The organism is Parabacteroides leei, from assembly GCF_023369805.1.
GTDB lineage: Bacteria > Bacteroidota > Bacteroidia > Bacteroidales > Tannerellaceae > Parabacteroides > Parabacteroides leei.
This window is the reverse complement of sequence record NZ_JAMBQG010000005.1, coordinates 288,358-346,028: the sequence shown is the minus strand read 5'-3', so window position 1 is coordinate 346,028 and position 57,671 is coordinate 288,358. Positions and strand designations below refer to the sequence as shown.

At 45.6% G+C, this 57,671-nt stretch carries 38 protein-coding genes (2 of these 38 only partly in view); 26 read left to right on the top strand and 12 right to left on the bottom strand.

Annotated elements, in window-relative coordinates:
* The 6 genes from M1P97_RS10310 to M1P97_RS10285 all read right to left on the bottom strand — a co-directional run.
* Nucleotides 1-129, bottom strand: the beginning of a protein-coding gene (locus M1P97_RS10310) for an endonuclease/exonuclease/phosphatase family protein (protein ID WP_249389023.1). Its footprint begins 714 nt before the window's first position; 129 of the gene's 843 nt are visible here — the first part of the coding sequence; the start codon lies at nucleotides 127-129; its stop codon lies off the left edge, out of view.
* A gap of 16 nt (nucleotides 130-145) precedes the next feature.
* Complete coding sequence (locus tag M1P97_RS10305; RefSeq protein ID WP_249389022.1) at nucleotides 146-1,909, bottom strand: RagB/SusD family nutrient uptake outer membrane protein; 1,764 nt, start codon at nucleotides 1,907-1,909, stop codon at nucleotides 146-148.
* Nucleotides 1,910-1,919: 10 nt separating this feature from the next.
* Nucleotides 1,920-5,456, bottom strand: coding sequence for a SusC/RagA family TonB-linked outer membrane protein (locus M1P97_RS10300; RefSeq protein WP_249389021.1), 3,537 nt, complete (start codon nucleotides 5,454-5,456; stop codon nucleotides 1,920-1,922).
* Between the two features lie 164 nt (nucleotides 5,457-5,620).
* Nucleotides 5,621-6,598 (bottom strand): FecR family protein, encoded by a 978-nt coding sequence (locus M1P97_RS10295; RefSeq protein WP_249389020.1) that lies wholly within the window; start codon nucleotides 6,596-6,598, stop codon nucleotides 5,621-5,623.
* A 164-nt stretch (nucleotides 6,599-6,762) separates the two neighbouring features.
* Nucleotides 6,763-7,308, bottom strand: coding sequence for an RNA polymerase sigma-70 factor (locus tag M1P97_RS10290; RefSeq protein WP_195370296.1), 546 nt, complete (start codon nucleotides 7,306-7,308; stop codon nucleotides 6,763-6,765).
* Nucleotides 7,309-7,756: 448 nt separating this feature from the next.
* Nucleotides 7,757-10,903 (bottom strand): hypothetical protein, encoded by a 3,147-nt coding sequence (locus tag M1P97_RS10285; RefSeq protein WP_249389019.1) that lies wholly within the window; start codon nucleotides 10,901-10,903, stop codon nucleotides 7,757-7,759.
* A gap of 104 nt (nucleotides 10,904-11,007) precedes the next feature.
* On the opposite strand from M1P97_RS10285, the gene ribF reads away from it, so the two are divergent.
* The 3 genes from ribF to M1P97_RS10270 are packed head-to-tail and all read left to right on the top strand — an operon-like array spanning nucleotide 11,008 to nucleotide 14,276.
* Nucleotides 11,008-11,934 (top strand): riboflavin biosynthesis protein RibF, encoded by a 927-nt coding sequence (ribF, locus tag M1P97_RS10280; RefSeq protein ID WP_195370298.1) that lies wholly within the window; start codon nucleotides 11,008-11,010, stop codon nucleotides 11,932-11,934.
* Nucleotide 11,935: 1 nt separating this feature from the next.
* On the top strand, nucleotides 11,936-12,991 hold the full coding sequence (locus tag M1P97_RS10275) for a M20 family metallo-hydrolase (RefSeq protein WP_249389018.1): 1,056 nt from the start codon (nucleotides 11,936-11,938) through the stop codon (nucleotides 12,989-12,991).
* A gap of 4 nt (nucleotides 12,992-12,995) precedes the next feature.
* Complete coding sequence (locus M1P97_RS10270; protein ID WP_195370300.1) at nucleotides 12,996-14,276, top strand: lipopolysaccharide biosynthesis protein; 1,281 nt, start codon at nucleotides 12,996-12,998, stop codon at nucleotides 14,274-14,276.
* Here the strand turns inward: M1P97_RS10270 and M1P97_RS10265 are convergent.
* Nucleotides 14,266-15,933, bottom strand: a complete 1,668-nt coding sequence (locus tag M1P97_RS10265; RefSeq protein WP_195370301.1) for a nucleoside kinase — start codon at nucleotides 15,931-15,933, stop codon at nucleotides 14,266-14,268. The genes M1P97_RS10270 and M1P97_RS10265 overlap by 11 nt on opposite strands.
* Before the next feature lie 84 nt (nucleotides 15,934-16,017).
* Here M1P97_RS10265 and M1P97_RS10260 point away from each other — a divergent pair, with 84 nt between their 5' ends.
* The 4 genes from M1P97_RS10260 to M1P97_RS10245 all read left to right on the top strand — a co-directional run bounded on the left by M1P97_RS10260 (nucleotide 16,018) and on the right by M1P97_RS10245 (nucleotide 22,365).
* Complete coding sequence (locus M1P97_RS10260) at nucleotides 16,018-17,709, top strand: Na/Pi cotransporter family protein (RefSeq protein WP_249389017.1); 1,692 nt, start codon at nucleotides 16,018-16,020, stop codon at nucleotides 17,707-17,709.
* Nucleotides 17,710-17,760: 51 nt separating this feature from the next.
* Nucleotides 17,761-19,566, top strand: a complete 1,806-nt coding sequence (locus M1P97_RS10255; protein ID WP_195370303.1) for a Na/Pi cotransporter family protein — start codon at nucleotides 17,761-17,763, stop codon at nucleotides 19,564-19,566.
* 77 nt (nucleotides 19,567-19,643) lie between these two features.
* Nucleotides 19,644-21,044 carry a S41 family peptidase gene (locus M1P97_RS10250; RefSeq protein WP_195370304.1) on the top strand — a complete coding sequence of 467 codons (1,401 nt, stop codon included), beginning with the start codon at nucleotides 19,644-19,646 and terminating at the stop codon, nucleotides 21,042-21,044.
* 448 nt (nucleotides 21,045-21,492) lie between these two features.
* Entirely contained in the window at nucleotides 21,493-22,365 is an 873-nt protein-coding gene (locus M1P97_RS10245) for a DMT family transporter (RefSeq protein ID WP_249389016.1), read from the top strand.
* Here the strand turns inward: M1P97_RS10245 and M1P97_RS10240 are convergent.
* Nucleotides 22,349-24,520 (bottom strand): sensor histidine kinase, encoded by a 2,172-nt coding sequence (locus tag M1P97_RS10240; protein ID WP_249389015.1) that lies wholly within the window; start codon nucleotides 24,518-24,520, stop codon nucleotides 22,349-22,351. The two genes, M1P97_RS10245 and M1P97_RS10240, sit on opposite strands and share 17 nt — an antisense overlap.
* A 202-nt stretch (nucleotides 24,521-24,722) precedes the next feature.
* Here M1P97_RS10240 and rpoN point away from each other — a divergent pair, with 202 nt between their 5' ends.
* From rpoN to M1P97_RS10175, 13 genes are all read left to right on the top strand, one after another.
* A complete protein-coding gene (rpoN, locus tag M1P97_RS10235; RefSeq protein ID WP_195370307.1) occupies nucleotides 24,723-26,177 on the top strand; it encodes an RNA polymerase factor sigma-54 in 1,455 nt (484 codons plus the stop codon).
* A gap of 11 nt (nucleotides 26,178-26,188) precedes the next feature.
* The gene (locus M1P97_RS10230; RefSeq protein ID WP_195370308.1) at nucleotides 26,189-26,809 is read left to right on the top strand and encodes a phosphatase PAP2 family protein; all 621 of its coding nucleotides are present in this window, start codon (nucleotides 26,189-26,191) and stop codon (nucleotides 26,807-26,809) included.
* A 16-nt stretch (nucleotides 26,810-26,825) separates the two neighbouring features.
* A complete protein-coding gene (gene gcvH / locus M1P97_RS10225; protein WP_195370309.1) occupies nucleotides 26,826-27,206 on the top strand; it encodes a glycine cleavage system protein GcvH in 381 nt (126 codons plus the stop codon).
* Nucleotides 27,207-27,713: a 5-(carboxyamino)imidazole ribonucleotide mutase gene (gene purE, locus M1P97_RS10220; RefSeq protein ID WP_195370310.1), complete on the top strand. Its 507-nt coding sequence runs from the start codon at nucleotides 27,207-27,209 to the stop codon at nucleotides 27,711-27,713.
* A gap of 181 nt (nucleotides 27,714-27,894) precedes the next feature.
* Nucleotides 27,895-29,730, top strand: a complete 1,836-nt coding sequence (locus M1P97_RS10215; protein ID WP_249389014.1) for a 4-hydroxy-3-methylbut-2-en-1-yl diphosphate synthase — start codon at nucleotides 27,895-27,897, stop codon at nucleotides 29,728-29,730.
* Nucleotides 29,731-29,770: 40 nt separating this feature from the next.
* Complete coding sequence (dut, locus tag M1P97_RS10210; RefSeq protein ID WP_195370312.1) at nucleotides 29,771-30,205, top strand: dUTP diphosphatase; 435 nt, start codon at nucleotides 29,771-29,773, stop codon at nucleotides 30,203-30,205.
* 69 nt (nucleotides 30,206-30,274) lie between these two features.
* The gene (locus M1P97_RS10205) at nucleotides 30,275-32,038 is read left to right on the top strand and encodes a tetratricopeptide repeat protein (RefSeq protein WP_195370313.1); all 1,764 of its coding nucleotides are present in this window, start codon (nucleotides 30,275-30,277) and stop codon (nucleotides 32,036-32,038) included.
* Entirely contained in the window at nucleotides 32,031-32,876 is an 846-nt protein-coding gene (locus M1P97_RS10200) for a DUF4292 domain-containing protein (protein ID WP_195370314.1), read from the top strand. Before M1P97_RS10205 ends, M1P97_RS10200 begins: the two co-directional genes overlap by 8 nt.
* Nucleotides 32,877-32,878: 2 nt before the next feature.
* Complete coding sequence (locus M1P97_RS10195; RefSeq protein ID WP_195370315.1) at nucleotides 32,879-34,189, top strand: murein hydrolase activator EnvC family protein; 1,311 nt, start codon at nucleotides 32,879-32,881, stop codon at nucleotides 34,187-34,189.
* A 184-nt stretch (nucleotides 34,190-34,373) separates the two neighbouring features.
* On the top strand, nucleotides 34,374-34,904 hold the full coding sequence (locus M1P97_RS10190; RefSeq protein ID WP_195370316.1) for a chromate transporter: 531 nt from the start codon (nucleotides 34,374-34,376) through the stop codon (nucleotides 34,902-34,904).
* 1 nt (nucleotide 34,905) lies between these two features.
* Nucleotides 34,906-35,457, top strand: coding sequence for a chromate transporter (locus M1P97_RS10185; RefSeq protein WP_195370317.1), 552 nt, complete (start codon nucleotides 34,906-34,908; stop codon nucleotides 35,455-35,457).
* A gap of 63 nt (nucleotides 35,458-35,520) precedes the next feature.
* Complete coding sequence (locus M1P97_RS10180; RefSeq protein WP_195370318.1) at nucleotides 35,521-35,775, top strand: DUF6364 family protein; 255 nt, start codon at nucleotides 35,521-35,523, stop codon at nucleotides 35,773-35,775.
* A complete protein-coding gene (locus M1P97_RS10175; RefSeq protein WP_195370319.1) occupies nucleotides 35,772-36,188 on the top strand; it encodes a type II toxin-antitoxin system VapC family toxin in 417 nt (138 codons plus the stop codon). Before M1P97_RS10180 ends, M1P97_RS10175 begins: the two co-directional genes overlap by 4 nt.
* A 268-nt stretch (nucleotides 36,189-36,456) precedes the next feature.
* Here M1P97_RS10175 and M1P97_RS10170 read toward each other — a convergent pair whose 3' ends face one another.
* The 4 genes from M1P97_RS10170 to M1P97_RS10155 form a co-directional block, all read right to left on the bottom strand.
* The gene (locus tag M1P97_RS10170; RefSeq protein ID WP_249389013.1) at nucleotides 36,457-39,906 is read right to left on the bottom strand and encodes a DUF6383 domain-containing protein; all 3,450 of its coding nucleotides are present in this window, start codon (nucleotides 39,904-39,906) and stop codon (nucleotides 36,457-36,459) included.
* Nucleotides 39,907-40,567: 661 nt separating this feature from the next.
* Nucleotides 40,568-44,950: a DUF6383 domain-containing protein gene (locus M1P97_RS10165; protein ID WP_249389012.1), complete on the bottom strand. Its 4,383-nt coding sequence runs from the start codon at nucleotides 44,948-44,950 to the stop codon at nucleotides 40,568-40,570.
* Nucleotides 44,951-45,455: 505 nt separating this feature from the next.
* Nucleotides 45,456-47,807, bottom strand: a complete 2,352-nt coding sequence (locus M1P97_RS10160; RefSeq protein WP_249389011.1) for a DUF3987 domain-containing protein — start codon at nucleotides 47,805-47,807, stop codon at nucleotides 45,456-45,458.
* 70 nt (nucleotides 47,808-47,877) lie between these two features.
* Complete coding sequence (locus M1P97_RS10155) at nucleotides 47,878-48,114, bottom strand: DUF4248 domain-containing protein (protein ID WP_249389010.1); 237 nt, start codon at nucleotides 48,112-48,114, stop codon at nucleotides 47,878-47,880.
* A 196-nt stretch (nucleotides 48,115-48,310) separates the two neighbouring features.
* Between M1P97_RS10155 and M1P97_RS10150 the strand changes: the two genes are divergently transcribed.
* The 6 genes from M1P97_RS10150 to M1P97_RS10125 all read left to right on the top strand — a co-directional run.
* Nucleotides 48,311-49,408, top strand: coding sequence for an efflux RND transporter periplasmic adaptor subunit (locus tag M1P97_RS10150; protein ID WP_195370322.1), 1,098 nt, complete (start codon nucleotides 48,311-48,313; stop codon nucleotides 49,406-49,408).
* Between the two features lie 8 nt (nucleotides 49,409-49,416).
* On the top strand, nucleotides 49,417-52,446 hold the full coding sequence (locus M1P97_RS10145; protein WP_195370323.1) for an efflux RND transporter permease subunit: 3,030 nt from the start codon (nucleotides 49,417-49,419) through the stop codon (nucleotides 52,444-52,446).
* Complete coding sequence (locus M1P97_RS10140; RefSeq protein WP_249389009.1) at nucleotides 52,443-53,783, top strand: TolC family protein; 1,341 nt, start codon at nucleotides 52,443-52,445, stop codon at nucleotides 53,781-53,783. The genes M1P97_RS10145 and M1P97_RS10140 overlap by 4 nt, the downstream gene beginning before the upstream one ends.
* A gap of 262 nt (nucleotides 53,784-54,045) precedes the next feature.
* Complete coding sequence (locus M1P97_RS10135) at nucleotides 54,046-55,209, top strand: AraC family transcriptional regulator (protein ID WP_249389008.1); 1,164 nt, start codon at nucleotides 54,046-54,048, stop codon at nucleotides 55,207-55,209.
* 122 nt (nucleotides 55,210-55,331) lie between these two features.
* Nucleotides 55,332-56,549, top strand: a complete 1,218-nt coding sequence (gene nagA / locus M1P97_RS10130) for an N-acetylglucosamine-6-phosphate deacetylase (protein ID WP_249389007.1) — start codon at nucleotides 55,332-55,334, stop codon at nucleotides 56,547-56,549.
* Nucleotides 56,550-56,681: 132 nt separating this feature from the next.
* Nucleotides 56,682-57,671, top strand: the 5' portion of a protein-coding gene (locus M1P97_RS10125) for a Gfo/Idh/MocA family protein (RefSeq protein WP_249389006.1). The gene runs 351 nt beyond the window's last position; only the first 990 of its 1,341 coding nucleotides appear in the window; its start codon is at nucleotides 56,682-56,684; its stop codon lies off the right edge, out of view.

Here is a 57,671-nt window from a genome sequence, read left to right as displayed (position 1 = left end):
ATTTTCTTTATCACCTTCATTATCGTAACGCAAATTGAAACTTCCTACGTTCAATTTACACTTCTGTTGCCCAGCCATTTCTGAACAGAGACAGAACAATGTAACAAACAGTATAATTAAATTTTTCATCAATAGTAGCATCTAATTACCAACCTGGATTTTGTCCTAAATTATTATTTTTTTGAATAGCCGAAGCCGGAATCGGATAATAATACTGACGGTCATTATCATACCAGATCCTAGGATCATTATCGGACCATGTCAAATTGCCATGTGTTCCTTGAGTCAGGCCTTGTTGTGTATCATCCCCGACAGAAATAGGAGTACAGCTGGCTGGCAGATTTTCAGGTTTATTGCCGATATAGAATATGACATCCATCGTACCGTCATGATCAAGATCTATTTGTTCATTCAATTTTGAAACATAAATACCAGTCCAACGCATAGTCATTAATTTTCCAAGTTTCCATCGTTTTATGTCAGAGAAACGGAAGCCTTCCAACGCTAATTCAACAGAACGCTCTCTACGTACCTCCAAAATAACCGGGTCTGAAATATTCGGGAAATAATTACTCTGAAGATATGAATCCACTTTCACAGGTTTCGCATTCAACCCGCCGGTAATACCAGCACGGGCTCGTAAAGCCCCAATCGTATTTGCCCAATCCTGATCACTCAATGTGCCCAGTTCTGCTTTTGCCTCTGCATAGTTTAGTAACACTTCCGCATAACGGAACAGAGGTATAGCATTCGTATTCAATGCTCCTGCATCATAATGAGTTGCATCCAACACATATTTGACAGGTTGATAACCAGTGAATGTATAACCATTAAAATTCGGTGCAGCGAACTTCCCGTCCCTCTTATAACCAGGAGTACGGATGGTTTGTGACAAACGCATATCCCGGTCCTGACATTCCTCATAAAACTGCATCGTTTCATACCCCGGACGATCCGTAAACGGCGTACCATCTATATTTAAAAAGGTATTGACAAACGTACGGATAATACTAAAACGAGAACCATATGTCCCTGATGTCCACCACCAATTGGCATCGCCCAGCTTTCCCAATGTGATGTCACAGCAACTGGCTAGCATTACCTCACTCGTTATCGGTGTATCGCTTATAAATAAGGCACGCATCGAACCTTCTGTACCTGCACCGGTATATAAGGAATGTCCCGACTCTTTCATGACAACCTCAGCTGCATTCACTGCTTCCTGAAACCATTTATTAGATGTGTCTGTCAAGCCAAGCTCCGTATGGTATTTACGAAAAGATCCCTCGAACAGACAAATACGGGATTTTAAGGCATAAGCAACCCATTTTGTCACTAGCGATCCGGTTTCATCACCGGTACGGCTGATATGCTCACAGGCGAAATCTAAATCCTCCAACACTTTATCCATTACCAACGTTCGTGAATCGCGGCCACTATACAATTTTTCGTCATCAATCCCTAAAGGTCTGTCTACCCAAGGAACATCCCCAAAACGAAGCACTTTCTCATAATAAAAATAAGCACGAAAGAAACGAGCTAAACCTATATAGTTATTACGTATGGATTCTTCCACTTGCTCACTTACGCAGTTTTCTATAAAATAATTCAGATTACGTAATTCATCCCAATCGTCGGATGCCCATCCGGTAGCGACCTCTGCCGAATAAGCCCCTTCTCTCAAAAAGGAATCGAAACTGGTTACCGCGCCATAATCGCACATCGCATCTTTTCTATATCCATTACTAATAGAAGGTAAAATGTCATAAAAGGAATAGGAATAAGTTTCCAGCCCTTTAGGATTATTAAATATAGTTTCCTTGTCTACTTCCGACTTCGGAGTCTCGTCCATTGAACAAGCACTTAACAACAAGCAAGCTGATATTAAAGAATATATTAGTTTTTTCATGTCTCAATATTTAAAATGTTACTGATATACCTAAACTTATACTTCTCATCTGAGGATAACTGTTACCATCACCGCTACCTCGTTTTCCGTTCAGGCCTGATTTCATATCGGCATCTGTCAGATCAGGATCGGAACCATAAATATTTGTCACATCCAAATCACGGGTATGTTTGTACAACGGTGACCAACACCACAAGTTTTCAGCCGAAATATAAACTCGTGCATTTTGCATCATAATCTTTGAAATCAATTGTTTCGGCAGCGTATAGCCAAACTGCAGGTTCTTCAAGCGGATATAAGCGACATTCTGCAAATAACGGGTTTGTTTCGTATCTCTAATAGAAGTATTATAACCGGCATAACGTGGCAAATAAGCACCTTGATTATCCTCTGTCCAATAATTATCAACATGCCATGTCGGCAAATTATTATAAGGGCGATTGTATTGTCCCCAGAAAATACATTCCGAACTAGGATACCAATCCTGCTTTCCCACTCCCTGGAAGAATGCAGATATAAAGAAATTATTCCAGTCGGCACCCAGATTAATACTATAAGCAAAACGAGGCAAACTATTCCCTATTACTTTTAAATCACCATGATCATCCACCCGGTTCGTTCCATAATCAATTGCATGGTTGCCATCCTGGTCTTTCAACTTCACATCACCCGGATACCAGATATTCTTAGAGGAAGATTTTATCAATTTCTGAGAGGCATGGCTATCAATATCTGCCTGATCTTTAAATAAACCTTCGGTCTCATATCCCCAAATTTCACCAACACGCATTCCTTCGTAATAATCATCCAAATACTTATTTTCATTATTATAACGATCTATGGTGGAAATATAATCTGACAAGGTTCCTTTGATTTCATAATTAAACGGTTTGTTTGCCAACTCAAAATGATCGCGCCATGTTAACGTAATTTCCCAACCTTTCGTTGTCATATCCGCATAATTCCCTTTCGGAGAAGAAGCTCCAAATATTTCAGGAAGAGTTTTACCGACGGTATACATATCCGTGGTCTTACGGATGTAGTAATCTCCGGAGAAGCGAAGTTGTCCGTTTAGCATACCAAAATCAAGTCCGACATCGGTTGTTGTTGCCGTTTCCCAGGTTAGGCCATTCGGCATAACTGCCGGGGCACTGGTATATTTATTCAACGCTCCGTTTAATACCCGGTCGGAAGTTTTAATACTTAACAGTTCCAGGAAGCTATACGGAGCAACGTTTCCATTCCCCAGTGACCCATAAGATGCACGTACTTTAATATCTGAGAAAATACGTTCATTTACCTTCCAGAACGGTTCCTCAGAAATCCTCCAACCCGCAGAAACGGAAGGGAAAAATGCCCATTGTTGATTTATTGGGAATTTGGAGGAGCCATCATAACGTCCGTTTACTTCCAATAAATACCGATCTTTAAACGCATAATTCAAGCGGAAGAATCCGCCGGCAACCTGCCAACGGGTAAATTTCCCGGAAGTGGTAATTGCATCTCCCAAGGCTAAGTTGATATTCTCCGTATCATCCAATAACAATCCATTACGTTGAACATCCAGACTCTTATATTTAGATTGTTCATAATTATAACCAACCATTCCTTTGAAGTAATGTGCATCTGCAAACGTATTCTCATAATCTGCATAAATATTTGTAGCTATATAATCGGTGAGACTGGTTGTTTCTTTCAAATCATTATATTTCTCACTCAACAACAAAGTTTCGCCATCCACCTTACTGTAAGGTACCGGTACACGACGCTGTGTTTTATTATTATCCGTATTCCGGAATGTGAAATCCCCTCTTACATGTAATTTATTATTCAGGAGTGATGCCGTAAAATTCGTTGTATTCCTTAATACCTTATTATTCGTATCAATACCATTCTTTCCGTAAATAAAGTCACCGACGGTATAAGCTGCCGCGAAAGTCAAACTGCCATCAGGATTGAAAATAGGCTCGCAAGGATGCCCCTCATCAGAGATGTTGCGCCATATAGAGCCACCTTCACCCACGTTCATCGGATTATGATAATCCATATTGGAAAATTCCATATTATTCTCAACCTTCAACCAGTCAAACAATTGAATTGAGCCTTTCGCACGCAGGTTCATAGTTTTATAGTCATCCGTATTATATCGAAATAAACCATCATATCCGTAAAAACGGCCGGAAATATAATAATTCAGTTTGCCGTTGCTCCCACTTAATGATATGTTATGATCCTGTGCAAACGTATTTTTTTTATACAAAGCATTATAGTAATCTGCGTTACCATAATAAACGTATTTGCCGTTGGCATCTCTTTCCACCTCCGATGTAATTCCCTGTTCTTTCCGTAGCCTGAAGTCTTCCAGCCAACCAAGGGAGAAGTCCTGAGTCTTATTTATATTTTTAGGATCTGCCGAATAATTATTCCAGGCATGGTATGCTTCATAGAAAAGACTGGCATATTCATATCCGTCGGTAACTACATCCGGTACGGTAGCAGGACTTTGTAAAGAAAAATTACCAGTATATGAAATAGACGTTTTATCCTTAGCCGGTTCTTTAGTCGTAATCAGCACAACACCAAATGTACCCCTGGCACCGTAAATAGCAGCAGAGGCCGCATCTTTCAGGACAGAGACACTGGCTATATCGTTGGGATTTAACATAGACGGATCTCCCTCAACACCATCAATCAGAACCAAGGCATCGCCTCCCTGGCCAATAGAAGTCGTTCCACGCACATTATAACTGGCCGTACGAGTCGGTTTACCGTCTGTGAGTTGGATGTTTAGATTCGGAATAGATCCTTGTAACATTTGAGTAGCATTCGATACAGAGCGATTCTCAAATACTTCGCTTGTAACTTGTTCCACTGCTCCTGTCAGATTCAGTTTCTTCTGCGTACCGTAACCTACTACTACTACCTCATCCAGTTTTTGCATATCCTCATGAATAGCAATAACCAGATTATTCTTATTCTCCACCGATATTTCCTGAGATACATAGCCAATATATGAGACTTGTAAAATCGCATCAGGGGCTACCTCTATGGAGAATTTACCGTCAATATCCGTTATTGTTCCGTTCGTCGAACCTTTCACCACCACATTTACACCAATTACCGGTTCACCTGAAGCATCACAAATCTTTCCGGTGACTTTACGAGTCTGCTGCTGAGTTTTATTTCTAGAGATTGCAGTTGTCGTTAATACTATATGTCGGTCTTTAATAGTATACTTCAAATCCACTTTAGATGTAATAGCATCCAGGATATCCCGAATGTCGGCATCTTTCTTGGTAATTGAGATCTTCTCATTCTTATTTATCTCTTCCAGATTATAGAAAAACAGGTATTCGGATTGTTTTTCTATTTGTTTCAGTACATTCTCCAACGTTTCATTCTTTGCAGAAACTGTTAGTTTTGCAGTCTGTGCATAAGTTGCGGCAAAAACTTGAGACAGACAAACAGTTAGCATTAGCACGGTTAACTTCATAATGTTTATAGCTCTTTTCGGTTTTACAAAAGCAACTATACGTTGATTATTCATACTCTAATAGTTTTAAGATTAAACACTTTTTCCACGGCAATGGAAGTTTAATTGAATCACACCCTTTAGAAGATAGTATCCGGCAAGATATTTTTCTCCACTTCTTACTTTTTACGTTATCCACTCATACATTACATTTTTAAAGGTTAACTAATCCATATCGCTCATTCCGAAATCGTAACATGTCTTTTATCAATCTTGTATTTGATAGGTACGGACAGGTTAATAACTTCCATGATATCCTTTATACTTTCCCCACGATAGAATGTACCGGTAAAGGTACGTTTGTTCAAGTCTTTCGATTGAATAGTGAATTGTGCACCATACACATGGCTCAACCGATCGAGAATAGATTCCAATGTTTGTTCGGAAAAATAATAATAACCGGTTATCCAGGATGTATATTGCTGGGCATCAACCCGGTTCAAAGAAATACTTTTTCTATTCCGGTTATAAACAAACTGCTGGTTTGGCTGTAAGATCGCCTGCCTGTCGATACCCAAAGTCGTCAACCGGACAGACCCTTCCAATAAAGTCGTTACAACCAGCGAATCCAACGGATAAGCCATTACGTTGAACTTGGTTCCGAGGGCTTCGATATCCTGTTCTTTTGTTTTTACGATGAAAGGTTTGTCTTTTTGTTTGGCTACATCAAAGTAGGCTTCCCCTTCCAGATAAACGATACGTTGTTTTTTACCAAAGTCCTTATCGTAATGGAATGTCGTTTTTGATCCTAGGCTGACCTGCGTACCGTCGGGTAACTCAACCACATCCGCTTCCAGCCCATCGCCTCCAATATATCTGGAATATAACCCATTATCAACATCTCTCGAAGAAAAGAAGAATACAGAACTGATAGCTACCGCAATCAAGGCCACGGCAACATAGCTACCGATTTGATACCAAAGTCTGAAGCTGCGGGATTGTGAATTTTCCTTTTTATTAAGTAAATTCAGCCAGCTCTCATCGATATTCAGGGCTTCTCCTAAAGAAGTACCGGCATCATACATGGCCTTGATCTCAAAGAATAGTTCCTTGTTGGAAGTACTCTCTTTCACCCAATCGTAAAAAAGCTCTGTTTCTTCTTTAGACAGATTGCCTTGTAAATAGCCTATAATTAACTCTGTATGTTCGTTTTCCATGATATCTCCTTTGTATAGTTACCCTTCGGTGACTTAGTCCTTTATGAACTTATAACGAATGGCAGCCCAAAAGTACTCACACAAAAACAAACTTTTTTTAAAATTAAATACGAACGATTGAAAATGAAGGCGAATGCGAATAGGATTTAAGTAAAGCCCTAGGCTCAAATCAAGGTAAAAAGATAAAAGAAAAGATGCGAACAATGCTTACGGAGATAAAGCAAAGACCTGTACAGCTGGTTCTCGACTGTGCGGACAGAGAGGCCCAACTGATTCGCAATCTCGGCCGCTTTCATCCCTTTCAGATAGGAAAGACGGAAAATCTCCTGATTCCTTTCGGGCAACTCGGCAACTTTCTTCATCAATAGATCCAGCAGGTCTTTCCGCATAAACAGTTCGTCGGACGACTCAAAATAGTCCAGTTCCTCCAGTTTGAGCTGGACGGCCCGGTGATCCAGAATTTCCTGCTCCATATTCGAACGGCGCAGGTGATCGATACAGGCATTGCGGACAGCAACGTAAAGAATACGTTTCAGATCGGCATCCGGAAGAAGGAAGACCTGTTTGTCCCAAAGCTTGAGAAAAACGTCGTGCACGATATCTTCCGCAAAGAAACCCGAGACGAACTTCCCCGCAAAGCGAAGCAGCATCGGAGCATATTCAAGATATATACGCTGGTAGCAGTTTGTCGTCTGATCTTTCACTTCCATCTTGCAAACATATAAAATATCAGGTATTATTCCACAACTTCGCCGGCTTTTAACGCATATTACCCGCTCAAAAATGTTCAGAAGCGGAAGAGCGCCCCTCCAAAGGCAACCTCAACAGTCCGGCAGATATTCCAGGATAGTAAGGCAGATATTTTCATTACACCGGCATCTCTTTTCAGATACCTGCCGATTTATTTTTCGTCCGACAGGAGTCGGACAGCTGTTCGACCTATGTAGGACAGCTGTCTGAGCCGGGTCGAACAGCTGTCTGACGATTGTCAAACAAATATTATATCGGCACTTAAGAGAAAATACAACGGCATCCGGAAATCCTTTCACCGGCAGAAAGGTAAATCCATCCCGGTAAGAGGCAACAGGAAGACAGCCGAAGTCATAAAACAGAAAAAGGGCACAAGCCAATCATGACCTGTGCCCCTTTTCCGTTTCTTTACTTTACAATAAAACTATGTACGGACGGTTCATCGAAAGTGATGGAGTCGATCGCACCCGTTTCGGTATTGAAATAGCGGATCGTATCCTTCTCCGTATTCTGGAGAGTTACTTTCCAGCCGTCGCCTTCCCGGTCGATCGACAGGATATCCGTTGTGTTGCTGCCGGGAGATACGGCCAGGCCGTCGGCACAATGAACGGTTTCGATATGATAGCGCCTTACATCGAGCGGGAATTTCTTCCCGTTGCAGGTGAAATTGGCAGTATGTTGCAACTCGTTGCTCTGCCAGTCGGTGTTCAAGAGATAGATCGTGCGGCGATCTTTATTATCCCAGACGGTGAAGCCGATGGAGGGGGCAGACTCGATCCAGCCGGCCTTCTGTTCACCTGCGACTGTTGCTTCGGCGATTTCACGCAGGGTGGCTTCATACTGATCCCGCAATGTATTTTCTGCCGGATAGGCATGAGCGGGGAAATAGATAATCTTTCCGTTTCCGAAGGTAAGCTCGGTTTTAGCCGTCAGTGTCCGATAGTTTTCTCCCAACATCTCACGGATAACGGCATCATTCGTAGGGAAGCTGACAGGCTGGTCCGGTTGAAGCTCCGCATTCAGGTGGGCGGCAGTCAGGACAAGCGTTCCGCCATCGAATACATAGTTGCGGATACGCAGGAAATCATTCTCATCAAAGCTGTTCCAGCCGAGAAAGACCATCGCTTTATACTTATTCATTACGTCCAGAGGAGCTTCCACCGGGAGTAGGTCGACCGTACCGTACGGAGTAGCGGTAAACCAACCTTCGGGACCGCAGGCATCCACCGTATTATCCGGATAGAAGACATTCAGGAGGTCGAAGCTTTCGGTCGCCTTGTTGAATGCCCACTTATCGCCTTTCTGCGACCACAGGCTGCCACGCCCGAACGACTTCCAGGCATCATTCCTTCCCTGGATAACGGCAATATTACTTTTCAGTTCACCCCGGCGGGTATGTGTCTCGATAAAATCGAGTACGCGATGCTGGGCATACAGATGCTCCTTACCCGACTTGGAATAACGGTCGTTGGCATATTCGTCCGTCCACAAGGCTTCCTCGGTATTTATGTGGGAAGAACCGTGCATGTAGGCAACGGCGAGCGACATATAAAGGCGAAGGGAATGTTTCGGGTCGGTAAACGGTCCGGAACCCCATTGCATGGCATGTAGCGAACCGTACTGCGGCTTGCTGTAAGCCCTTGAAGCGCCACGGAGGGAAGAAAGGATGATTTCTTCGGGGCCGTACATCTGTTCGGCTCCCAGCCAGTTGTACCCTGCCTGATACAGATAACGGAACAGGGAAGACGGGCCGGTATGGCGGGTGCTTTCACCTTTCGAATAGCGGAAGTTCTCAACCAGCTTGCGGGCTCCGTCGGCCATATCTTTCACACCCTGCGGATCGTAATGGATGAAAACGCCATGATCCGTGTAAATTGGACGGTGCTTGGCAAAGATACCGCCATAGGGACGGTTGCGGGCAGCCATATCGGAAAAGACTCCCTGGTAAAGGAAATGCTGCCAGTAGTAATAACCACCGTCATTCTCATGCGCCTGCTTCCCCCGAAACATGGGTGAGGCCAACGTTTCAAGGTCGGGATTGATACGCTTTGCGGCCAGGGTACGTCCCTCGACCTGCCACGCATACGGCATCTGAAGCTTATTCAACAAAGCGGTGTAATGACTGATGATCTTCAGATTGGCTACGCGGAAACCGCTCCACTGGTAAGAGGGACGGAACTGATACCAGTTACCGATACGGTTTGAAACATACCATTTAAAGAAATAATCGTACGGAGTATACTCCTTATCGATATGGATCTCGTCGCCCGAAGAAAGGTACACCTCATCGCGTCCCTTTTGAATGATCTGGCGGATGGTGGCTTCCGCCTTGCGGGAACCGTCGTCGAACGTCAGCGGCACGGCAGAGGCAATCCCATCAGCACAGAACTCCACGACATGCAAACCTGTTTCCTTCAGTTCTACCTCCTGGAATGAAGGGGTTACGGAGGCCGGAGCCTGTATCTTGAGTTTCACATCCGGTTTATTCGTTTCGAGCAGAACGCCGAAAGCGCTTCCGGCAGTGACATATTCGGGGACAGACACGATTTCATAATCGCGCGCACTCTCTTCTATAATCTCCAGCGAACGCAGTTCATAAGGATAAGCAGCCCGGTTGTCTTCTTTCAACAGAGTTAACTTCAGGTCGCCCTTTCCACTGACGGAAGCAGGCAGCAGGATATAGAAGTCGGCCACATCGGATGCCCGGTCGAAGATATTACCTTCGAAGACGGTCGTGCCGTTGTAATCCACTTTCCAACGCGGCCAGCTACGGGTAGCGAGGTTGCAACCGATCCAGTAATTGTAATCGTCCGGTTTATCGGCAAACTTCGTAAACGGAATGGAACAAACCGGTTTCTTGTTTTGCACCAGCCGGGGAGCTTCCACCCAGCATTCTCCGCTGAAATGTGTCCCGCCGATACGCAGAAAAGCACAAGCCACATTCTCCGGCAGGATAAACTTACCGGTGATATTCCGGAACCTGGATGTTCCTTCGGGGACACTGAGATAAAGGAGAGAGTCGGGACGGTCGTAGATATCATCCTTATAACGCCCCGGTTTCTTGTAGAACAGTTCGATAGCCACCCCGAAGTCGCCGCCGGGAGAGACCGACAGGTTCTGCTGTTTGACAACGGGCAGCGTAACGGTCAGTTCGCCGGCCTTCAATAGATCGCCCGACACACGGTAATAGGCATGACGTTCGAAGTTATTGTCTTCTCCCTTGAAATAAAGGGAATATTTATCCTTCTTTACATGAACGGAGTCGAGGTTATCGTCGATATAGAACTCGGAGCGGCGGAACATTTCCTCCCCCCTGTTCTGGAAAGGTGCCGGCATCTTCACGCCACCTACCACGCGGAGGAATTTCCGTGTCGGATAATCCGCCTGCTGGAACGAGACATTCTCGGTAAGGCTGTTGCCGGGAGTTAATAGATACACCTTCTCACCACCGGATGGGGTGAAAACAACGGTTCGTTTCTCTGTCTGCAAAGGGGTGGCCAGAAGAAGCGACACCGCAAAAATCTGACTGACCAGAAGGTAAAAGACTCTTTTCATAACTAATATTAAGATATATCTGTTAATAGACAGGTCAAATGTACGATTAATTTCCTTCTTTATGTACTTTTGTCTTTCCATTGAACGAGCGAAAGAAAAGAAAAATGATAGTTATCAGAGATACGGAATTATTGAAAGGAAAGAAACTGGCTGCCACCATCGGCTTCTTCGACGGCGTGCACCTGGGACACAGGTTCCTGATAAATGAACTGAAAGAGACCGCGAAAGCCCGCAATCTGCCTTCAGCAGTGATCACATTCCCGGAACATCCCCGCGCCGTATTGCATGCCGATTATCAGCCGAAGTTACTCAACTCTTTTGATGAGAAGCTGGAGCAGCTGGCCTCGACAGGGATCGATTATTGCATTGTTCTCGACTTCACCGTCGAACTGTCGCGCCTTACGGCACAGGAGTTTATCACTACCGTACTGGCCGACAAGCTGCATGTCGAAGTCCTGCTGATCGGCTACGACCACCGTTTCGGGCACGACCGGAAAGACGGGTTCGAACAGTATGTCACCTATGGGGCGGCTTGCGGCATGGATGTCGTCAAAGCATCCCCCTATGACGACGGACAGACGGCTGTCAGCTCTTCCGAGATACGCAAGTTGTTAACAGAGTGCCAGGTGGAAAAAGCTGATAAGTTACTCACTTATCCGTACCAGCTACGGGGAACGATCGTAAACGGCTACAAGGTAGGCCGCAAACTGGGATTTCCGACAGCCAACATACAGGTGGACGAACCGTTCAAGATCGTCCCCGGCATCGGAGTTTATGCCGTCCGGGTCTATCTGAAAGGGGAAAGATATAAAGGAATGCTTTATATCGGCGACCGTCCCACGCTCAACAATGGCAGCAATATCACACTGGAAGTGAATATACTGGACTTCTCCGGTGACATTTACAATAACGAAATAACCGTTGCGTTTATATATTATGTACGCGAGGATATCAAGTTCGGTTCGCTGGAAGAGTTGAAAGAGCAACTGGCCCGCGACCGGGAAACGGTTAACAAATTATTATCGGAATAAGATGGAACTTTACTACGAAGCAATAGATACATTAAAGGGAATGATTTCCCGCCCTTCCTTTAGCCGGGATGAAGCGGCAGTAGCTGATTATCTGCAACAGACCTGGCAGTCGGCGGGACATACGGTGCACCGCAAAGGCAACAACCTATGGATCGTCTCCCCGGGTTTCGACCTGAACAAGCCGACCCTGCTGCTCAACTCCCATATCGACACCGTCAAGCCGGCCTCCGGTTGGACGAAAGATCCTTTCAACCCCGAAGAGAGTGAAGACGAAAAACTGTATGGCCTCGGTAGTAACGATGCCGGTGCAAGCGTGGTTTCCCTCTACACAACTTTCACGCAGTTGATCGGGAAAGAGCAGGCTTATAACCTGATCTTCCTCGCTTCCTGTGAAGAGGAAGTATCCGGCAAGAACGGTCTCGAAAGTGCGCTGGCCGATCTCCCTCCGATCGCTTTCGCCATTGTCGGCGAACCTACCGGAATGCAACCCGCCGTAGCCGAAAAGGGATTGATGGTACTCGACTGCGTTTCTATCGGCAAAGCCGGACATGCGGCCCGCAACGAAGGGATCAACGCGATCAGCCTGGCGATGAAAGATATAGAATGGTTCCATACGTACCAGTTCCCGGAAAAGAGTGACTTCCTCGGCCCAGTGAAGATGAGCGTAACGATCATTCATGCCGGCACACAACATAATGTGGTGCCCGACCGTTGCGAATTTACCGTGGATATCCGCACGAATGAATTCTATCCCAACGAGAGACTGTTCGAACTGATCAAAGAGCAGGTCGGCTGCGAAGTGAAAGCCCGTAGCTTCCGCCTCAACTCGACACGGACAGCACTGGATCACCCGTTCGTCAAGCGGGCTGTGATGATGGGAAAAGAACCGTTCGGCTCGCCTACCCTGAGCGACCAGGCGCTTATGCCGTTCCCTTCCGTCAAGATCGGTCCGGGGAACTCCGCCCGCTCACATGCGGCAGACGAATATATCGGTTTAATGGAGATCAGGGAGGCGATCGATACGTATGTGCGGTTGCTGGACGGACTGAAACTATAAGTATATGCTGAAAAAGATACTGGGGACAATTGGAACACGCTATCTGATTGCCTTTCTGAACCTGATGCTTATTTTCATTAATGCCAAGGCGTTGGGGGTGGAAGGTGTCGGCCTGGTGGGTATCATCCTGGCTTCGATAAATATTGCCGTCGTATTCAACGGGGTCCTCTCGGGTAATACGATCGTGTATTTCATGAACCGTTATTCCATCCACACCATTTTGTTCCCGGCTTATGCGTGGCCCCTGATCGGATCGGGGCTGGCGTGCGCTTTTATGTTATTTTTCGGTTTATTCCCGGAAGAGTACCTGACAGACATATATGTACTGTCGCTGATATCTTCTTTCATTACGACCAATGCCCGTTTCCTTCTGGGTAAAGACAGGATCACAGGGTTCAACATTACCTATATGCTGCAAGGGGGATTGTTGTTCTTTATCCTTCTCTATTTCTACTACATAGCCGGGAAGCAGGAAGTTTCATCCTACATCTACGGATTATATATCGCTTACGGCATTGCCTTTGCCGGTAGCCTGGTCTTGCTTTTCCCCTACCTGATCAAAAGAGAGAACAAGCCGACAGACAAACCGTTCGTTTCCATCCTGAAAGAGATGTTCAGTTATGGCCTTTGGGGAAGTGCAGACAATATAGCCGAAGTGCTTACCACCCGGCTGAACTATTTCCTGATCCAACGTTTCGCCGGCTTGGGCAGTGTGGGATTGCTGGATGCCGGGACAAAGATATCGGAAAGCGTCTGGCATATCAGTCGGAGCGTCAGTTTCATCGAGTACAGCAGCGTGGCACAAACGACGGATGCCGATGTACAAAAAAGAACGACATTGCAGCTGTTCAAGCTCACTTTTTGTGCCATCGCGTCGGCAACCGTCTGTATTCTGTTTATCCCGGAATGGATCTATACGGATTATCTGTTCAGTCCCGAATTTACTGGGATGCGAAAGGTTATATTCGGCTTATCCGTCGGGATTGTCGCTTTAGGGTGCAACAGTATACTCAGCCACTATTTCATCGGAAGCGGGAAGATACGTTACAGCGCAGTCAGCTCCTGTATCGGACTTCTCACTCTGCTTATAGCGGGCTATATACTGATACCTCTTTATGGCGTTGTCGGAGCAGCCATCAGTTCCAGCATAGCATTCTGTGCCATGCTGGTGTTTTCCATGACTGTGTTCTGCCGGCATAACCGGACCCGGATAAGCGAATTCATCCCAGACAAAGAAGACTTCAACGAACTCGTCAAACGAATACGCAGCAAGTTCAATACCTGAAACTACCTCCTCCCAGGAACTCACGCAGAAGCGAAGTGCCGGGCAAACCGACATCCGGAATATAGTTGAAGTAACGAAGGAACCGCAACAGGCGATAAGCCTCCGCATTTTCAGCATCGTTTTCGCGAACTTCTGCCAGGATCGGCTCGGCAAACTTGCGAAGGGCAGCCAGTTCATACAACATGGCACTGTTAAACATGGCATCCGCATTCTCCTGATAAGGGAAGATCCATTTATCTTCACCCCGACGAACACTCGGCCAACGGGCAATCGTGTCCTTTGCCGAATAACCACGGAAGCGGTAGTCACGGATGATACGGCGCAACAGACGGTTGTCGGTGGTCGGTATCCAGTTATGGTTATCCAACGAGATCGAGGTAAGGACGGAGACATAGACCATGTACTTGAACTTATCGTCTATCATGGCAGTCAGTTCGGGATTCAGGGCATGGATACCTTCTATTACCAAGACTGAATTCTTCTGCATCTTCAGTTTCTTACCCTTATAGATACGCTTACCGGTTCCAAAATCGAAAGTCGGCAGATCGATTTCCTTTCCGGATAACAAATCCTTCAACTCACTGTTGAAATAAGGAAGGTCGAGGGCATAGAGCGATTCGAAATCGTAATCGCCGGTTTCATCTTTCGGCGTATCTTCCCGGTTCAGGAAATAGTCGTCGAGCGATATACTGACCGGGTGGATCAGGTTTGTGATCAGTTGGACTTCCAGGCGTTTGCAGAAAGTCGTTTTCCCGGAAGACGAAGGGCCTGAGATCAATACGATACGGACTCCCTCCTCATACCGTTTCGCTATTTCTTCCGCGATCTTGGCGACCTGTTTCTCCTGCATGGCTTCCGACACCATGATCAGTTCGGAAGTATGGCCGCTCTCGATGGCACGGTTCAGGTCTCCGACATTATTCAGGTCCAAGGTACGTTGCAACGTTAAGTGCTGCTTATAGGCTTCGAACATCTTATCCTGCCGGATAGCCGGTTCGAGTTCCAGCGGATTACTTTTTTTGGGTATTTGAAGCAATACGCCGTCAAAGTAAGGCACGATATCGAACAGTTGGATATAACCGGTTGAAGGGGTCAGACATCCGTAAAAGAAGTTTATATAGCCGTCCAGTTCATAATACGAAGTATAAGGCATCCCGGCCGTTTCGATCAGGCGGGCTTTGTCGTTCATTCCACGTTCACGGAACAGGACCGTGGCATCGACCGTGCGAACCGTCTTATGAAGGAAAGGCAGATCGGCATCGATTATTTCACGCATGCGCTTCTTGATCTTGTCGATCGTTTCGATATCGATCTTCTTTCCGTTATGGATCACACAGTAGTAACCTTTTGATATCGGATGTTCTAAATTTAATGTCGCAGAAGGAAGTACGTCGTTCACCGCTTTGGAAAAGATATGACACAGGGAACGAACATAAGTTCGAAGCCCTGAAGATTGCGTATAATCCACGAACTCAATGTCTTTCGGATGCCAGCAACGGAAATTCAAACCCTCCACTTTATTATTCACCTGCGCATTCATCGGGCGGTAACGCAAAGGCGCACCTATCATCGTATAGATGTCTAACAGAGAAGAACCAATGGGAACCTCTTTATAGCTATTGTTATTTTTGCAATAAATTGTGATTGTTTCAGACATATTATATCAGTTATTATTTGTAGTTTTGCTGCCTAAAGTTAGGACTATTAATCGGATATACTTCCAGGTATAACTATTTTTTTGATGGATAATACAATTTTTACCGTACTAAAGTTGCTCGGTTCACTTGCGCTTTTAATGTATGGAATGAAAGTTATGAGTGAGGGTCTCCAGAAACTGACAGGAGATCATCTTCGTAATATCCTAGGCGCCATGACGACTAACCGGTTCACCGGACTGCTCACGGGCGCGTTCGTCACCGCAGCAGTACAGTCATCGACAGCAACCACTGTTATGACTGTCAGTTTTGTAAACGCAGGACTTCTAACTCTGACACAAGCCATCTCCGTCATCATGGGGGCCAACATTGGAACGACGATTACCGCTTGGATCATGTCGATCTTCGGTTTCCAGTTCAATATGACCAACATTATCTATCCACTCTTCGCGCTGTCTTTACCCCTTATCTTCTCCCAAAAGAGTAGCCGCAAATCATTCGGTGAATTCGTCTTCGGGTTCGCATTTATGTTCCTGGGTCTGACAACCTTGAGGGAGAATGCCATGCACATGGACCTGGAGCATAATCAGGCGATCCTGTCATTCATCACCTCCTGCAAGGAATGGGGAATGTGGTCTGTGTTGCTATTCTTGTTGGTCGGAAGTATCATCACGATGGCGGTCCAATCGTCAGCAGCCGTTATGGCTATTACATTAATATTATGTTCGAGCGGCGTGCTCGACCTGTACCTGGGTATCGCCCTGGTGATGGGAGAGAATATAGGAACCACCGTGACATCCAATATAGCTGCACTTACCGCTAATGCACAAGCCCGAAGGGCGGCATTTGCCCATTTCATATTTAACTTTTTCGGAATCATCTGGGTACTTTGCATCTTCTATCCGTTCATAGATGCGGTCAAGAGTATCGTTACCTACCTGGCACCGAATACCCCAAAAGACATCGCCATCACTTATACGTTGTCGGCATTCCATACCGCCTTTAACATCTGCAACGTATTATTATTAATATGGTTTATAAAACCGATCGAACGGTTGGTTTGTTTTGTGATCAAATCGAAGCCGGAAGACGAAGAATATCGCCTGCATTATATCACCGGCGGTCTCCTGTCGACAGCCGAGTTATCCATCCTGCAAGCCAGTAAGGAGATATCTCTTTTTGCAGAACGGACTACCCGCATGTTCAACATGGTGAAAGAGGCATATTATGAAAAAGATGAAGACGCCTTTATGAAAACATACAACCGGATCGAAAAGTACGAAAATATCAGCGACCATATGGAGATAGAGATAGCCAATTACCTCACCCTGGTGGCAGAAGGCCGTCTGAGCTCGGAAAGCAAGGAGGAGATCCGTATCATGCTCCGTGCCGTATCGGAAATCGAAAGTATCGCCGACTCGTGTAACAACCTGGCACGTACCATCAAACACCGGAACGAAGGGAAGTCGATCTTCACCGACAAACAGAATCACAATATAGACAAAATATTTGAACTGGTGACCCAGGCCTTGCGCCAGATGAACCTGATATTGAAGAAACCGGAATTGGTACACGATGATATCAATCCTTCTTACAATATCGAAAACGAAATAAACAATTATCGTAACCTGCTTAAACAACATAATGTGGAAGATATCAATAATAAAGCATACCAGTATCAGGACGGTGTGTATTACATGGATATCGTCAGTGAAGCTGAAAAGCTGGGTGATTATGTACTAAATGTTGTTCAGGCAGTTATTGAAAAGAAAATATAATTATGCATACATTCATTTTAATCGGATATTTATCCACTTAAACTTAGATAGATGGACTATTCTTTTTTTGATTTTCTTACGCTTGTAGGAGCATTAGGTATGTTCCTATACGGAATGAAAGTGATGAGTGAAGGTTTACAGAAAGTCGCGGGAGACAAGCTACGAGGCATCCTCTCGGTCATGACGACTAACCGCTTCACTGGCGTGCTGACCGGGATTCTGATCACCGCACTCATTCAGTCATCAAGTGCTACTACCGTAATGGTTGTCAGTTTTGTTAACGCAGGACTTCTTACACTGACCCAATCAATCAGTGTTATCATGGGAGCCAACGTCGGAACAACAGTTACGGCATGGATTATCTCACTCTTCGGATTTAAAGTAGATATCAGCGTCTTTTCCCTGCCACTTATCGGTATCTGTATCCCGTTGATATTCTCCGGCAAAAGTAAACGCAAGTCATGGGGTGAGTTTCTAATGGGTTTTGCTTTCCTCTTCATGGGGTTGTCTTATCTGAAATCATCCGTTCCCGACCTGCAAAGCAATCCTGAAATCCTTTCTTTCCTACAAGATTACACCTCTCTGGGATATCCTTCCCTCCTTATATTCCTTCTCTTAGGAACTATTCTTACAGTCATTGTACAATCTTCGAGTGCTACCGTCGCCATCACATTAATCATGTGTACACAGGGATGGATACCTTTCGAAATGGCAGCTGCCATGGTATTAGGAGAAAACATCGGAACAACTATCACAGCAAATATTGCTGCTATCTCAGCCAATGTATCGGCCCGTCGAGCAGCGATTGCCCACCTCATGTTTAACGTATTCGGTGTCTGTTGGGTCATGGCTCTGTTCTATCCGTTCACCAATATGATTTCCTGGATCGTAACGAACTACGGCCCCGGTGATCCGAACGAAATGACCCAGTTCCTCAGTACGCTCGATCCGAAAACGATCTCGCTGATCACATCCAGTGCACAGATTACGGACCCGCACCTGCTTGCATTACAAAAGCAATTACTGACATTGCAGGTGTCTGTTTCCTACGGTCTTTCCCTGTTCCATACCGTATTCAATATAACTAACGTTTGTATCATGATCTGGTTCGTAAAATTCTACGTATACGTTTGTTCGGCCCTTATCAAGCCGAAGAATGTCAGCGACGAGGAAGAGTTCCAGTTGAAATATATTCCTTCAGGTATGCTTTCTACATCCGAGTTATCATTGATGCAGGCTAAAAAGGAAATTGCCGTATTCGGCGAACGTACACAGCGTATGTTCGGTATGGTCAAAGAACTGTTCTACGAAAAGAATGAAGATAACTTCCTGAAGATATTCAGCCGTATCGAGAAGTATGAGAACATCAGCGACCGTATGGAGATTGAAATCGCCAACTACCTGACGTTCGTAGCAGAAGGCCGCCTGAGTTCCGAAGGAAAAGAAGAGATACGCATCATGTTGCGTGCTGTAACGGAAATAGAAAGTATTGCCGACGCATGCAACAACCTGGCACGTGGAATCAGACGTCGTAACGAAGGTAAATCCGAGTTTACAGACGGACAGAATCACAATATAGATCAAATGTTCGCTCTGGTGGAAAAGGCATTGACCCGCATGAATGAAATTCTGCATATGCCCGAAGTGGTACACGATGACATCAACCAGTCGTACAACATCGAGAACGAAATTAACAATTATCGTAATCAGTTGAAGAGCCACAACATGGAAGATGTAAACAATAAGGTATACCATTATCAGGACGGCGTTTATTACATGGACCTTATCGCCGAATCGGAAAAATTGGGTGATTACATTCTAAATGTTGTTCAAGCAGTTATCGAAAAGAAAATATAATCGTATATTTGTTGGTGTAATGAACATTAAAGTCCTGATCTTGCACAAGATCGGGGCTTTTTCAATATAGAAAGAAGATGAATCACAAACATTATTTCTGTTTCCTCCTGGGATGTTTATCAATAGTTATGGCCTCCTGTTCGACAGACGATCCGAAACCGGACCCCACACTCGACGAGAATGTAAATGCTTGGATCTACGATATCATGGAAAAGCATTATATGTGGTATGACGAAATCCCGGCAAAGGAATCACTCGACATGACAACCGACCCCGAGAAATTCTTCTACCGGTTGCTTTCCGATAAAGACGGCAAAGTGTTAAAGGGAGAAACAGAGCATCATTATTTCTCAAGAATAGAAAAGAAAAAGACTTCCACCAAATCAATCGACGAAGAATCGACATACGGTTTTGAATTTGCATCGGCCGAAATGCCGGGTACGAAAACAAAAGTAGCCTGGGTAGTATATATCCTCCCTAATTCGCCCGCAGCAGAATCAGGGTTAAAGCGGGGCGACTGGATCTTAGCTGTAAACAGCGAAACACCCAACATCACCGACATCAGCGTATTAAGAAGTGGAAGCGCTGTCAAATTCTATACCGGAGCATACAATTCCACAAACAAGAACTGGGCAATCACCAACTCTGTCAATATCTCAGCAAGCCGCCCGGTAGAAAATACTCCTTTCTTAAAAGACTCGGTCTATCATTACGGAAATAAACATATCGGTTATCTGGCATACAACCATTTTTCTTCCGGCCCGGATGGTTACGAAGACAAAACATGGGATAGACAGATGAAACAGATATTTGCGAACTTCAAATCCCAGAATGTAAACGAATTCATTCTCGATTTGCGTTATAATGGAGGAGGATTGGTCACTTCTGCACAGTTGTTAACTTCCATGCTTGCCCCTGCTAAAGACCTGGGTAAAACTTTCTGCAAAATGGAGTACAATGATAAATATGAAGATAACAACAAAAGTTTGGCTTTAGAATCGGCCGGGGCTGTATCCGGAGAGAATCTGGACCTGAAACGGTTATATGTGTTAGTAGGCCCTAATTCAGCCTCAGCCTCCGAGGCAGTTATCAACTGCCTGATCCCATATATGGGAAGATCGAACATTACACTGATCGGAGAACAAACGATCGGAAAGACCGTTGGCTCCGAACAATACGGAGATAACCAGGACTACGACTGGTTAATATCCCCTATCGTCCTGCATATAAAGAATGCGGATGGAAACGCGGATTACGAAGACGGCTTCGTACCGGATATCCTGCAGGAGGAATTGTTTGTAAACAACACTTTATACCCATTAGGAGATCCCCACGAATTGCTGCTTAAAACTGCATTTAACCAGATTTTGAATACAGGATTGAAAAGTACTCCTACTGAAAATACGGAGCACACAAAGATCTTCTTTAATCCCATCCTGAATAAAAGAACGAACGGAATGTTATTACTCCCACAATAACAGCTGGAAAATCGACAGGCATCGGATGGGGAAGCGACAGGCACCCGTTCCTCGTCCGATAGGCATCCGTTTATTAAAAGATAATCAGAGATAAAACAGAAAGGAAGGGGCTATAAACAATTAAAGCCTGTCTCACGACAAGCCCTAACCAACTTTGTTAACCTTAAATCTAATACTATTATGAAAAAACCACAGTACAAAGATACTGTCGCAGCAAGCTTTTGTCAAGTCTTTTACAGATAATATTTGTTAAGTTCGAGCGCATTCTTCTCAAAAAAATGTTATCGAAGACAATATAGGGTTGGTTTCTTTGCCTAAACAACCCTACACCTTCCACAAATATATTAAAAAGTCTTGAATATGTGCGCATTAGATAGAAAGAGAGATCATGTTGTTTGCTGTACAATTTATCGTATATTTGCCGGAGTCTTTAAATTGAGGGCGAAGGATGAAAAACGCATTTATCAAACTTCATATATCTATCTTACTAGCTGGCTTCACCGGACTGTTTGGGAAACTGATTACCCTGAATGAAGGATTGTTGGTCTGGTATCGCATGATGTTTGCCGCTGTTTTACTGTTCACCATTCTGAAAATCAGTAACAAGTTACAATCTATCCCCCTGAAAGAGCAATTGAAAATTGCCGGTACAGGTTTTATACTGGGCTTACATTGGGTATTCTTCTATGGAAGTATCAAAATGTCGAATGTTTCCGTTGGGGTCGTTTGCTTTTCGCTGGTCGGATTCTTTACTGCTCTGCTGGAACCTTTGCTTATTCGTCGCAGGTTTAAGATCAAAGAGTTATTATTCAGTCTGATCACCGTTGCCGGGATCTTGCTCATTTTTCGATTTGACATGCGATATCGTTCCGGTATCATAATAGGTATTATCTCTTCAGCTTTGGCAGCCCTATTCACCATAACCAATAAAAAAGTAGGTGCACATCATCCCTCCCGCATCATGTTATTGTACGAAATGGCCGGCGGTTTTCTGGGATTGAGTTGTCTATTGCCTGTATACCTGTACTTTTTCCCTGTCGCAACAATACTTCCAGGCATAAATGATTTTCTTTATCTGCTTCTATTGGCCCTGGTCTGTACAATCGGGCTATACCTGTTACAGATACAGGTATTGAAAACAATATCGGCTTTTACCGTCAACCTGAGTTATAATCTGGAACCGGTTTACAGTATCATCCTTGCCATGTTGTTTTTCGGTGAAGCCAAAGAGTTAAATCTCGCTTTCTATACCGGATTGGGACTTATCTGTATCTCTGTATTACTGCAAACCCGAGAAGCCCTCATCAACAAGGCAAAGTGAACCAGAAGCGGGAGCCTTTACCGGGAGTGGAACTTACACCGATATCGCCATTCAGTGCTTTAACGATGGTTTTGCAGATAGATAACCCCAGACCTGTCCCTTGTTTAAAAGAGTCGACCTTAGTAAACCGCTCAAAAACAGATTCAAGATATTTAGCCGAAATGCCTATCCCGGTATCACACACCTCAAAAAGAACATGATCATCCTTCAATGTGTAGGAAAGAGTTATCGTTCCCTGCTCGGTGAACTTTATTGCATTCGACAACAAATTTGAAATAACCTGAGTAACACGCTTAGCATCCGTATAAAGGGTTATATCAGGCAAAGCGGCCAAATCACACAACATAGTAACCCCTTCCTGTACTTTCAGGCGATGTACCTGAAACTCTTCACTACATATCTCTTTTATACTGACTTCACTCAGCGAATACTCCATCACTCCGGATTCAATCTTCGAAAAATCAAGAATATCCGTTATCAGGCGAAGAAGCAGGTCGCAGTTCTTATTGATGATCTTTACATATTCATCTTTATCTTCCCTGGCGTCCATTTCTGCAATAATTCCTGAAAAACCGACAATAGCATTCAAAGGAGTACGGATCTCATGGCTCATATTGGCCAGGAAAGTCGACTTCAGCTTATCAGCCTCACGGGCTTTCTGCATTTCCAGTTCATTCCTGCGCGACTCATCCCGAGCTTGCTGCAGTTTCTCTTCCAGCTTCTTTTCCTGTGTTATGTCCCTTATATAACAAACCACCTTACTTGGATGACCGTCTTTGTTTATTTCATGCGCCTGTGCATTGATCCGGACCCAAAACGGCTCAGTCCCCACTGCCAATTTACATACAAAACTGCAATTGTCGGCTTCTCCACGAATAACCTGTAAAAAAGAAGACATATCATTCGCCTCATCTTCCCCCAATTTGCCAAGATTACGCAAATCCTGAATTGACATATAATTGTATGTCTTCATATACTCAAATAACGGGTTTGTGCTCGGAAAATCGTTCAGTACAGGATTGATATATAGCTCATCCTCTTCTACATTATATTCTCCTACAATGGAACGACCGGATAACAGAACAGCCTTCAGGATTGCCAGATTATTCTTTGTCTGTTCAGACTTTATCTGGGCATCCGTATTATCCGAAATAATCATTAGATATCCTACCCTTCCAAATTCGGGATCATCCAGGCCGATACCTTTGATTTGCAAATACTTTATATGATCGACAAACGCAGAAGGATAATAACTGGTGTTCTGTATAGCGCTGAAATCATAAACCAATGGGAAACTAAAGGGTTGTCCGTGCTTTATACCGTCAAGGATTGAGGCAGGGACAGCCGGATTTTCAAACAAATTAATCCCCAAAAGATCTTTACGGGTAGAACCGAATATACGGGTATCCGCTTCATTAAGGTCGACCAGATATCCTTCAGAATCATATAACTCAACTCCGACAGGCAGGTTATTAAAGAATTGCTTGAATTTTGTGCTGAGTTCCGAGAGATGCTTTCTCGATTCTTCCAGACTGCTTTGCGTTTGCAGGCGTTCGATTATAATAGAGAAGATCCGGGCAATAATATGTAAATCTTCGACATCTTCCAACGTCCAGGAACGTTGAACCCGGACAGAGTCGAAACCGATAAAGCCTTGTACCTGATTATGAAATGAGAGTGGGATAATAAGCATGGATTTGAGATGCTGCAACTCAAACAATGTCTTATCGATATTGGCTTCCGGCGGCAACTCGTTCATACTGCACACCACAATATCATGTCCGGACTTTATCGTGTCCATTATCCATGGAATCGTTTCATATGTAAGTTCGGAATGATCTTCTTTCGGCACCTCGACCCATTTGCTCATCACTTCGCACGGGAAACTCGCCATTTGACCATTATCTGCAAAAATAGCCACATATCCCCAGTCAGCATTGAAAAAGTCGAGAAGTAATCTCATTGCTTTCTCTATCGGTTGTTCCTCTTCGTTAAATAGCAAGACAAGCACCTCCGATATAATACGCTTTATAGCAGGGAAGCCGGAAGAAGAACTATTTACATCTATCTGTTCCTTGTCCCGTATTTCCAATAATTGTATTAGCTCTTCTCTGGATAGCTGACTATATTTACTCTTAGTTAGCGTTGATGTCATATAGGGTAACTTTACAAACGCAAAAATATGGAATAGTTTTGATTTTTAAGGTATTTCAAGAAATTAATTACAGGAGAGGCATGTTAAAATTGAAAGATAACCATCAGTCAAACAGTTTCTTTAGAACAATTATGTTTTTAATCATAAGTCTGTTCGGCGTAAAAAGTTATATTTGCATGTTCTAAAGTAGACGATTTTAAATATGTTGAAGCAACAGTTACAACAAAAGTTACAGCAAAAGCTCTCTCCGCAGCAGATACAGCTAATCCGGCTTCTCGAGCTTCCCGCTATCGAGCTGGAAGAACGTATCAAGCATGAGCTGGAAGACAACCCTGCCCTGGAAGAAGGAAAAGATATTGCAGACGACTTTGAACGGACTGACGATGAAGGTGGTGATGATATATCTACAAACGAGACAGAGGCAGACATCTCGCTCGGTGATTATATGACCGAAGACGACATTCCCGATTACAAACTACGTGAAATAAGCGAAAAAACAGAACGCAAAGAAGATATTCCTTTCTCCGTAAGCCAATCGTTAAACGAATACCTATTACAACAACTCGGATTACGCGACCTGCCCGAAAAGCAGGTAAAGATAGCCGAGTACATAATAGGAAATATAGACGATGACGGCTATCTTCGCCGCGAACTTTCCGCCATAGCTGACGACCTGGTATTCCAGGCCGGACAAGATGTAGACGAAAAAGAAATAGAAGAAGTACTTGCCATCATACAAGACTTCGACCCAGCCGGAGTCGGAGCACGCAACCTGCAGGAATGCCTGTTATTGCAGCTCAACCGAAAAGAACCGACTGCCGGAGTAGAAATGGCCGTCCATATCCTTACGGAATATTTCGAAGAATTCACCCGCAAGCACTACGACAAGATCATGCGGGGACTGAACATCAGTGAAGAGACCCTGAAGAGAGCCATCCACGAAATAATTGCCCTCGATCCTAAACCTTGTAGCAGCTGGGGCGGTTCTATGGAAGTAGCCATGAGCCAGGTGATCCCCGATTTCCTGGTGGAAGCTATCAACGGAGAACTGATCTTAAGCATGAATAACCGGGACATCCCCGACCTGCGGATCAGTCGTGATTATGCGGAAATGTTTCAGGACTATGCCGGCAACAAGGCAAACCAGACATCCAAGATGCGCGAAGCCGTACAGTTCGTAAAGCAGAAACTTGACTCGGCCCAGTGGTTTATCGACGCGATCAGGCAACGCCAGGAGACATTACAACGCACGATGGAGGCCATCATCCTTCTGCAACGGGATTTTTTCCTGACCGGAGACGATGCCACCCTGCGCCCGATGATACTGAAAGATGTGGCCGAACGTGCAGGATACGATATATCGACCATTTCGAGGGTTAGTAACAGTAAGTATGTACAAACCAACTTCGGTATCTACCCTCTGAAGTTCTTCTTTTCCGAGTCGATGCAGACCGACAGCGGCGAGGAGATTTCCACCCGTGAAGTGAAGAAGATTATGAAAGAACATATTGAAAGCGAGGATAAACGTAAACCCCTCACCGACGAGGAACTCACCACCATCCTGAAGGAGAAAGGATATGTTATCGCCCGCCGAACAGTGGCTAAATACCGTGAACAGTTAGATATTCCGGTTGCAAGGCTCAGAAAAGAAATATAAATTTGAAGCGTATGAGACTGTTTTCAAATATAATATCCGGTATGTTCCACCCGTTGCTGATGGTAACGTATGGAGTTATACTGGCACTGACATTTACATATCTTGCCATCTATCCCCCCACCATGAAACTGTTTCTGGTAGGCGGCGCGTTCCTATCTACAGCTGTAGTACCGGGACTTTTCATTTATCTGATGGTGAAGAACGGGGCAGCCGGCGATCTGGAACTGACCGACCGCAAGGAAAGAGTCGTTCCTTACCTGATCATCATCACCTCTATGATGGTCTGTATTTTCTACATGTATAAGATGATGATACCCTTCTGGTTCCTGTCCCTATTGATGGGAGCCTGCGTAGCCTTGCTGATATCCCTGTTGATCAACTTTTACTGGAAGATCAGTGCACATACGCTGGGAGTCGGAGGACTATTGGGAGGCATGATGGGGATTGCCCGTCTCCACCTTATAAATCCGTACTGGGGTTTCATTATCGTGCTCCTGGCAGCCGGTCTGGTCGGTACATCGCGTATCTTTTTAAAACGTCACACACCAATGCAGGTGTATGCCGGCTTTTGTCTGGGATTTATATGTACCTTTGTAGCCTCATTATTGAGTTATATCTATTTATTCATCTAATAAAAACACTAAAATTATGAACTTTCCTGCTGATTTAAAGTACACAAAAGATCACGAATGGATTCGTGTAGACGGTGCAGTAGCCTATGTTGGTATCACTGATTACGCTCAGAGCGAATTGGGCGAAATCGTTTTTGTAGACATTACTACAGAAGGCGAAAAGCTTGACAAAGAAGAAGTTTTCGGTACAATCGAAGCCGTAAAGACTGTTTCCGACCTGTTCATGCCAGTTAGCGGAGAAGTAATCCAGGCTAACTCTGAACTGGATGACAAGCCCGAACTGGTAAACGAAGATGTTTACGGAAACGGCTGGTTGATCAAGATCTCCCTGACAGATCCTTCTGAGCTGGACGATCTATTGTCTGCTGCTGAATACGAACAATTGATCGCTAAATAAATGACACCTGTAGTTAGTATTATCATGGGCAGTACTTCCGACCTGCCCGTAATGGAAAAAGCGGCCAAATTGCTCGACGAGATGGAAATCCCGTTCGAAATGCATGCTTTGTCTGCCCACCGTACTCCGGCTGAAGTAGAAGCCTTTGCCAAAGGCGCTAAAGACCGTGGTATCAAAGTTATTATCGCTGCTGCCGGAATGGCTGCACACTTGTGTGGAGTGATCGCATCGATGACTACCCTGCCGGTAATCGGCGTCCCCATCAACTCGACACTCGACGGTATGGACGCCCTATTGGCTATCGTACAGATGCCTCCGGGTATTCCTGTTGCCACAGTAGGTATCAACGGTGCATTGAACGCAGGTATCCTGGCCGTTCAGATGCTGGCTGTAGGAGACGAACAACTTCAGGGCAAACTGGCTAATTACAAAGAAGACCTGAAGAAAAAGATCGTAAAAGCCAACGAAGAGTTAGCTCAGGTATCTTTTAAATACAAAACAAATTAATCAGATTGCCGGGATAAGACGTTTCAGCAACTGAGGGTAACCATTCCCCTCTCGAGAGGGGGCAGGGGGTGTGTTAAAGCCAGTCACAAGACGAACCTGTAACACATCCCTTATCCCCTCTCAAGAGGGGAAACAGATACAACCGGTCGCTCTTCCTGTTATCCCCAAAACAAACTAGTAAATGGATCATTTTAATTACAGTCGCCGCAAATCGTCTTCTGTCAATATAGGGAACACACCGCTGGGAGGCGACAATCCGATACGTATCCAATCCATGGCAAATGTTTCGACCATGGACACCGAAGCCGCCGTCCGCCAGGCCATCCGCATGATCGAAGCGGGAGCCGAATATGTGCGTTTCACAGCCCAGGGCGAACGTGAAGCCCGTAACCTGGGAGAAATCCGCAAAGAACTAACTGCCCAGGGATATACCACCCCGCTGGTTGCCGATATCCATTTCAACCCCAAAGCAGCCGATGCTGCCGCAGCAGAGGTAGAAAAAGTGCGCATCAACCCGGGTAACTACGTTGACAAAGTAAAGACCTTCGATCTTCTGGAATATACCGACGAAGAATATGCCGCAGAGTTACAGAAGATACGCGACCGTTTTGTTCCCTTTCTCAATATCTGTAAAGAACACGGTACCGCCATCCGCATTGGCGTAAATCATGGTTCACTGTCCGACCGCATCATGAGCCGGTACGGTGACACCCCCGAAGGAATGGTAGCCTCCTGCATGGAGTTCCTGCGTATCTGCCGGGACGAGAACTTCCCTGACGTAGTCATATCGATCAAGGCTTCCAACACCGTCGTAATGGTCAAAACCGTACGTCTGCTCGTTCAGACGATGGATGCTGAAGATATGCATTACCCGCTTCACCTGGGAGTAACAGAGGCCGGCGACGGAGAAGACGGCCGTATCAAAAGCGCTGTCGGTATCGGAACCCTGCTGACAGACGGCATAGGCGACACGATCCGCGTCTCCCTCAGCGAAGACCCGGAAGCAGAAATGCCGGTGGCCCGTAAACTGGTCGACTATATCCTCGAACGCCAGGGCCATAAGCCTATCAATGCCAATATCGCTCCCGGCTACGACCCGATAACAGCCTCCCGCCGCATCAGCCGCGTAACGGAAGGTATCGGAGGGAATTTCCCGCCTATCGTTATCTCCGACCGCAGTAATGGCGACTTTGAATTCGACCATTTGTCGATGCCGGACTATATTTATATCGGCAAGGAAGATCCTGAAAACCTTCCCGACAATTTCCGCATGCTGGTAGACGCCCATTTCTGGAAAGAACGTCCGAATGCATTCCCTTACTTCATAGCCTCTGAAATAGAAGAAATAAAGAACTTCAACTCTCCACTGAAGTTTATACGGTTGACGTACAACGACCTGACAAGCCGTACATTGGAGATACTGAAACAAGATCCGACCATCGTAGTCGTACTAAGTACCCACCACCGGAATGGTGTCGGTTCCCAACGCGCCGCTATGCATAAACTGATGATAGCCGGCTGCGACGTCCCGGTCGTCCTTCACCGCGAATACCACGAAACGGACAAAGAGTCACTGCAACTGAAATCGGCGGCCGATTTCGGAACCCTGTTGCTCGACGGTTTCGAGGGCGGTATCATGCTGCAAAACGATGAGTGCGAAGCCACTGTTACAGACAGTTGTATGTTCGGTATCCTGCAGGCCACCCGCTCACGTATCAGCAAAACAGAATATATCTCCTGCCCCAGCTGCGGACGTACGCTTTACGACCTGCAGACCACCATCGCTCGTATCAAGGAAGCGACCTCGCACCTGAAGGGCCTGAAGATCGGTATCATGGGATGTATCGTAAACGGTCCCGGTGAAATGGCCGATGCCGACTACGGTTACGTTGGTGCAGGACGCGGACAGATCAGCCTTTATAAAGGTAAAGAATGCGTATTGAAGAACGTCGCCGAAGAAGATGCAGTAGAACGTTTAGTTCAGTTAATAAAAGAGAACGGAGACTGGCAGAACTGATATTTGTACTATCTTCGTCCCTCAAAATCAAGATATAATAATGGAAGTAAAGATAATTAACAAGTCACATCACCCGCTACCCGGTTACGCGACCGAATTATCGGCAGGTATGGATATTCGTGCAAATCTGACAGAACCCGTCGTACTGAAACCGCTGGAACGTAAACTGATCCCGACAGGGCTCTACATCGCCCTCCCGGAAGGATACGAAGCGCAGATGCGTCCCCGCAGCGGCCTGGCACTAAAACATGGCATCACCCTGTTGAATACACCGGGGACGATCGATGCGGACTATCGTGGCGAAATCGGGATTATACTGGTCAACCTCTCTTCCGAACCGTTCACTGTAAATGACGGGGAACGTATCTGCCAGATGGTGATCGCCACCTACAACCAGGTAAGTTGGAAACCGGTAGAAGTGCTCGACGATACGGAACGGGGAGCCGGAGGTTTCGGACATACGGGTAAGCAGTAACATGCAAACGAATGCGCACCTGTTGCGCATTACCGTGCGCATTGGTATAAATATAGAAATATCAGATATATGTTGAAGCAATTAATATACGGGATACTCTTTTCATTCTTCCTACTTACGGGCATTCAACCGTTGCATGCAGGAGAGGTAAAGAAAGACACTCCCTCAAAGCCGAACGAACTAAGCGCAACCGAACAGAGGAAATTCGACTATTTCTTTTTTGAAGGGTTGAACCTGAAGACTGCCGGAAAATTCGATGCCGCCTTCGATGCATTTAACCATTGCCTCGCAATCGACTCTACCGCATCCCCGGTGTTGTACGAACTTTCCTCTTTCTACATACAGTTGAACCGCCCCGAAAAGGCTGTCGACATGCTGAAACGCGCCGTAGCGAACAGTGCCGACAACTTCACTTACCGTATGGCACTGGCCACTATCTCCCGCAACCTCGGTATGTACGGAGAAGCTGCCGAAGAATATGAGAAGTTGCTCAAAGCCTATCCCGGCAAACCGGAACTCAACTATTACCTAGCAGAAGCCCTTACACAGGAAGGTGAGATCGGAGAGGCGATCGATGCCTACAACGCCCTCGAATCGTCGATAGGTATGAATGAAGCCCTTTCCATGCAAAAGTACAAACTCTACAACCAGCTGGAGCAATCGGATGCTGCCTTCAAGGAGATAGAGAAGCTGGCTGCCAAATACCCGATGGAAGCCCGTTACCAGATCATCCTGGGTGATCTTCACCTGGAAAAGAACGATACGGTAAAGGCCCGCTCTTACTATGACAAAGCGCACCAGATTGATCCGGGTAATCCTTACTACATCGTTTCCATGGCAAACTACTACGAAGCTACCGGCAACAAAGAGGCTGCTGAAGAACAAATACGTACTGCCCTGGTGAACGAGAAACTGGATGTAGACACCAAAGTCGGTATCCTCTCCCGTTATATCCTGAAACAGCAACAAACACAGAAAGATACCAACAGCTCCAACGCTCTCTTCCAGACTTTGCTGGAACAGCATCCGGAAGACACCGAACTGAAACAGATGTACGGTAGCCTCCTGTTGTCGCAGGGAAAGACCGACGAAGCACGTTTCCAGTTCCAGCTCATTACCGAAATGGAACCCGAAAACGCCGGAGCCTGGCAACAGCTTCTCAACATGTCGTTGAAAGCGGAAGATATACCGGAAGTGATCCGCATCTGTACCAAATGCCAAGAGCTGTTTCCGGACGCTCCCGAATATTATTTCTACCTGGGTATCGCTTATTACCAGCAGGAGAAATATCAGGAAGCCCTGAACACTTACTATGCCGGTATCGGCATCATCCCAGCGGAGAACCCGCGCCTGAAATCAGACTTTTACGGTCAGATCGGCGACATCTACTACCAGATGAAGCAGATGGACCAGACCTATAAAGCATACGATGAAGCATTGAAGTACAACGAAAACAATATTGTCGTCCTCAACAATTACGCCTACTTCCTTTCCCTCGACAAGAAAGACCTGAAAAAGGCGGAACGCATGAGTGCTCAATGCATCAAGCTCGAACCGGACAATGCCACTTATCTCGATACCTACGCCTGGATATTCTTCGTGCAGGGCAACTATACCCTTGCCAAGATCTATATCGAAAGCGCCCTGGAAAAAGATAAGACAAAAAGCGCCGAACTGGTAGACCACTATGGCGACATCCTTTACATGACAGGAGATAAGGACAAAGCCGTCGAACAGTGGAAAAAAGCCCGTGAACTGGGCAAAGAAAGCGAAGTTCTCGACCGCAAGATAATCGAAGGCAAATATATCGAAGAGGAGGTCAAAAATGAATAAAACACGAGAACGAATAGCCCTGGGTATCATCTTATGTTGCATTGTATTCCTTTCCGGCTGTAAATCTTCAAAGAAGATCGGTACAGTCGTGTCGGGAGGTGCCAAGGCGCATAACGAATTCTTCGAACTGATGGAAGAACATGCTTTTCAGTTCAATACCCTGACGGCCCGACTGAATGCAGAGCTTAAAATGTCGAAGAACAACATGAGCTCGCGTGTTGACCTGAAGATGGTCCGCGACAGTGCCTTCCAGTTATCCGTACAGCCTTTTCTGGGGATAGAGGTATTCCGTGCCGAATTTACCGTGGACAGCATCAAGGTAATCGACCGGATGAACAAACGCTATGTAGCCGAACGTTATGCCGACCTGAAAGGACAAACCCCGATCGAGTTTAATTTCTATAACCTGCAGGCGTTGTTTACCAATCGTATATTTTTGCCCGGCCATCAGGAGATCGAGCCGAAACAGTTCAAGCGGTTCAAGCTGAACCAGGACGGGGACAAAGCCGAGATCAAGGTAAAAGATGCTATCGGATTGCTCTATACCTTCTTTGCCGACGGCGAGGAGAAGTTGCTTTCCACCTACATAACAGATCCGTCCGAACAATACGCCCTGCAATGGGACTATGCCGATTTCCGCGTGACGGACGGACAACCGTTCCCACAATTGATGGACGTAAATGTACTGTCAAACGGCTCGTCACAAGGCGGTGTCGCCTTCCGTTTCTCCCGTATACAGACAAATGTGCCGGTTAATCTAGATTTTGCTATTCCTGCTAAATATAATCGTATCACCTTTGCACAAATCATAAAGTCAATCAGTAACAGTCAGAAATAGAGATGAAATATATTTGGATTGTCATATTCACGTTATCCGCCCTGACTGCCTTCGGCCAGAAGTCCGCACGAGTGAAACAGCTTGAAGAACAGCGTAAGAAAGCGCTGGCTGAAATCGAAATGACAAACCAGTTACTGAAAGAGACTACCCAGACAGCCCAAAACTCCCTCAACCGCCTGAACCTGCTCTCACAGCAGATTCTTTCCCGTAAGAAAGTTATCAGTCTGTTGAACCAGGAAGTCGGCGAGATTGACAACCAGATCGCCGCCGCCCGCCGCGAGATCAACCGGCTGGAAAAGGAGTTGGGTGAGAAACGTACCAACTACGGAAAATCAGCACAAAGCCTGTATAAACGCCGCAGTTCGCAAGACAAACTACTGTTCATCCTCTCTGCCGACAATTTCGCCCAGTCCATGCGTCGCATGCGTTACCTGCGCGAATATTCCGACTGGCAAAAAAAACAGGCTACGGAGATCATCGACAAACAAACCGAGATCAACCTGAAACAGCGGGAACTGGAAAAGACCCGCGCCGAAAAGAATGCTTTGTTGGGAACGCGAGAACAGGAAAGCCAGAAGCTTCAGACCGAAGAAAGTAGCCAGAAAGTAGAGGTACAGGAGCTTAACAAAAAACAAAAACAGCTGAAAGACGAGCTTCGGAAGAAGCAGCAACAGGCCAACGCCCTGAACCGTCAGATCGAACAACAGATCGCCGAAGAAATAGCCCGTGCCGAAGCCGAAGCAAAGGCAGCTCGCGAACGTGAACGCCGTGCCCGTGAAAAAGCCAATGCAAAGGCTAAAGCCGAAGGAAAAGAACCGGTACAAGAGCCGATACGCGAAGAACGTGTAGCCGAGACTAAAGGAGGTTACGCTATGACCAAGGCAGAAAAGAAACTGTCCGACGATTTCGCCAGCAACCGTGGACGCCTGCCGTTCCCCGTATCAGGGCGCTATACTATTGTCGGAACCTTTGGCGAACAACAGCATTCGGAACTGAAATACGTCCGTACCAACAACAGCGGTATCGATATCCAGACTACACCGGGAACCGATGCCCGTGCGATATTCAACGGCGAAGTAACCCGTGTATTCGTAGTGCCCGGCTATAACAATTCAGTGATCGTCCGCCACGGTAACTACCTGACCGTTTACAGTAACCTGAGCCAGGTATACGTAAAAGCCGGCGACAAGGTCAGCACCCGCCAGGCCATCGGTAAGATATTCACCGATACGGAAGCCGGAAACGCTACCATCCTTCATTTCCAGCTTTGGAAAGAGAAAACGAAACTCAATCCGACACCGTGGCTTGACTAATGCTTTAACCTATTTTAGGCGCACCGACTCGCCACCGGCACCTGGATAATCTTGCTGCCATTGGCGAAGTGGGCTAAGTACAGTTAGCGAGACAAGCTCGTCGGTGTTAGTGAGGATCAGTCGCTGTATTTTACTTTTTCATTTCAATTAACTACCTTTGTCATCGACTTTAATAAGTATGATTATGTATTGGACGCTTTTTCTTACTTTCCTCAAAATCGGTGTGGGTACAATAGGTGGCGGATATGCCATGCTACCGTTGATACAGCGGGAAGTCGTAGACCGCGGCTGGCTATCCAAAGAAGATTTCATCGACCTCTTTTCCGTTGCACAGTCCCTGCCGGGTATCTTCGCTGTGAATATATCCATCTTTGTAGGCTATAAACTGAAGAAAAACATGGGAAGCGTGGTTTGTGCACTGGGTACGATCCTGCCGTCTTTCCTTATTATCCTACTGATCGCTACATTCTTTACCCAGGTGCAGGACAACGAATGGGTAGAGAAGATATTCAAAGGATTGCGTCCGGCTGTCGTGGCATTGATAGCAGTTCCCTGTATTACTACGGCACGATCCATCAAGCTCAACTACCTGACAATGATTATCCCTATTGCAGCAGCTCTGCTTATCTGGATGGGAGGTATCTCACCGGTATGGATCATCTTGGTAGCCATTGCCGGAGGATTAGTGTATGGTTTAAAGATAAAGAAGAATTGATATGATTTGGTTACAGTTACTTTACGTTTATCTGAAGATCGGTATCTTCGGTTTTGGTGGCGGATATGCCATGCTTTCACTGATACAGGCAGATGTAGTAGACCGTTACAAATGGATTTCTTTACAGGAGTTCACGGACATTGTAGCTATCTCCCAGATGACGCCGGGCCCGATCGGTATCAACAGTGCCACTTATATCGGTTACACGGCCATTCATAACGCGGGATACTCGCCTGTTATGGCAGTCCTGGGCTCATGCCTGACTACGTTCGCCGTCTGTCTGCCTTCGTTCATCCTGGTATTGGTCATTTCCTATTTCTTTGCCAAGTTCAAGAACAACAAATACGTCGTTGCCGCTTTCACAGGCTTGCGCCCTGCAACAGTCGGACTGATAGCCGCGGCCGCATTAATGTTGATGAACAAAGAAAACTTCATCGACTACAAAAGCTTCCTGATCTTTGGTGCCGCCTTTATCCTCACTTGGAAATTCAAAGTTCATCCGATTCTGATGATCGCACTGGCCGGGATTGCAGGGCTGATATTATATTGGTAAAACATGCTACTTTTGCAAATATATGCCTTATATTTGCAAAAGCAGTTCATAAACTAACAGGCTATGGAAACAAGAATAACATTAAAACTGAATAACTCCGTTGTTGAAAAAGCGAAAGAGTATGCACGTTCGCATAACATAAGCCTTTCAACAATGGTTGAACGTTATTTGAAAGCAATGGTATCAGATAATGATATTCCTTCCGGACAAATAGAAATATCTCCCCGTGTAAAAGAGTTGAGTGGTGTTATAAAGCTCCCGGAAAACTATGATTACAAACAAGACTACGGAGACTATTTAGAAAAGAAATATCAATGAAGAATATATTTTTAGATACCAACATTGCCATAGATCTCCTGTCCCAACGGGAACCATTCTATTCGACAGCAGTTCCCATCTTTACAATGGGAGATACTGGTATCATCCGTTTGTACATCTCTTCTCTTTCTTTTTCTACCATATTTTACCTCTTACGTAAACAAGTTGGCTCCCTAAAAGCAATGGAATTGCTTTGCAGTTTCAGACAAATGGTACACGTCGTTTCCGTAAACGAAAAGGTAATCGATATGGCACTGCAATCTTCTTTTTCTGATTTTGAAGATGCTGTCCAATACTACTCCGCTATCGAAAGTGGCATTCCGGTTATTATTACGCGAAATGTGAAAGATTTCAAAGGAGTAGACGCATCGGTCATGACACCGGAAGAATACCTAAAAGCATTAAAGAAATAAAAGGTGAAACATTCTGGAATTGTTTAAGGAGTTCTTGCAATTCTTCTACGACGAAAGCCCCTGCAGGAAATCCTGCAAGGGCTTTGTTTTTTATCTATGTTCTCTCTTCGCAGGGATACTGATAGATGAACTTTATTTTATTACTTTAGTATTAATACGGCCACTTGTTCGCCCATCGCGGGGTAATTGGTTGGAGTATAGACGTTGCAAGCAACGTCTATATCTGACAACCGCGTAGCGGCAATTTTAGAATTATTTTGATTATAAATTATTTTACGATTGCTTTAACAGCAGCTTCACCTTCAACAGCTACTACAACTACACCGGCAGGAGTAGCGATAGTTGCATTGTCGGAAGAAATCACTGTGTTTGCGATTGCCTGACCAAGAACGTTGCTGATAGTAACCTTCTTACCCTGAGCACCGTTGATGACAACTGCACCGTTAGTAGCAACTACAGATACTTCAGAAGCAGAAATAGCATCGTTTGAAGTCGGAGCTTCGTCAGTTGCCTCGATGTTGAAGATTTCAGCATCGCGGATAGCATCTTCATAAGAAGTATAGTTAGCAACAACAGGTACACCGTTCTTAACAGCCACCCAAGCACCTTCGCCTGCACTAGGAATCTTCTTGTCACCTTCTGTTTCGATCAGGAAGTCAGCTGCATCCGTATTTACCAGACGTAATGCAAATACAGCATTCTTGATACCATTCTTATGAGTAGCGTGGATAGAATCACCCTTTGAAGTAGCATCAGACAATGCCAATGTTTCCTGGTTATGTTTGTTATCACCTAAGAAGATAGAATCACCTGACAAGTGGCTAACCTGACCGTTACGATAGATTACCAAAGTATCGCCAATATGTTTTGCATCTACAAAACCTAAACGAGTATATCTTGAGTTCCAGATATAATCTTTACCAGCACCCTTAGGCAATGCTACAGAGTCAGCAAAGTTAACCAGGTAGCGACCTGTTGTATAAGCTTCTGTCTTAACAGCATGCGGACAATGATCTACACCATTAGCTTCTTTCCATGCATCCGTATTGTGTTCTTCGTCGAACGGACAATTCCAACCGGCTTCGTGGCGAACTGCACCCATTACGAACATGTACTGAGGCATTGTTGTATTCTTACGTACATAAGCAGTATCGATAGTCATAGCAGCCTTTGCAGCGTCGCCCTTACCTTCTATACCCAAGAAGTTGATACCTTTATCCTTAGAATATACAGAGTTTGCATCTTCATACAGATATTCCTTAGCAGTAGAGTTAACACGGAAGATCTTAGCAACGTTAAGATCCATATCCTTCAATTCATCTGTTTCTAAAGTCTTACCCAGACGACGATACAACGGAGTAGTATCTTCTGTCAAAGCAAATGAAGATGTACGGCAATTCAAATCACCATAATTACAACACAAACATTCCTGTATTAATTGAGCAGTAACATCATCTACACCAACTTTATATGACTCGATCAGAGAAGCAGATTTCAAAGAACTCGGCTGAGCGGCATCTGCTTCAATCAGCGCATAATAATGTGTGCCATCCACACAATTCTGTTCTTTCAGATAGAAGATAGTAGCATCGGCTCTCTTTGCCAGAATATATTTCACGCTACCTCCATAATAATGAGCTGTAACGAATCTCTTTTCTGAGTCAGTCAGTACGCTTGAGTTTTCAACTTCCAGTTTGTAAGCTACTTTCTTCAGGTCATTTTTATAACCATACTTTTCAGCTACATACTTTTCTTCGTTATCTGAATTTACAGGAACCAAAGAGAAAGCAACACCTTCCTGACCAACAGTCAGTACAACATTGTCGCTGGTAGTATCCAAACCTACCTGCAAGTTAGCACCTTCAGCAGCCAGACCGCTCAGATAAGTAAGATTGTAAGTTTTTTGTTCTGCAATATCGGCTGTTGTATTTTCATTGAAATAACCATATTCAGTAGTCGGATCGATCAGGTTAAATACGAATACCATACCGTTATAGTAATATTCATTCGCTGCTAAACCTTCTCTTTTAACGAACTGATGGATACCATCACTATAAGCGCCAAAACCATTTCCAAATTCACGGTTCATGATCTTAACCGGGCTAACAGAAGCCATAGTTCCATTCTTGATCACTTTCTCAACTACCCACTGGTAAGCCGGCATGTGTTCAACATCCTGCTTAACAACTTCAGAGAAATTAAATTCACCACATAAGCTGTTAGAAGCATACAAACCTACATAAGGTTTATAATACTTTACATCAGTAGATTTCACATATACTTTGTAAATACCTTCCGGAAGAGTTGTATAATCCTTGCTTACACCATCATAAGCCAGTAAATTAACCAAGTTCTTTGTTCTGTTGCCATCGCAAGAATAGAAAGTGATAACTTTTTGCTGTTCATCAACCAATTTACAATGAGACAGGATCAGGTTTTCACCGGCACCATTCTGTACATCAGCTGCTACTTTTTTAGCATCAACAGCAGGCCATATCTTCGTTGCTTCAGCATCTACTGTATTCGCATAGCTCCATGATGTATAAGCATTCTTATCTTTATTATTATAAACAGTAGGTTCACCTGCTTCTCTATCCATTTCTACAGCTTCAACCATAGTCTGCACCCAGATTGAGTCGTTAGCCAGGTTCTTTGTAAATTTGAAACGGAAAGCATCCAAAGGAAGACCTTTTGCGATCTGTTTAAAACATTGAGTATAGCCAGAAACCATTGAAGCTGCCTTATCTGTTACACCGATCTTATTATACATTTTATAAGTAGCACCGGCACTTGCAAAATAAGAAGTATCGACATGCAGGTATTTATTAGAAACTTGATCGTTTTCCAATGTACTCAGGATAACATATTCAGCACTTTCAGTAAAACCTTCTGCAAATCCAGCTGATTTATCAATATTGTAAACGAAATCATCTGCATCTGTTGCTGCATCTTCGACGTTAAGCTGTTGAGCCTGCAACGGAGTGGCAAAAATATTGTTTTCTTTTGCATCACTACCAAAGTCAAGCTGCATATAGGCTACATTCTTAGTATTGGTCTTCGTATTCAAGTCTTCAGCACTCAAAACATAAGTACCAGCTTTAACAAGCTTCAATGCCAATGCCGTTACATCAGGAGTCTTATCGTTAGCATATTTGTAAGCATATACGCTACCATTTTTATTAGATCCCAAAATCATTGTAGAGTCTGCATTTGAAAAAACAACGCTCAGTGGAGTTTCTGTTTCAAAAGCTTCACCAGCGTATTTGCTTTCAAACCATTTCCAGTTAGGATAAGCACCACCAATATAGGTAGACTCTTCTGTTACTTTAGTTGTCTTAGTTGCATTAGCCGGATCAAATGAGAAGAAAAGACCTGTTGCTTTGTTTACCAGGCAGAAACGAGTTGTACCACCATCTTCGGAAATCTGAGGTTTGATGCTCCACAAAGCCTGATTAATTTCTTCCAAGCTCCTAAGATCACCAACTAATTGTGCTTGAAAAGCTGTATTCGAATTATCTAAATATAGATACTTCCCATCGGCATCTTGTATAAAGTAATACAAGTTCTCGTTCACACTCTCCTTTGCTTCGAAAGAAGCACCGGTTAAACCGGCAGGAGCACCGCATAATGAGGGTGTCACTCCCCCCTGAGCCTGAACTGCGCCTACACATACGGCCAGTAAGCTACCAGCCAAAAACGTAGAAATCTTTTTGTTCATAAATCTAAATTTTAATATTAATAATAGTGTTAATGAAATAGTTCCTGTTCGATGTTTTGAATGTCCTTTTTACCAAATGACTAGAGAAAACGATCGTTTTTTCTAGTCATGATTTTTGGCCTCATTTACTTTCGTAATTGAAACATCGTTTTTTGTACTAACTTTGCTATTCGGTTGATAAGAAATGAGATAGGAATGATAATTATTTTATGAAAAGGATTGCTGGTATGAAAAGAATGTCTAAATTTGCTGGCGATAAAAAACGATCGTTTTTTCTAGTCACTGCTTTTTCGCACTACTTCCCTCATTAAATCAAGGTTTTTATATAGTTTTAGTCCCCCGGAAATAAGGGTTATTTTGGGCATTTCAGTCTATGTATCCCAAAAAGCTTCTACTCCCTGAAAGTACGATGGATACACGTTTCTGAACGAAAATCGATTTATCAGGAGATAAGATGTTTTTAGAGGAATACAACGAAAACCCCGACAGGATATCCTGCCGGGGCTTTTTTTTGTCTGTTGTAGCTCTTCACAGAGATCGAACAGAAGAACTTTATTTCATTACTTTAGTATTAATACTGACTGCTTATTCGCCCATCGCGGGGTACTTAGTTCGATATCACCACGCAGTCAATTTAAATTTATTGATTATAAATAGTTTCTTATTTTACGATTGCTTTTACAGCAGCTTCACCTTCTACGGCTACTACAACTACACCGGCCGGTGCAGAGATTTCAGCCATATCGGAAGAAATTACTGTGTTAGCGATTGTCTGACCAAGTACGTTAGTGATAACTACTGTCTTGCCTTCAGCACCTTTGATCGTTACGATACCGTTACCGGCGATAACCGATACTTCGGAAGCGTTGATACCTTCGTTAGCTACAGGAGCTGACTTTTCGGCTGCCAGATCAAACTGATCACCTGCGGCATAACCCTTAGCCACAACAACCACACCGTTGATGTTCTTCAGGTAACCATCGTTAGCAACTTCAGGCTGTTTCTTACCTGCGATGTAAGAATCATAACCGTAGTAACCTGTCTGAACCTTGAATGAACCGTCTGATTCATGGTTGATCGGGTTGATATAACGGAACGCGAACTTAGCTGTATTGAAATCGCTTGTACTCAGGTCGATCACGTCGGAAGCCTTGCTGCTCTTTGTATAGTTCTTGTCTGTGATATACAGTTTGTCACCTGTGCGGAAACCGTATACGAAACCTAACTTAGCAAAGTGTTCGCCTGCCTCATTGTCGTTGATGTACTTATTCGTATGGATAGCACCCTTTGTATAAGCTACATAAGCAGTATCGATCAGGTTCACCAGGAAGCGACCGTAAGTTGTATCCGGAGTCAGCTGATGGTTAGCATTGTCGAATGTAGCCGGTTTGTATTCCGGATTAACAGCCAACAGATACTGATAACGGTTGTTGTTGCCACGTTTTACATAAGCTGTATCGACATACAGAGCCGGAGCCATAGTAGTCAACTGAGCTTTGTTACCGATGTTCAGGAATTCACCGTTTTCAAACATCTGATCGTAATCATTTTCCTGACGGAAGATGCGGATCGTATCACCCATGCTCTGCAGACGATATTCAGGAGCACCCACTTTCTGTACTTTGAACAGGTCGTTAGAGTTGATCTTAGCATAAGCACCGTCTACTTCTACTGCACCCTGTTTTGTCAGCGTTGTTGCGCCATACAGTTTGCTGTTCAAATCCAGTGCGAAGTAAGGATTGTAAGCGCTGTTCAGGTAACCGTCTTTGTCGTACATTGGATCGGAAGTACTACCCTTAGATGAGCTGACACCGATGATGTTGTACAAATCCGTACCCTTTTCTTTCAGGGCGAAGCGATAAGCTTCAGATACATTTTTCGTAGTCTTGAATGATGTGAAGTTCGGATCACAGATCATAGACTGGATTGTTGTTGTCTGCGGATTTTCGTAAGTCAGATATTCGTCGTTAGCCGTATTCTGCAGTGCATAGCCAACGATAGCGATTGTATCGTTCTTGCTGAACAGTTTATCGTCTTTGAAGTACTGTGAATAACGGAATGCATAGATAGAGTCGGAAGCAGTCTTGATGATACCGTCCTTGTCGAATTCGCGTGTACCTGTCAACGGAACGATTCTCCAGTTTACGGCAGCAGCTTCGTCGTGAGACAATCCCAGGAAGTGGCTCTTAGCTGTATGGTTTTCACCTACATAGTAGTCTTCTTCAGTAGAAGCAACCAACAAGCGGAACTGTTCGTCCTGTACATCCGATGCTTTCAGGTCTGCATAACCGTCGCGCTGTACTTTACCGGCTACGATTTCTTCCTGGATTCCTGTGATAACCAATGTATCACGATTTGCAGAAGAAGCGTATTGTGAAGGAGATACTGCATACTTGTTATCACCTAAGTAATACATTGCATTAACAGTATATGATTTGCCACTTTCACGGTTTACGAATGTGAAGCTGGTTGCATCTTTCAGACCGGCAACACCCTTCTTATTCAATTCACCGCTCTGACCGCCTACGTTTACGATCCACTGTCCTTCCGGTTTGTTGAACAGGAATTCTGATTTGTCGGCAGTAGCCAAGTTTGCACCTAATACACGACCATTCAATACTTTACCATTCTTATCCTTTATAGACGGATGGTTAGCGAACTCGATGTTTACATAAGTATAGTTCAACGGGCTGTCATCGCTCTTTGCTTTTACCAGGTTATTCAAGCCCAGTTCGGCAGCTACCCAATAAGCTTTATCATTGGTAACAGTCAGGTAAACACCCTGCTGAGCACCGGTCTTCACTTCGAAAGAAGAGATATAAAGAGCAGTTGAGAAAGCACTCTTGTCGTATTTCTTCACTTCAATGTTATAAACAACTTTACTTTTACCGCCTACATTTGTAGCATTGTCATAGTAGAACTGGAAATATGGAGCGTAAGTTCCTTTATTGAATTCACCGGTATTTGCCAGAAGTTCGAGCATAGCCTTTTCTCCCAATGTAGTGAACTTATAACCACCATTCTTCAAATCATCCTTGATGCTTGTCCATTCTGAGTCCTTGGTTGTTTCCAGAACAATGTAACGGTCGCCGCTCTTCAAAAGAATTGCCTCATTTACACTTGCATTTGCATCGCCTGTAAGTTCTACTAATTTTTTATCAGTACCGTCATATTTAACCGGAACCAGATCAGCATCGGCAAATACATTACCGGTAGTGATGTCCTTAGTAGCAGCGTCACCGTCTTCGTCGATATATTTGTGTGCCAAAGCAACACCGAAGCTGGTTCTTGAACCGAAGTCGTTCAAAAGTTGGCCGACAGTATACGTTTTAGCATCTGCCTGGATAGCGTAAGCAAACAAGGTTAAAGAAGTCTGACTGTCAGCTTTCTCCAGTGTACCATTGCTGATTTTCAGATATGTACCATCCTTTGTCTGCAAAGAGAATGAACCGTCATATTTCTTACCGGTAAAGTCGGATTCTCCGTCTACAGTCAGATATGCTTTAGGAGATACTTCCTTTCCATATTGATCGCATTTCACGAAAGAATAATTGAAGTTGTCACCAGACAAAGCGCCGATAACGATCTTCCACTGGTCATTCACAGAAGTTGAAGCATCCTTAATCGTCACAATATCACCGGAGTTAACAGACATCAACTGACCTTTAGCAACCAAAGGCAAAGCTTCGCCGGTAGTCTTCAGGTCTGCAGCGATAGTCTGACCTCCAATTTTCAAACCATTCTCAGTATAAGCGATGCCTGTAATAGCATTGTCTTCTTCTACTAATGCATAGGCAGGATCGGCAGCCTTTGTTGTAAACTTACCCAAATACATTTCTGCTTTACCGGCTTTTTGAGCAGCCAGGTTTATCAACTTACCTTCGGCAAGCGTCCAGGATTGACCGGCCAGTTCTTTTAAGCCTGCGTTAGAGCTTGAGATAGCGAAAGGAGCAGGAATAGTGTTTACGTTTTCAACATTCCCGATTAATTCAATTTTACCGTCCTTTACACATACACCGGCATCTGTCATGCCTTCTACTGTGGAACCCGGTTCCATTGGATTTACTGTTATGACTTCTACATCTACAGACAGGTCAGCTTCTGTGGTTGGTTTAAGCTCAGCGATGAGATACTTTGCTTCATTATCAATTATTTCAGTAACTAACTCGCCTGCTTCTGTAAACAAATACAGTTTTGCATTCTCTCCAAGATCTGACACCGTTGCAATACCACTTTCACCTTTTACAATGTACAATTCGCCGCTCATCAAAGCACCGTCTTGATCCATATCTATCGCGGAAGCTTTACCTTCTTCATCTAACGATACAGCCTTTGCTTGATCCGAAGGAGCGACCAAGAACTTTTTGCCAGCTTGCAGTTTCAACGTTTCTTCTTCAGCATCTAATACTACAGTCCATTTCTCTCCATCTCCGATCTCTTCTGAGTTGTACGTATTAGCAGCAACTGTGCTTTTACCTTCACCCTCAGTCCACTTTACATCATTCGCACCAACTGCCTGTACTGTTTTCTGAGTCGATAAACCAACTTCAGCATTAGCTTCCAACTTAGTTACAGCTGTCTTAGCGCCTGAATACAAATAAGCATTTCCAGCACCTTCCTCACCCAAAGAAACAGCACCGCTTTCAAGATCGATCACGACTTCTTTACTTCCGCTAACCAACTTATTAGTTTCATTTTGAAGCGTAACAGCAATTGCTTTTTGAGCAGTATAAGCTTTTTCTTCAGTACCTTCTATTAACTGAATACCTTCTTCGCATAAAATCCATCCGGGAGCAGCTTTCACTTCCAGATAAAACTTTTCACCTACCTTTTTTACGTCCCAGGCTGCAGTAAAATCCTCTGCAATCTGAAAGTTGCAATACACAACCTCGGCCGTAGCATCTGTTGTGCTTTCAGACATTGCTGCCGCAACAAATGTTTTAGCCACCCCGTTACTTGCCGGCAGGATCATTGCGTCTACAGCGTAGAACAATCCACCCGAAGCTAACAGCGCAGCTACTAACGTAGAAAACTTTTTGTTCATAATTCTTTAATTTAATATTAATAATAGTGTTTCTAAAAAGCCTTTTATCCCTATCGCTAGGTAGGATCGTTTTATGAATGACTAGAGAAAACGATCGTTTTTTCTAGTCACGTTTTTCGACCTTATTTACTTTCGTAATCGAAACCCCGTTTTTTGTACTAAGTTTGCTATTCGGTTGATAAGAAATGAGATAGGAATGATAAATATTTTAGGAAAATAATTGCTGGTAAGAAAAGAATGTCTAAATTTGCTGACGATAAAAAACGATCGTTTTTTCTAGTCACTGCTTTTATATCATACTCCCCGCATTAAATCAAGGTTTTCGTACAATTTTCACCCCTATAAAAAAGGGTTGTTTTTGGCATCCCTGCCTATCCGTAAAAAATGGCTGCCTACCCGTCGGAAGCCCGATGCCTACTCGTTTTCGAGCCGATGCCTACCCGTTGGGGAAAAAGGCGTTTTTTCGGAGGCAAATGTTAAAAGCTTCAAAAGCACCAAAAGCCTCTTAGGGTATCTGCGGTACGGGAACGGCCTTTCCCGCTGTCGTTTTCTGAAAATAACCGGCTCCTAATGAAACTATTAACTTATTTTTCTCGGTTGCCAGAAGAAGACGGTCGACCGACGATTTACTGATTTCGCGCACGGTGCCCTCTTCGCGGATCTCCGCCCGCTTAAAACGTTCGGGCATTTCGGCAAAAAGCTTCTGCAAAGTGAAAGGCATCTTATAATGCAGGTTCTTCTTACTCTTTTTCAAGGAAGTGCTCACCAGGTAAGTATGTTGCAGACAAACCGTGCCGATATGGAAAGCAGCATTGAAATCATCATCCGAGATCACCCAATCCTTTTCTTCACTCTTGCTCTCCCCCTTACGTATGGCAGTCAGTACCATACCGATACGGAAGATAGCCAACCGGTAACGCAACACAGCGGAAGCCACATCCTCGTGCCCGAACATACGTACATTATTATATTCATCTTTGAAATAAGCATTCAACCGCTCGCGCTGTGCGCGGCTGAAACGTACCCAGGTTGGATACTTATCCAGATGTACGCCGATATCCAACACCCGTTCGGCCAATCCGTCGAAGTAATGCGCGGCCGCAGGCGTATCGTCTTCCGAGGTAAGCGGACGGTATTCGCCATGCCCGGCAATCTTGTACATCATCAAACGGCTGAACAATCCGCTCTCGGCGGAAGGGATCAGGCGGCTGAACATGCCCGGCGTACCGGTCAACAGCATACTGAGCAAAGGATAGGAAGCCAGCAGCGAACCGTTCGTCTTTGTCGAGTTGCCTACCCGTTCGTGATGGGCCGCCTGGTTCAACAGATAGCCGTAGTTGCCGTAATCCTGAAACAGGGTATTGGTGACGGCCTCTATCTCGGTTTCAAACAGGCAGGAAGCATAATGTTCGTTCGTTTCCAACTGTTCCACCATCCGCGCGAGCGAGGTATAACCGGAGACGTTCAAGTCCATCTGTTTCACCGGATCGGGATTTTCGGGAGCCAACCCAACGGGTTTCTTTCCGCCCGAACGGAGCAACTGCTTCTGATAAAGGTCGTAATCCTCCTTTTTCTTCAGGTATTCCTTCACGCGGTAACGCGAATTATCGTACACGTAACGTTGCCAGGAGGCGATCAACTTGAAGAGAGCCGCCACACAGCCCTTGCCGCTTCCCGACTCGCCGATCACCACGCCATAGAAAGGGGCCTGGTATTCTTTCCTGGCAAACGAACCGAGCACGCGGGGCGTCACGCTGCTCAACAAGGCCAGCGACGACAAAAGCAATATGCTCCGCTCGGTATCGTCGGACGCATATTCCAGGATTTCGAGGACAAGCGGCGGCAACGACTGCAAAAACTCTTTCCGGAAAGGGGGAAGAGATGTTTCATCCGGCTCTATATCAATGCCTTCACCCTCCTGTTCCTCCACGGTTTCATTTCCGGCATTACCGGTGAAGTCTTTGGGGCTTTTGAGGCTTTGCGACGTTTTCCCGTCGGCCGGAGGGCAGTAAGGGTTGGAGCCGTGGGAGCTACGGTAGCGGGCGTAAATATCGGTGACTATGGAGGTGATCTCTTTTTCCGTGAAGTCCGCCCGGGTGTAACGGCGCCGGCATTCGTCGGCCACTTCGCGCTCGTCGAAACCGGCATTGTTCAACACAGACGCCAGTTTGACCACATAGGCATGGCGGTTGCCCGAAATGAAGGAGTTGCCGGCCTCGAACTTTTCCAGGTAATGTTCCAGGCGGTTGTCCGATAAAGTATTATCGGCCGGCGGTGCCTTCGCGGCAATATGTACGACGGCAGCTTGTGCCTTATAGAAGGCAGCGGGGTCGGCACTGACAAAGCAGCTCCGGTTGGGATCTTTGCCGGAGATATCGACTTCGACCCCCGGCAGGTCGGTTTCTATCCGGTGCCGCACGGTTTCGAACGCCTGCAAATGCTGCGGCAGGCCGCTGTCGACCAGCACAAACAGCTTGACTCCTGTACCGGATGCGCTGATGTGCCCGGCCTTCACGTAGGGTAGCTCCCCGGCACGCCGGAGGATATCGGTAGCGGAGCCTGCCACCTTGTCGATATCGACAGTGATGCACTGGCTGTAACTCACCATAAACTCCTGTTTGCGACCGCCTTCCATAACGCCGCCGGCCACGACGAGCGGGAGGTTCTTCTTCCGCCCGTCGCCGCTTTTCTTATCGCCTGCGGCATAAGCGGCCCGCAGGAGGGAGATAGGGGATAGGTATTTTCCACTTTTCACCTGATCAATGTATTGATCCAAAGAGATAGCCTGATGGCTGCGTGTGTCGAATGCAGAGTGGAAGAAGGTACATTCGACGCTTTGTTTTGAGAATTCATTCATGATACGGGTTGTAAGGCAGCGAGGGTACACCGCCGTTAATACTAGTGATAAGATCGCCGGGATCTTTGCATTAAGGTTCGCCCAGGTGGTCGATCAGTACCGCCACCTGCCTGGGGGTGTAGAGTTTCTGAAACTTCACCCAGCCGGCTGCTTCCAGTTTGGCTTTCAGGCCGCGTGAGGTACGTATCCATTCCCACATGCGCTTATAAGCCACCACAGGGGTGCGACCGGGGAAATATAACTGGGCGAATTCGGCAATACCATAAGCCCTTTTGAAATTATTTTTTCCATCACAAACAGTATCCATATACGTTGTATTTAAGCGTTTAACAATGATATAAATATAGTAAATAATACAATAACAGGCAAGCAAAAACCAAGTTATTTTCACAATTTCACCCCACCCCGTTAAACCTTTTTATCGCCCCTTTGTCTATATTCCGATTGAGTTGTGTATATTTACATGCCTATTGATAAGTTTTAAAGTAGATACCATTGAAAATATGACGAAGAGAGTGAAGTGGGGCGTTACCGCCGCAATCCTTCTATTGATTGTAGGAATGATTGTTTATCCACAGATTAAGACCCAGTTGACTGCATCCGGCAAAACGGACGAAGTGGCTCCCGCTCCGGGAACGAGCTTACGGAAGCAGGTATTGAACATTAACGCCGAAGTGCTGAAATTCCAATCACTGACCGACAAAGTTATTAGCACGGGCAGTATTATCCCCGACGAAGAAGTAGACTTATCCTTCGAGTCGTCAGGAAAAGTAGTGAATATCTATTTCACCGAAGGTACGCATGTGAAAGCAGGCGACCTGTTGGCGAAAATCAACGACAAACCTTTACAGGCCCAGTTGAGAAAACTGGAAGCCCAGATCCCCCTGGCAAAAGACCGGGTGTACCGCCAACGCACACTTCTTGAAAAAGATGCCGTCAGCCAGGAGGCTTACGAGCAGGTGACTACCGAATATGAGAAACTGATGGCCGATATCGACTTGGTGAAAGCCAACATCCTGCAAACAGAGCTACGCGCTCCGTTCGACGGGATCATCGGGCTGCGCTCGGTCAGCGAAGGGGCCTATGTCTCTCCCACTACCGTTATCACCAAATTGACGAAGATATCGCCGCTGAAAATCGAGTTCTCCATTCCGGAAAACTATGCGACCGACGTAACCGACGGTACTTCCATCGTCTTCCGCCTGGAAGACTCCAACGGTATGATGCGCGATTACAGCGCCAAAGTATATGCCGTGGAAAGCAAGGTGGATATGTCGACCCGTACCCTGAAAGTGCGTGCCACCTACCCCAACACCAACGAGTCGATCTTCCCCGGACGTTATACCTCGGTGGAGATCACCAAACGCGAAATAAAAGATGCATTGGCTATCCCGAGCGAAGCACTGATCCCCGAAATGGGAAAGAATGTGGTCTACCTGTATAAGAACGGAGTAGCCGAACCGGCGGAAATCACGATCGGGCTGCGTACGGAAAGCCGTGTACAGGTACTTAAAGGTGTACAGCCCGGCGATACATTGATCACCACCGGTGTAATGCAGCTTCGTACCGGTATGCAAGTTACTATTGATAATCTGTATTAAATTCCCCTATGGCAAATATATCGGAAACCAGTATAAACAGGCCGGTACTTTCGACAGTAATGATGCTCGTCATCCTGCTGTTCGGTATGATCGGCTACAAGTTCCTGGGGGTTCGCGAGTTCCCCAGTGTAGACCAGCCTATTATCTCGGTAAACGTATCCTATCCGGGAGCGAATGCCGAGGTTATCATGAACCAGATCACGGAGCCGTTGGAACAGAATATCAACGGTATCCCGGGTATCCGTTCTCTGAGCAGCGTCAGCAGCCAGGGTAGCAGCCGTATCACCGTCGAGTTCGAATTGTCGGTGGATATGGAAACGGCAGCCAACGACGTGCGCGACAAGGTATCGCGTGCCCAGCGCTATCTGCCGCGCGACTGCGACCCTCCTACCGTATCGAAGGCCGATGCCGACGCATCGCCCATCATGCAGATCGGTATCCAGAGTAGCAGGCGTTCGCTGATGGAATTGAGCGAGATCGCCGAGTTGACGGTAAAAGAGCGTTTGCAGACGATCTCGAATGTGAGCGGGGTGGATATCTGGGGACAGAAACGTTACTCCATGCGCCTGTGGCTCGACCCGATCAAGATGGCGGGTTATGGTGTCACACCATTGGACGTGAAGAATGCGGTGGATGCGGAAAACGTAGAGTTGCCCTCCGGTAGTATCGAAGGAAATACGATCGATCTTTCCATCCGCACACTCGGATTGATGCATACGGCCAAAGAATTCGACGACCTGATCATCAAGGAGGACGGTAATAATATCGTCCGTTTCAAGGATGTGGGACGGGCGGAACTGGCCCCGGAAGACCTCCGCAGTATTCTGCGTAAAAACGGCGAACCAATGGTGATCGACGTAATCATCCCCCAGCCGGGAGCCAACCATATCGAAATTGCCGACGAGGCTTACAGACGTATCGAACAGCTGAAGAAAGACCTTCCGGAGGATGTGACGATCGAAATGATATACGACAATACCCGTTTCATCCGCGCCTCCATCGCCGAGGTGGAAGAGACGATCTATGTGGCATTCGCACTGGTGGTATTGATCATCTTCCTGTTCCTGCGCGACTGGCGTGTGACGCTGGTGCCGTGTGTGGTAATTCCGGTTTCCCTTGTCGGGGCTTTCTTTGTGATGTATATATCCGGCTTCTCCATCAACGTATTGACCATGTTGGCCGTCGTGCTCTCGGTAGGATTGGTGGTGGACGATGCGATTGTTGTCGCGGAGAATATTTATGTCCGTATCGAAAAGGGGATGAGTCCGAAAGAGGCGGGTATAGAAGGGTCTAAGGAAATATTCTTTGCGGTAGTATCCACTACGATCACCCTGATCTCCGTATTCCTTCCGATCGTATTTATGGAAGGGATGACCGGACGTCTGTTCAAGGAGTTCAGTATCGTGATTGCAGGTTCCGTGGCGATTTCCTCATTTGTCGCCCTGACTTTTACCCCTATGCTCGCAACCAAGCTGCTGCGCAGGCGGGAAAAGAAGAACTGGCTGTATGTGAAAACCGAACCTTTCTTCGAAGGGTTGAATAATATCTATGCCCGGTCGCTCAATTATTTCCTGAGCCATAAATGGTGGGCGATCCCCATCGTGGTGATCCTGTTCGGTTCGATCGGGTATTTCTGGAAAACGATCCGGTCGGAATTGTCACCGCTGGAAGACCGTTCGTCCATCTCGATCAATATGCGTGCACAGGAAGGGGCTACCTTCGAGTTTATCCGAGATTATTCCGACCGGATAGCGGAACTGGCCGACTCTATCGCACCCGAGCGTAAGTTCCTGACCAACCGTTCGTCGAGCAGTAACGCAAATATCAGCGTGATCCTGCCGGACATCAAAGAACGCGAACGTTCGCAGATGGAAATAGCCGAGCATCTTTCGGCGGCGGTAAGGAAAGAGACACAGGCCCGTGCATTCGTACAGCAGCAGTCCACTTTCGGAGGACGCCGCGGTGGTATGCCTGTGCAGTATGTATTGCAGGCACCCAGCCTGGAGAAACTGGCGGAACACCTGCCGGCTTTCATGCTGAAGGTAAACGAAAGTCCCGTATTCCAGATGGCGGACGTGAACCTGAAGTTCACCAAGCCGGAAACGCGTATCGAGATCGACCGCGACAAGGCTTCTTCATTGGGAGTAAGTACCCGTAACATCGCCCAGACATTGCAGTATGCGTTGAGCGGACAGCGTATGGGCTATTTCTATATGAACGGTAAACAGTATCAGATATTGGGAGAGATCAACCGTCAGCAGCGTAACACGCCGCTCGACCTGAAATCCATCTATGTACGTAGCGACAACGGGGATATGATCCAGCTGGATAACCTCGTCGCCCTGCATGAAGATGTGGCGCCGCCGCAGTTGTACCGCTACAACCGCTTTGTGTCGGCAACGGTTTCCAGTGGCCTGAACAAAGGATATACGATTGGCGACGGTCTGGACGAAATGGATCGTATCGCGTCTGAAACATTGGACAACAGTTTCCGTACGGCTCTTTCGGGCGAGTCGAAAGAGTTTCGCGAGAGTTCATCCAGTTTGATGTTCGCCATGATCCTGGCTTTGTTGATGATCTACCTGGTGCTTGCCGCCCAGTTCGAGAGTTTCAAAGATCCGCTGGTGGTGATGTTCACCGTGCCGCTGGCCATTGCCGGGGCATTGATGTTTATGAGTTACTCGGGCATCACAATGAATATATTCAGTCAGATCGGTATCATTATGTTGATCGGCCTGGTGGCGAAGAACGGTATCCTGATCGTGGAGTTTGCCAACCAACGCCAGGAGGCGGGGCTGAGTATGGCGGAAGCGATCCGTTCGGCATCGACACAGCGTCTGCGTCCGATCCTGATGACAAGCGTGTCTACCATCCTCGGATTGGTTCCGCTGGTATATGCGACGGGCGAAGGGGCACAGGGACGTATTGCGATGGGTGTCGCCGTAGTAGGCGGTATGTTAGTTTCGACATTCCTTACCTTGTTTATCGTTCCGGCAATGTATAGTTTTATCTCAACAGACAGAGCAAAAAAGATATGAAAAGATTGGCAATAATCATACTGGCAGCATCTGCTACCCTGGGTGTAAAGGCGCAGGAAGTATACAGCCTCAGACAATGTATCGAAACGGGACTGGAGCGCAACTACTCCATCCGCATCATACGAAACGAACAACAGATTAGCGACAACAACGCTACGCCGGGTAATGCCGGTTATCTGCCTACCGTGGATATGAGCGGCGGGTTCAGCGGCTCGGTGAACAACAACCGTAACAAGCTGACCGACGGCACCACCGAAAAGCAAAACGGCGTCAACAGCGAAACCGGCAACATAGGCCTGAACGTGAACTGGACCGTATTCGACGGCTTCGGCATACAAGCCGAGTATTCGCGCTTGAAAGAGTTACAGCGGATGGGCGAACTGAACACCCGCATGACGATAGAGGATTTCGTGGCAGACCTTTCCAGTGAGTATTACAACCGTATCCGCCAGAATATCCGTCTGCGTAACCTGCGTTCTTCCCTCGATCTTTCCCGCGAACGTGTCCGTATCGCGGAAGAGAGGTATCATATCGGTTCCGGCTCACGCATGGACTTGCAACAGGCACAGGTCGACTTCAACTCCGACAGTTCGAAGGTTTTAAACCAGCTGGAGGTGGTCAACACCTCGCGCATCCGGCTTAATGAGCTGATGGCACTCGAAAATGTAGAGGAGAACATCGCTATCAAAGACTCGGTGATCTATCCGAATATCTTCCTGGATGAAGTGGAGCTATGGAAAAGCACGATAGAATCGAACGCCTCGCTCCTAATTGCACAGAAAAACAAAACGCTCTCCGAACTGGATTACAAAAAGGTTAAAAGCCGCAACTACCCCTACGTAAAACTGAATGCCGGCTATGGCTACACCGCCAACTGGTATGAGGTGGGGAGCACCGACCTGCAACAACGCCTGGGCCTCAATTACGGCATAACCGTCGGGCTGAGTCTGTTCGACGGATTGAACCGCCGCCGCGAACGCCGCAACGCCCGCATCGAGATCGAGAACAAGGAGCTACGGATGCAGGAACTGGAACTGGCCTTGCGTGCGGATATGAGTAACCTCTGGATGGCTTACCAGAATAACCTCGACCTGTGGAGCCTGGAAAAGGAAAACCTGGTCGTCGCACAAGAGAACTACCGTATTGCCATCGACCGGTACAAATTGGGTGAGCTTTCGGGTATCGAACTGCGTGAAGCGCAAAACAGCTTGTTGGAAGCGGAAGAACGCCAGTCCATCGCCGAATACTCCACCAAGCTATGCGAAGTATCTTTGCTGCAACTGAGCGGGCAGATACTGACTTATGTGGCTCCGGAACCGGAGAAAGCTAGCCAATAATCTGCCACAGTATCAATTAAACATATAACGTATACCTATCTACATCTACCAGCAGTTACTGCTACTCTGAACAACACTTAAGGTATGAGTGGGAAGCAGTAACTGCCCGTTATCGGTCAAAGCCTTATGCCGAGAGATAAGCTTATCTTCACAGACACAAAACCAAGTGTTATCCACAAAAATACTTGAGAATACTCATCAAAAACAAAGAATATTTCTGTAATTTTGGAACGAGATTGCATAGCGTAATGAACACCATGACATGATAAAGATATTACTGTTAACCGATTTTTCCAGCGGCTATAGCAGATCACTTCTGGAAAATGTAGTCAGATATGCAAGGGAAGTAGGTCCCTGGGCATTTTACCGAATGCCTTTATATTTCAGGGAACTTTACGGTGATGAAGGAGTCGTAGAGTGGGCAAAAAAATGGGGAGCGGATGCCATCATCGCCCAATTCACAGATATAGACCTGTCTGTTCTGAACCAGCTGCACATACCAATCATCGTCCAAAACTACAAAGAACGAAGCCCTGGTATTTCCAACCTGACCGGTGACTATTTCGGGACCGGTGTTATAGCAGCTAACTTTTTCCTGCACAAAGGATATAAATCGTTTGCCTACTACGGACTGACGGATACAGTATGGGGACGTGAACGAGGCGAAGGTTTTAAGAAGGCTGTTAGTAGCCAGGGGTATGACGTTTATGAGTTCAGTAACCGGAAACGGATACCCCGTGAAAAATGGAGCTTTGATGTAGAGCTCGTAAGCAGATGGCTACAAAGCTTGCCCAAACCGGTAGCACTTTTCGCCTGCGATGACTATTATGCCTTGCAAATCACCGAAGTCTGTAAAATGTATGATATCAGTATTCCCGAAGAAATTGCAGTCCTGGGAGTAGATAATGACAAACTGTTGTGTAATATTTCCGACCCTCAATTGTCATCTATAGAATTGGATATCGAGAACGGAGGTTATGAAGCAGGGAAACTGATTCACCAGTTCATCGAAAAAAAGATCGTTACCCCCGTCGATATCATCATAAAGCCGGTACGAATTGTTCCTCGTGCTTCCACCGAACGTTTTGCTGTTTCCGACAAATATATCGAACAACTGTTACATTATATAGATAACAACCACCGGGATCCCCTGTCTATAGACGACCTTATCCGGATGGTCCCCTTTTCAAGACGTGTTCTGGAGAAAAAGTTCAAAAGGGAAACAGGTACATCTGTCTGTCAATATATTCAGGAACTGCGTATAGAAAAATTTGCCGATTTATTGGTTACAACTGATCTACCGTTGGTAGAAGCCGCTGCTAAAGCCGGTTTTACGGATTACAAGAATATTTCCCGAATATTTACAAAGATAAAGGAGATGACTCCCTTTCAATATCGGAAACGATTTACTTCTAAAAACAAATAAAAGATGTACCGACTTTCTATCCAATCCATTCGTTTTTTGAGGATTTTATTTCGCAATCAGCATATAAAAAGAAGAATCATTCTACTTACTTTGTACTGTTTGAACAATAAAGACAGTGCCATATGAAAACAATATCAGCATCACACGGAAAAAAAGCAGTCCGCAGGCTCATTAGCAACGGAAAATTAATCCAGACTGACAATATTCTGGAAAATGGTTATATCATCATTGAAAATGATATGATAACTGCTATTGGCACAGGCCAGCCGTCATCGGATGATATCGATGAAATCATCGATGCCGGACAACAGTATATATCTCCCGGATTCATCGACCTTCATACACATGGAGCAGGAGGCGCCGATTTCATGGACGGTACGGTAGATGCTTACCTTACCGTAGCCAACACACATGCCCGCTACGGTACAACCGCCCTTTTACCCACCACACTGACCTGTCCTGACGAGGAGCTCTTCCACACTTTTGAAATCTACCGCCAGGCAAAAAGACAAAACACGAAAGGTGCAAAGTTTCTGGGCATCCATCTGGAAGGTCCGTACTTCGCCTATAGCCAACGTGGTGCGCAAGATCCCGCCAATCTAAAGACACCGACTCCCGAACATTACACCAGTATATTGAATGCCACTGACGATATCATTCGTTGGAGTATAGCCCCCGAACTCGACGGTGCCCTCTACTTGGGTAAACTATTGAAAAAAAAACAAATAATCCCATCCGTCGGACATACGGATGCCATTTGTGAAGAGGTCATGGAAGCCTATAAGGCCGGATACTCCCTGATGACGCACCTCTACTCAGGTATGCAGACCGTTATCCGCCGGAATGCACTCCGTTATGCGGGCGCTGTAGAAGCCGCTTTCTTACTGGAGGATATGGATGTAGAAATCATTGCCGACGGTATTCACCTCCCCAAAAGCTTGCTTCAACTTATACATAAATTCAAAGGAGCAGACAGAATAGCATTGGTTACCGATTCCATGCGCGGCGCCGGAATGCCGGAAGGGATATATAAATTAGGAAGTTTAAAGGAAGGACAAACTGTAATGGTAGAAGAGGGAGTAGCCAAACTACTCGACCGAAGTGCTTTTGCCGGCAGCGTGGCAACTGCAGACCGTCTGGTCCGGACAATGGTTCAACTGGCAGAAGTCTCCTTAACAGATGCAGTAAAAATGATGACGGCAACGCCGGCCCGTATTCTTCATATGGAAAACAGGATCGGTTCTTTAGAAGTAGGTAAAACGGCTGATATTCTTTTATTCGACAATCAGATCAGGATATCACGTACCATCATAAACGGACAGACGGTTTACCAAGCATAACTTCTTCCCAGACATTATTACTGGCCTCTCCATTCTGACGCATTTTGAGGATTTTATTTCGCAAGATGGGAGAAAATGAATAATTCATCCTTTTACTTTTGTCGTATTGAGATTCATTTAAAATTAATCAGTATGACAACGAGACGCAGTTTTATAAAAAAAGCAGTAGCCGGTACGGCTATGTTATCATTCGGTGGCGTGTTGCCTGGGTTCAGTGCAAAAAGTTATGCAAACATAGTAGGAGCAAACGACCGGATCCTGATCGGTTGCATAGGAGTAAACTCCCGTGGAGCCGCTTTAGCCCGGAATTTTGCCAAGCAAGAAAACTGCATGGTAAAACACATTTGTGATGTTGACTCCAGGGCTTTAGACAAGTGTATCACAGAAGTTACAAACACCAGCAACACAACTCCGAAAGGATATAAAGACCTGCGTCTTATGCTTGAAAAGAAAGACTTGGATGCTGTAGTAATAGCAACTCCGGACCATTGGCATGCCCCGGCAGCCTTACTGGCAATGAAAGCCGGAAAGCATGTTTACCTTGAAAAACCATGCAGCCACTCTCCAGAAGAAGGCGAAATATTGATCCAAGCCGCACAAAAATACGACAAGGTCGTACAGATGGGAAACCAACGCCGTTCATGGCCCAATGTTGTGGAAGCGATCAATGAGATCAAATCCGGAACAATAGGAAAAGTTTATTTCGGCAAATCATGGTATACGAACAACCGTGCCCCTATAGGCAAAGGAAAAGAAGTTCCCGTCCCCGACTGGCTCGATTGGGACTTGTGGCAGGGACCGGCCCCACGAACAACCTACAAGGATAATATCATTCATTATAACTGGCACTGGTTCTGGCAATGGGGCACCGGTGAAGCCTTAAACAACGGAACCCATATGATAGACCTGCTACGATGGGGTATGGAAGTGGATTACCCGACTTCCGTACAATCCACGGGGGGACGTTACTATTATCAAGACGACTGGGAAACTCCTGACACACAAGTCATCAATATAAATTTCGGAGACAAGAAGTCAATAATCTGGGAAGGACACTGTTGCAATGCTTTTAAAATAGAAGGCAATTCCGTCGGTGCACTTTTCTACGGGGAGAAAGCCAAC

Excerpts from the sequence above, each read along its gene's own strand:
- M1P97_RS10305 (WP_249389022.1), bottom strand. The coding sequence starts at position 1,909 with ATGAAAAAACTAATATATTCTTTAATATCAGCTTGCTTGTTGTTAAGT.
- M1P97_RS10300 (WP_249389021.1), bottom strand. The coding sequence starts at position 5,456 with ATGAATAATCAACGTATAGTTGCTTTTGTAAAACCGAAAAGAGCTATA.
- M1P97_RS10295 (WP_249389020.1), bottom strand. The coding sequence starts at position 6,598 with ATGGAAAACGAACATACAGAGTTAATTATAGGCTATTTACAAGGCAAT.
- M1P97_RS10290 (WP_195370296.1), bottom strand. The coding sequence starts at position 7,308 with ATGGAAGTGAAAGATCAGACGACAAACTGCTACCAGCGTATATATCTT.
- M1P97_RS10285 (WP_249389019.1), bottom strand. The coding sequence starts at position 10,903 with ATGAAAAGAGTCTTTTACCTTCTGGTCAGTCAGATTTTTGCGGTGTCG.
- ribF (WP_195370298.1), top strand. The coding sequence starts at position 11,008 with ATGATAGTTATCAGAGATACGGAATTATTGAAAGGAAAGAAACTGGCT.
- M1P97_RS10275 (WP_249389018.1), top strand. The coding sequence starts at position 11,936 with ATGGAACTTTACTACGAAGCAATAGATACATTAAAGGGAATGATTTCC.
- M1P97_RS10270 (WP_195370300.1), top strand. The coding sequence starts at position 12,996 with ATGCTGAAAAAGATACTGGGGACAATTGGAACACGCTATCTGATTGCC.
- M1P97_RS10265 (WP_195370301.1), bottom strand. The coding sequence starts at position 15,933 with ATGTCTGAAACAATCACAATTTATTGCAAAAATAACAATAGCTATAAA.
- M1P97_RS10260 (WP_249389017.1), top strand. The coding sequence starts at position 16,018 with ATGGATAATACAATTTTTACCGTACTAAAGTTGCTCGGTTCACTTGCG.
- M1P97_RS10255 (WP_195370303.1), top strand. The coding sequence starts at position 17,761 with ATGGACTATTCTTTTTTTGATTTTCTTACGCTTGTAGGAGCATTAGGT.
- M1P97_RS10250 (WP_195370304.1), top strand. The coding sequence starts at position 19,644 with ATGAATCACAAACATTATTTCTGTTTCCTCCTGGGATGTTTATCAATA.
- M1P97_RS10245 (WP_249389016.1), top strand. The coding sequence starts at position 21,493 with ATGAAAAACGCATTTATCAAACTTCATATATCTATCTTACTAGCTGGC.
- M1P97_RS10240 (WP_249389015.1), bottom strand. The coding sequence starts at position 24,520 with ATGACATCAACGCTAACTAAGAGTAAATATAGTCAGCTATCCAGAGAA.
- rpoN (WP_195370307.1), top strand. The coding sequence starts at position 24,723 with ATGTTGAAGCAACAGTTACAACAAAAGTTACAGCAAAAGCTCTCTCCG.
- M1P97_RS10230 (WP_195370308.1), top strand. The coding sequence starts at position 26,189 with ATGAGACTGTTTTCAAATATAATATCCGGTATGTTCCACCCGTTGCTG.
- gcvH (WP_195370309.1), top strand. The coding sequence starts at position 26,826 with ATGAACTTTCCTGCTGATTTAAAGTACACAAAAGATCACGAATGGATT.
- purE (WP_195370310.1), top strand. The coding sequence starts at position 27,207 with ATGACACCTGTAGTTAGTATTATCATGGGCAGTACTTCCGACCTGCCC.
- M1P97_RS10215 (WP_249389014.1), top strand. The coding sequence starts at position 27,895 with ATGGATCATTTTAATTACAGTCGCCGCAAATCGTCTTCTGTCAATATA.
- dut (WP_195370312.1), top strand. The coding sequence starts at position 29,771 with ATGGAAGTAAAGATAATTAACAAGTCACATCACCCGCTACCCGGTTAC.
- M1P97_RS10205 (WP_195370313.1), top strand. The coding sequence starts at position 30,275 with ATGTTGAAGCAATTAATATACGGGATACTCTTTTCATTCTTCCTACTT.
- M1P97_RS10200 (WP_195370314.1), top strand. The coding sequence starts at position 32,031 with ATGAATAAAACACGAGAACGAATAGCCCTGGGTATCATCTTATGTTGC.
- M1P97_RS10195 (WP_195370315.1), top strand. The coding sequence starts at position 32,879 with ATGAAATATATTTGGATTGTCATATTCACGTTATCCGCCCTGACTGCC.
- M1P97_RS10190 (WP_195370316.1), top strand. The coding sequence starts at position 34,374 with ATGTATTGGACGCTTTTTCTTACTTTCCTCAAAATCGGTGTGGGTACA.
- M1P97_RS10185 (WP_195370317.1), top strand. The coding sequence starts at position 34,906 with ATGATTTGGTTACAGTTACTTTACGTTTATCTGAAGATCGGTATCTTC.
- M1P97_RS10180 (WP_195370318.1), top strand. The coding sequence starts at position 35,521 with ATGGAAACAAGAATAACATTAAAACTGAATAACTCCGTTGTTGAAAAA.
- M1P97_RS10175 (WP_195370319.1), top strand. The coding sequence starts at position 35,772 with ATGAAGAATATATTTTTAGATACCAACATTGCCATAGATCTCCTGTCC.
- M1P97_RS10170 (WP_249389013.1), bottom strand. The coding sequence starts at position 39,906 with ATGAACAAAAAGATTTCTACGTTTTTGGCTGGTAGCTTACTGGCCGTA.
- M1P97_RS10165 (WP_249389012.1), bottom strand. The coding sequence starts at position 44,950 with ATGAACAAAAAGTTTTCTACGTTAGTAGCTGCGCTGTTAGCTTCGGGT.
- M1P97_RS10160 (WP_249389011.1), bottom strand. The coding sequence starts at position 47,807 with ATGAATGAATTCTCAAAACAAAGCGTCGAATGTACCTTCTTCCACTCT.
- M1P97_RS10155 (WP_249389010.1), bottom strand. The coding sequence starts at position 48,114 with ATGGATACTGTTTGTGATGGAAAAAATAATTTCAAAAGGGCTTATGGT.
- M1P97_RS10150 (WP_195370322.1), top strand. The coding sequence starts at position 48,311 with ATGACGAAGAGAGTGAAGTGGGGCGTTACCGCCGCAATCCTTCTATTG.
- M1P97_RS10145 (WP_195370323.1), top strand. The coding sequence starts at position 49,417 with ATGGCAAATATATCGGAAACCAGTATAAACAGGCCGGTACTTTCGACA.
- M1P97_RS10140 (WP_249389009.1), top strand. The coding sequence starts at position 52,443 with ATGAAAAGATTGGCAATAATCATACTGGCAGCATCTGCTACCCTGGGT.
- M1P97_RS10135 (WP_249389008.1), top strand. The coding sequence starts at position 54,046 with ATGATAAAGATATTACTGTTAACCGATTTTTCCAGCGGCTATAGCAGA.
- nagA (WP_249389007.1), top strand. The coding sequence starts at position 55,332 with ATGAAAACAATATCAGCATCACACGGAAAAAAAGCAGTCCGCAGGCTC.